This window comes from Candidatus Methylomirabilis limnetica, from assembly GCF_003044035.1.
Lineage (GTDB): Bacteria > Methylomirabilota > Methylomirabilia > Methylomirabilales > Methylomirabilaceae > Methylomirabilis > Methylomirabilis limnetica.
Genome location: NZ_NVQC01000022.1, coordinates 113000 through 167911, shown reverse-complemented (window position 1 = coordinate 167911; position 54912 = coordinate 113000). Strand labels below are relative to the sequence as shown.

General features: G+C 57.5%; 67 protein-coding genes and 4 tRNA genes (2 of these 71 only partly in view). 63 read left to right on the top strand and 8 right to left on the bottom strand.

From position 1 onward, the window contains the following. The 61 genes from rpoC to CLG94_RS07850 all read left to right on the top strand — a co-directional run. Positions 1-780: the 3' end of a DNA-directed RNA polymerase subunit beta' gene (rpoC, locus tag CLG94_RS08150; protein ID WP_107562474.1), read on the top strand. 3318 nt of this gene lie to the left of the window's left edge; only the last 780 of its 4098 coding nucleotides appear in the window; the start codon falls outside the window, past its left edge; the stop codon is at positions 778-780. A 76-nt stretch (positions 781-856) separates the two neighbouring features. Next, positions 857-1234: a 30S ribosomal protein S12 gene (rpsL, locus tag CLG94_RS08145; RefSeq protein WP_107562472.1), complete on the top strand. Its 378-nt coding sequence runs from the start codon at positions 857-859 to the stop codon at positions 1232-1234. A gap of 105 nt (positions 1235-1339) precedes the next feature. Further along, positions 1340-1810, top strand: coding sequence for a 30S ribosomal protein S7 (gene rpsG / locus CLG94_RS08140; RefSeq protein WP_107562470.1), 471 nt, complete (start codon positions 1340-1342; stop codon positions 1808-1810). Positions 1811-1914: 104 nt separating this feature from the next. Then, positions 1915-4008: an elongation factor G gene (fusA, locus tag CLG94_RS08135; RefSeq protein WP_107562468.1), complete on the top strand. Its 2094-nt coding sequence runs from the start codon at positions 1915-1917 to the stop codon at positions 4006-4008. A gap of 33 nt (positions 4009-4041) precedes the next feature. Continuing rightward, complete coding sequence (tuf, locus tag CLG94_RS08130) at positions 4042-5244, top strand: elongation factor Tu (RefSeq protein WP_107562466.1); 1203 nt, start codon at positions 4042-4044, stop codon at positions 5242-5244. 18 nt (positions 5245-5262) lie between these two features. After that, positions 5263-5571, top strand: a complete 309-nt coding sequence (gene rpsJ, locus CLG94_RS08125; protein WP_018129900.1) for a 30S ribosomal protein S10 — start codon at positions 5263-5265, stop codon at positions 5569-5571. A 68-nt stretch (positions 5572-5639) separates the two neighbouring features. Further along, a complete protein-coding gene (gene rplC, locus CLG94_RS08120) occupies positions 5640-6272 on the top strand; it encodes a 50S ribosomal protein L3 (protein ID WP_107562464.1) in 633 nt (210 codons plus the stop codon). Positions 6273-6276: 4 nt separating this feature from the next. Further along, on the top strand, positions 6277-6912 hold the full coding sequence (gene rplD, locus CLG94_RS08115) for a 50S ribosomal protein L4 (RefSeq protein ID WP_107562463.1): 636 nt from the start codon (positions 6277-6279) through the stop codon (positions 6910-6912). Continuing rightward, a complete protein-coding gene (locus CLG94_RS08110) occupies positions 6909-7199 on the top strand; it encodes a 50S ribosomal protein L23 (protein WP_107562461.1) in 291 nt (96 codons plus the stop codon). The genes rplD and CLG94_RS08110 overlap by 4 nt, the downstream gene beginning before the upstream one ends. Continuing rightward, a complete protein-coding gene (rplB, locus tag CLG94_RS08105; RefSeq protein WP_107562459.1) occupies positions 7200-8024 on the top strand; it encodes a 50S ribosomal protein L2 in 825 nt (274 codons plus the stop codon). Between the two features lie 85 nt (positions 8025-8109). Beyond that, positions 8110-8394 carry a 30S ribosomal protein S19 gene (gene rpsS / locus CLG94_RS08100; protein WP_107562457.1) on the top strand — a complete coding sequence of 95 codons (285 nt, stop codon included), beginning with the start codon at positions 8110-8112 and terminating at the stop codon, positions 8392-8394. Positions 8395-8410: 16 nt separating this feature from the next. Continuing rightward, positions 8411-8758 carry a 50S ribosomal protein L22 gene (rplV, locus tag CLG94_RS08095; protein ID WP_107562455.1) on the top strand — a complete coding sequence of 116 codons (348 nt, stop codon included), beginning with the start codon at positions 8411-8413 and terminating at the stop codon, positions 8756-8758. A gap of 73 nt (positions 8759-8831) precedes the next feature. After that, positions 8832-9539: a 30S ribosomal protein S3 gene (gene rpsC, locus CLG94_RS08090; protein WP_107562454.1), complete on the top strand. Its 708-nt coding sequence runs from the start codon at positions 8832-8834 to the stop codon at positions 9537-9539. Between the two features lie 6 nt (positions 9540-9545). After that, the gene (rplP, locus tag CLG94_RS08085) at positions 9546-9965 is read left to right on the top strand and encodes a 50S ribosomal protein L16 (protein ID WP_107562452.1); all 420 of its coding nucleotides are present in this window, start codon (positions 9546-9548) and stop codon (positions 9963-9965) included. An 8-nt stretch (positions 9966-9973) separates the two neighbouring features. After that, positions 9974-10204, top strand: a complete 231-nt coding sequence (gene rpmC, locus CLG94_RS08080) for a 50S ribosomal protein L29 (RefSeq protein ID WP_107562449.1) — start codon at positions 9974-9976, stop codon at positions 10202-10204. Then, on the top strand, positions 10201-10470 hold the full coding sequence (rpsQ, locus tag CLG94_RS08075; RefSeq protein ID WP_107562448.1) for a 30S ribosomal protein S17: 270 nt from the start codon (positions 10201-10203) through the stop codon (positions 10468-10470). Before rpmC ends, rpsQ begins: the two co-directional genes overlap by 4 nt. Positions 10471-10539: 69 nt before the next feature. Next, positions 10540-10908 carry a 50S ribosomal protein L14 gene (gene rplN / locus CLG94_RS08070; protein WP_018129907.1) on the top strand — a complete coding sequence of 123 codons (369 nt, stop codon included), beginning with the start codon at positions 10540-10542 and terminating at the stop codon, positions 10906-10908. 27 nt (positions 10909-10935) lie between these two features. Continuing rightward, positions 10936-11268, top strand: a complete 333-nt coding sequence (gene rplX, locus CLG94_RS08065; RefSeq protein ID WP_107562446.1) for a 50S ribosomal protein L24 — start codon at positions 10936-10938, stop codon at positions 11266-11268. An 82-nt stretch (positions 11269-11350) separates the two neighbouring features. After that, a complete protein-coding gene (gene rplE / locus CLG94_RS08060) occupies positions 11351-11893 on the top strand; it encodes a 50S ribosomal protein L5 (protein WP_107562832.1) in 543 nt (180 codons plus the stop codon). A gap of 94 nt (positions 11894-11987) precedes the next feature. Continuing rightward, entirely contained in the window at positions 11988-12173 is a 186-nt protein-coding gene (locus tag CLG94_RS08055) for a type Z 30S ribosomal protein S14 (RefSeq protein WP_018129948.1), read from the top strand. 86 nt (positions 12174-12259) lie between these two features. After that, positions 12260-12655: a 30S ribosomal protein S8 gene (gene rpsH / locus CLG94_RS08050; RefSeq protein ID WP_107562444.1), complete on the top strand. Its 396-nt coding sequence runs from the start codon at positions 12260-12262 to the stop codon at positions 12653-12655. 109 nt (positions 12656-12764) lie between these two features. Next, a complete protein-coding gene (rplF, locus tag CLG94_RS08045) occupies positions 12765-13301 on the top strand; it encodes a 50S ribosomal protein L6 (protein ID WP_107562442.1) in 537 nt (178 codons plus the stop codon). A 32-nt stretch (positions 13302-13333) separates the two neighbouring features. Beyond that, on the top strand, positions 13334-13702 hold the full coding sequence (rplR, locus tag CLG94_RS08040) for a 50S ribosomal protein L18 (protein ID WP_107562440.1): 369 nt from the start codon (positions 13334-13336) through the stop codon (positions 13700-13702). Positions 13703-13820: 118 nt separating this feature from the next. Beyond that, positions 13821-14330: a 30S ribosomal protein S5 gene (gene rpsE / locus CLG94_RS08035; RefSeq protein WP_107562438.1), complete on the top strand. Its 510-nt coding sequence runs from the start codon at positions 13821-13823 to the stop codon at positions 14328-14330. 1 nt (position 14331) lies between these two features. Continuing rightward, positions 14332-14532: a 50S ribosomal protein L30 gene (gene rpmD / locus CLG94_RS08030; RefSeq protein ID WP_107562436.1), complete on the top strand. Its 201-nt coding sequence runs from the start codon at positions 14332-14334 to the stop codon at positions 14530-14532. Next, a complete protein-coding gene (gene rplO, locus CLG94_RS08025) occupies positions 14529-14975 on the top strand; it encodes a 50S ribosomal protein L15 (RefSeq protein WP_107562434.1) in 447 nt (148 codons plus the stop codon). The genes rpmD and rplO overlap by 4 nt, the downstream gene beginning before the upstream one ends. After that, positions 14972-16282 (top strand): preprotein translocase subunit SecY, encoded by a 1311-nt coding sequence (secY, locus tag CLG94_RS08020; RefSeq protein ID WP_107562432.1) that lies wholly within the window; start codon positions 14972-14974, stop codon positions 16280-16282. The genes rplO and secY overlap by 4 nt, the downstream gene beginning before the upstream one ends. Before the next feature lie 7 nt (positions 16283-16289). Continuing rightward, complete coding sequence (locus CLG94_RS08015; RefSeq protein ID WP_107562430.1) at positions 16290-16937, top strand: adenylate kinase; 648 nt, start codon at positions 16290-16292, stop codon at positions 16935-16937. An 8-nt stretch (positions 16938-16945) separates the two neighbouring features. Further along, entirely contained in the window at positions 16946-17725 is a 780-nt protein-coding gene (gene map, locus CLG94_RS08010) for a type I methionyl aminopeptidase (RefSeq protein WP_107562428.1), read from the top strand. Then, positions 17725-17943, top strand: a complete 219-nt coding sequence (gene infA / locus CLG94_RS08005) for a translation initiation factor IF-1 (protein ID WP_107562426.1) — start codon at positions 17725-17727, stop codon at positions 17941-17943. Before map ends, infA begins: the two co-directional genes overlap by 1 nt. 53 nt (positions 17944-17996) lie before the next feature. After that, positions 17997-18110, top strand: coding sequence for a 50S ribosomal protein L36 (rpmJ, locus tag CLG94_RS08000; protein WP_107562425.1), 114 nt, complete (start codon positions 17997-17999; stop codon positions 18108-18110). 115 nt (positions 18111-18225) lie between these two features. After that, entirely contained in the window at positions 18226-18600 is a 375-nt protein-coding gene (gene rpsM, locus CLG94_RS07995) for a 30S ribosomal protein S13 (protein ID WP_107562423.1), read from the top strand. Between the two features lie 112 nt (positions 18601-18712). Further along, positions 18713-19123 (top strand): 30S ribosomal protein S11, encoded by a 411-nt coding sequence (rpsK, locus tag CLG94_RS07990; protein ID WP_107562421.1) that lies wholly within the window; start codon positions 18713-18715, stop codon positions 19121-19123. Between the two features lie 117 nt (positions 19124-19240). Next, positions 19241-19867: a 30S ribosomal protein S4 gene (rpsD, locus tag CLG94_RS07985; protein WP_107562420.1), complete on the top strand. Its 627-nt coding sequence runs from the start codon at positions 19241-19243 to the stop codon at positions 19865-19867. Positions 19868-19891: 24 nt separating this feature from the next. Then, a complete protein-coding gene (locus CLG94_RS07980) occupies positions 19892-20920 on the top strand; it encodes a DNA-directed RNA polymerase subunit alpha (protein WP_107562418.1) in 1029 nt (342 codons plus the stop codon). A 40-nt stretch (positions 20921-20960) separates the two neighbouring features. Continuing rightward, the gene (rplQ, locus tag CLG94_RS07975) at positions 20961-21452 is read left to right on the top strand and encodes a 50S ribosomal protein L17 (protein WP_107562416.1); all 492 of its coding nucleotides are present in this window, start codon (positions 20961-20963) and stop codon (positions 21450-21452) included. 167 nt (positions 21453-21619) lie between these two features. Beyond that, on the top strand, positions 21620-23704 hold the full coding sequence (gene fusA, locus CLG94_RS07970) for an elongation factor G (RefSeq protein ID WP_107562414.1): 2085 nt from the start codon (positions 21620-21622) through the stop codon (positions 23702-23704). A 115-nt stretch (positions 23705-23819) separates the two neighbouring features. After that, on the top strand, positions 23820-24281 hold the full coding sequence (rimP, locus tag CLG94_RS07965) for a ribosome maturation factor RimP (RefSeq protein ID WP_107562412.1): 462 nt from the start codon (positions 23820-23822) through the stop codon (positions 24279-24281). An 82-nt stretch (positions 24282-24363) separates the two neighbouring features. Then, entirely contained in the window at positions 24364-25665 is a 1302-nt protein-coding gene (gene nusA / locus CLG94_RS07960; RefSeq protein ID WP_107562410.1) for a transcription termination factor NusA, read from the top strand. Continuing rightward, the gene (locus CLG94_RS07955) at positions 25666-26286 is read left to right on the top strand and encodes a DUF448 domain-containing protein (protein WP_107562408.1); all 621 of its coding nucleotides are present in this window, start codon (positions 25666-25668) and stop codon (positions 26284-26286) included. A gap of 37 nt (positions 26287-26323) precedes the next feature. Then, entirely contained in the window at positions 26324-28726 is a 2403-nt protein-coding gene (gene infB, locus CLG94_RS07950; protein WP_107562406.1) for a translation initiation factor IF-2, read from the top strand. 147 nt (positions 28727-28873) lie between these two features. Next, on the top strand, positions 28874-29161 hold the full coding sequence (locus CLG94_RS07945; protein WP_107562404.1) for a DUF503 domain-containing protein: 288 nt from the start codon (positions 28874-28876) through the stop codon (positions 29159-29161). A gap of 34 nt (positions 29162-29195) precedes the next feature. Then, complete coding sequence (rbfA, locus tag CLG94_RS07940) at positions 29196-29558, top strand: 30S ribosome-binding factor RbfA (protein ID WP_193450643.1); 363 nt, start codon at positions 29196-29198, stop codon at positions 29556-29558. 2 nt (positions 29559-29560) lie between these two features. Next, complete coding sequence (locus CLG94_RS07935) at positions 29561-30433, top strand: PHP domain-containing protein (protein WP_161954088.1); 873 nt, start codon at positions 29561-29563, stop codon at positions 30431-30433. Positions 30434-30448: 15 nt separating this feature from the next. Continuing rightward, complete coding sequence (truB, locus tag CLG94_RS07930; RefSeq protein WP_107562399.1) at positions 30449-31387, top strand: tRNA pseudouridine(55) synthase TruB; 939 nt, start codon at positions 30449-30451, stop codon at positions 31385-31387. After that, a complete protein-coding gene (locus tag CLG94_RS07925) occupies positions 31387-32349 on the top strand; it encodes a bifunctional riboflavin kinase/FAD synthetase (RefSeq protein ID WP_107562397.1) in 963 nt (320 codons plus the stop codon). The genes truB and CLG94_RS07925 overlap by 1 nt, the downstream gene beginning before the upstream one ends. Positions 32350-32413: 64 nt before the next feature. Further along, positions 32414-32683 carry a 30S ribosomal protein S15 gene (rpsO, locus tag CLG94_RS07920; protein WP_107562830.1) on the top strand — a complete coding sequence of 90 codons (270 nt, stop codon included), beginning with the start codon at positions 32414-32416 and terminating at the stop codon, positions 32681-32683. Continuing rightward, positions 32680-34791, top strand: coding sequence for a polyribonucleotide nucleotidyltransferase (pnp, locus tag CLG94_RS07915; RefSeq protein ID WP_107562395.1), 2112 nt, complete (start codon positions 32680-32682; stop codon positions 34789-34791). The genes rpsO and pnp overlap by 4 nt, the downstream gene beginning before the upstream one ends. A 3-nt stretch (positions 34792-34794) precedes the next feature. Beyond that, positions 34795-36048: a M16 family metallopeptidase gene (locus CLG94_RS07910; RefSeq protein WP_107562393.1), complete on the top strand. Its 1254-nt coding sequence runs from the start codon at positions 34795-34797 to the stop codon at positions 36046-36048. A 157-nt stretch (positions 36049-36205) separates the two neighbouring features. Continuing rightward, positions 36206-37498 (top strand): adenylosuccinate lyase, encoded by a 1293-nt coding sequence (purB, locus tag CLG94_RS07905; RefSeq protein WP_107562391.1) that lies wholly within the window; start codon positions 36206-36208, stop codon positions 37496-37498. Between the two features lies 1 nt (position 37499). Next, complete coding sequence (gene purS / locus CLG94_RS07900) at positions 37500-37754, top strand: phosphoribosylformylglycinamidine synthase subunit PurS (RefSeq protein ID WP_107562389.1); 255 nt, start codon at positions 37500-37502, stop codon at positions 37752-37754. Beyond that, complete coding sequence (purQ, locus tag CLG94_RS07895; RefSeq protein WP_107562387.1) at positions 37751-38446, top strand: phosphoribosylformylglycinamidine synthase subunit PurQ; 696 nt, start codon at positions 37751-37753, stop codon at positions 38444-38446. Before purS ends, purQ begins: the two co-directional genes overlap by 4 nt. A 10-nt stretch (positions 38447-38456) precedes the next feature. Then, positions 38457-40679, top strand: a complete 2223-nt coding sequence (gene purL / locus CLG94_RS07890) for a phosphoribosylformylglycinamidine synthase subunit PurL (RefSeq protein ID WP_107562385.1) — start codon at positions 38457-38459, stop codon at positions 40677-40679. 15 nt (positions 40680-40694) lie between these two features. Further along, on the top strand, positions 40695-41999 hold the full coding sequence (locus CLG94_RS07885; protein ID WP_107562383.1) for a homoserine dehydrogenase: 1305 nt from the start codon (positions 40695-40697) through the stop codon (positions 41997-41999). 7 nt (positions 42000-42006) lie between these two features. Beyond that, positions 42007-43071, top strand: a complete 1065-nt coding sequence (thrC, locus tag CLG94_RS07880) for a threonine synthase (protein WP_107562382.1) — start codon at positions 42007-42009, stop codon at positions 43069-43071. A gap of 59 nt (positions 43072-43130) precedes the next feature. Further along, positions 43131-43205: transfer RNA gene (locus CLG94_RS07875), tRNA-Gly, on the top strand. A gap of 128 nt (positions 43206-43333) precedes the next feature. Further along, positions 43334-43409, top strand: a tRNA-Cys gene (locus CLG94_RS07870). A gap of 110 nt (positions 43410-43519) precedes the next feature. Further along, positions 43520-43606, top strand: a tRNA-Leu gene (locus CLG94_RS07865). 159 nt (positions 43607-43765) lie between these two features. Further along, positions 43766-44110, top strand: coding sequence for a hypothetical protein (locus CLG94_RS07860; protein ID WP_107562380.1), 345 nt, complete (start codon positions 43766-43768; stop codon positions 44108-44110). 395 nt (positions 44111-44505) lie between these two features. After that, a complete protein-coding gene (locus CLG94_RS07855; protein WP_239993191.1) occupies positions 44506-44925 on the top strand; it encodes an Xre family toxin-antitoxin system antitoxin in 420 nt (139 codons plus the stop codon). After that, positions 44925-45428, top strand: coding sequence for an RES family NAD+ phosphorylase (locus CLG94_RS07850; protein ID WP_161954086.1), 504 nt, complete (start codon positions 44925-44927; stop codon positions 45426-45428). The genes CLG94_RS07855 and CLG94_RS07850 overlap by 1 nt, the downstream gene beginning before the upstream one ends. A 91-nt stretch (positions 45429-45519) precedes the next feature. Here the strand turns inward: CLG94_RS07850 and CLG94_RS13020 are convergent, their stop codons facing one another. Then, entirely contained in the window at positions 45520-45822 is a 303-nt protein-coding gene (locus CLG94_RS13020; RefSeq protein ID WP_133174670.1) for a hypothetical protein, read from the bottom strand. 672 nt (positions 45823-46494) lie between these two features. On the opposite strand from CLG94_RS13020, the gene CLG94_RS07845 reads away from it, so the two are divergent. Continuing rightward, complete coding sequence (locus CLG94_RS07845) at positions 46495-48156, top strand: hypothetical protein (protein ID WP_107562374.1); 1662 nt, start codon at positions 46495-46497, stop codon at positions 48154-48156. Positions 48157-48419: 263 nt separating this feature from the next. On the opposite strand, the gene CLG94_RS07840 is transcribed toward CLG94_RS07845, so the two are convergent. After that, positions 48420-48635 (bottom strand): helix-turn-helix domain-containing protein, encoded by a 216-nt coding sequence (locus CLG94_RS07840; protein ID WP_107562372.1) that lies wholly within the window; start codon positions 48633-48635, stop codon positions 48420-48422. A gap of 990 nt (positions 48636-49625) precedes the next feature. On the opposite strand from CLG94_RS07840, the gene CLG94_RS07835 reads away from it, so the two are divergent. Continuing rightward, positions 49626-52052 carry a TOTE conflict system archaeo-eukaryotic primase domain-containing protein gene (locus CLG94_RS07835; RefSeq protein ID WP_107562370.1) on the top strand — a complete coding sequence of 809 codons (2427 nt, stop codon included), beginning with the start codon at positions 49626-49628 and terminating at the stop codon, positions 52050-52052. A 39-nt stretch (positions 52053-52091) separates the two neighbouring features. On the opposite strand, the gene CLG94_RS14000 is transcribed toward CLG94_RS07835, so the two are convergent. The 6 genes from CLG94_RS14000 to CLG94_RS07805 all read right to left on the bottom strand — a co-directional run. Then, entirely contained in the window at positions 52092-52292 is a 201-nt protein-coding gene (locus tag CLG94_RS14000) for a PIN domain-containing protein (RefSeq protein WP_107562368.1), read from the bottom strand. Continuing rightward, positions 52289-52525, bottom strand: a complete 237-nt coding sequence (locus CLG94_RS07825; RefSeq protein ID WP_107562366.1) for a putative toxin-antitoxin system toxin component, PIN family — start codon at positions 52523-52525, stop codon at positions 52289-52291. The genes CLG94_RS14000 and CLG94_RS07825 overlap by 4 nt, the downstream gene beginning before the upstream one ends. Further along, positions 52522-52809, bottom strand: a complete 288-nt coding sequence (locus CLG94_RS07820; protein WP_161954085.1) for a type II toxin-antitoxin system prevent-host-death family antitoxin — start codon at positions 52807-52809, stop codon at positions 52522-52524. The genes CLG94_RS07825 and CLG94_RS07820 overlap by 4 nt, the downstream gene beginning before the upstream one ends. Before the next feature lie 390 nt (positions 52810-53199). Next, positions 53200-53276: transfer RNA gene (locus CLG94_RS07815), tRNA-Met, on the bottom strand. An 8-nt stretch (positions 53277-53284) separates the two neighbouring features. After that, positions 53285-54352 carry a dual-specificity RNA methyltransferase RlmN gene (gene rlmN / locus CLG94_RS07810; RefSeq protein WP_107562362.1) on the bottom strand — a complete coding sequence of 356 codons (1068 nt, stop codon included), beginning with the start codon at positions 54350-54352 and terminating at the stop codon, positions 53285-53287. A 37-nt stretch (positions 54353-54389) separates the two neighbouring features. Next, on the bottom strand, positions 54390-54912 hold the 3' portion of the coding sequence (locus CLG94_RS07805; RefSeq protein WP_107562360.1) for a tetratricopeptide repeat protein. Its footprint extends 230 nt past the window's final position; 523 of the gene's 753 nt are visible here — the last part of the coding sequence; its start codon lies beyond the right edge, outside the window; the stop codon is at positions 54390-54392.

Genomic DNA, 54912 nt, shown 5'->3' with positions numbered 1-54912 from the left:
CTATTCGAGGCACGCAGGCCAAAGGATGCTGCTGTCATCTCCGAGATCAACGGTCATGTAGAATTGGGTGGCATCGCCAAGGGCATGCGTAAGCTTTCCGTCAGGGACGAGCACGGCGTGCCCAGAGAATACTTGATTCCGCGACGTCGGCATATCAATGTGCTGGAGGGGGATGAAGTCAAGGCTGGCGAGCCCTTTATGGACGGCCCCATAAACCCGCACGATATCCTGGACGTGTTGGGCGAACAGGAACTGCAGAAGTATCTGGTAAATGAAATCCAGGAAGTCTACCGGCTCCAGGGGGTACAGATCAACGACAAGCATATTGAGGTAATCGTCAGGCAGATGCTCAAGCGGGTGCTGGTCGAGGCGTCTGGAGATACTCACTTCTTGATCGGCGAGCATGTTGATAAGGCTACTTTCCTAGAGGAGAACCATCGCGCAATGGCCTCAGGCGGGGCCGCTGCCACCGCTAAGCCTCTTCTCTTAGGCATTACGAAGGCGTCACTCTCCACTGACAGTTTCATCTCTGCCGCCTCGTTTCAGGAAACCACTAAGGTCTTGACAGAGGCAGCCATCAATGGGGCGAGGGATGAATTGCGTGGCCTGAAAGAGAACGTCATCATGGGGCGACTGATTCCGGCTGGCACAGGGATGAGGTGGTACAGAGACACGACGATTTCCACACCTGAGGTGGCGTTGTCGAAGGCGGCCTTAACGGGGGCGATTGTGGCAGTTGACCGGGGACCGGACGAGCTGGATGCGTCGCTTGATAATTAAAATAAGTAATGAAAGGGCTTGACAATAGACAGCGAGTCTGTATAATAACGAGATTGCCATAGAGAGGGAGGAATCGGTGCCCACCATTCACCAGTTAGTTCGTAAGGGTCGAGCCGCAGCCGTCAAGAAGGCCAAGACGCCGGCGTTACAGGGATGTCCCCAGCGACGCGGGGTATGCATTCGTGTCTATACGACCACCCCAAAGAAACCGAATTCGGCCCTTCGAAAGGTGACCAGGGTTCGCCTCAGTAATGGAATTGAGGTGACAACGTATATTCCGGGAGTCGGGCACAATCTGCAGGAGCACTCCATTATTCTGATCAGGGGAGGTCGTGTCAAGGATCTGCCGGGCGTCCGCTATCACGTGATTCGTGGTGCTCTTGATACGGCGGGAGTCCAGGATCGCAAACAGGGCCGATCACTTTACGGCGCCAAGAGACCAAAGATCAGTTAACGACCTTCGGTATTGAAGAGAGATCGGCTCTTCACGCACCTTGCCTGAAGCGCCGATTTTGATTTTCCGGTTACGTGGACGACCAACTATTTCGGAGAGCGCGCAATGCCCAGACGAAAAGTAATTGAGAAACGAGAGACCCTCGCTGATCCTGTTTATAGTAACCGAATGGTTACGAAGTTTATCAATAGCATGATGGTTCAAGGCAAGAAAAGCGTTGCCGAGTCGATTGTCTACGGGTCAATGAAGATCATTGAGGATCGGGCTAAAACCGACCCGTTGCGAATGTTCAAGCAGGCCGTTGACAACGTCAAACCAGTACTTGAAGTTAAGTCGCGTCGGGTAGGGGGTGCGACCTATCAGGTACCGGTGGAGGTCCGAGCGGAGCGACGGAACTCCCTGGCGTTTCGTTGGATCATTGGCTTCTCCAGAAAGCGCACAGAGAAGACGATGGCAGAGCGGCTCGCTGCCGAGTTGATTGAAGCTGCGGCTAACCGGGGAAGCTCGGTGAAGAAGAAGGAAGATACGCACAAGATGGCGGAAGCGAATAAGGCGTTTGCCCATTATCGCTGGTAATCACCAGTTTCGAGTTTCACGTTTAGAGTTTCGGGTCGGCATGCGCCGCTCGGAACCCGACACCCGAAACTCGGGACTCAAAACCCGAAAGTCGGAACATCAAGATGCCTGATATATATCCAATAGATACGGTCAGAAACATCGGAATTATGGCGCACATTGACGCCGGGAAGACTACTACCACCGAGCGGATCCTGTACTATACCGGCAGGACGTATAAGATCGGAGAGGTGCACGAGGGGTCCACCGAGATGGACTGGATGGAGCAGGAGCGTGAGCGTGGAATAACGATCACCTCAGCCACCACCACCTGCTTCTGGCGGGACCATCGCATCAATATCATCGACACGCCCGGACACGTCGATTTTACGGTTGAGGTTGAGCGATCGCTTCGAGTGCTGGATGGGGCGGTGGCCCTCTTCGACGCGGTGGCCGGCGTGGAGCCCCAGTCTGAGACGGTGTGGCATCAAGCAGACAAGTACGGTGTTCCCCGGATCGCCTTCATCAATAAGATGGATCGGATGGGGGCTAATTTTGATATGTGCGTTCGAATGATCGCTGAGCGTCTGGGGGCTGTTCCATTGGTTGTGCAGCTTCCCATTGGTAGTGAGGATCATTTCGAGGGTGTCGTAGACCTGATCCGGATGAAGGCGGTGATCTGGGACGATGAGGCTCTAGGGGCGAACTACAGGGAGGATGAAATCTCTGAGGAGATGCGCTCACTGGCTCATGCTGCTCGCGAGCGGATGCTGGAGACCATCGCTGAAGTGGACGATAGCTTCCTCGTCCGCTATGTGGATGGTCTCGCGGTTGGACCGGAGGAGATCAAAACCGCGATTCGTGGCGCGGCGCTCAAGCTCCTGCTGGTCCCGGTTCTTGCTGGCGCCTCGTTCAAGAACAAGGGTGTCCAGCTATTACTCGATGCCGTGGTAGACTATCTCCCGTCCCCGATCGACCTACCGCCCATCGAAGGTCTTGATTCGACGCGCACAAAGTCTGTGGTCCGGGTCCCGAAGATAAGTGACCCCTTCTCAGCCTTAGTGTTTAAGATCATGACGGATCCCTATGTGGGACAACTGGCCTTCTTCAGGGTCTACTCAGGCACCCTCACGTCAGGGAGCCACGTGTATAACTCTACGCGAGGCACACGGGAGCGTATTGGACGGCTGCTGCAAATGCATGCCAACAAGCGCGAGGAGATCAAAGAGGTCTTTGCCGGTGACATTGCGGCTGCCGTAGGGCTCAAGGGTGCCAAAACGGGCGACACCCTGTGCGATGAGGGCAACCAGATTATTCTGGAATCGATCGTTTTTCCTGAGCCGGTGATCTCTGTGGCCATTGAGCCGAAAACGAAAGAAGGGCAAGATAGGCTCGCGACGGGACTTCAAGCTTTGGCTAATGAGGATCCGACATTTCGCGCCAGCACGGACGAAGAGACTGGCCAGACGATCATCTCCGGAATGGGAGAGCTGCATCTCGAGATTATCGTCGACAGGCTCCAACGGGAGTTTCGAGTTGAGGCCAATGTCGGCAAGCCAGAGGTTGCCTATCGTGAAACCGTGACGACCACTGCCGAGGCTGAGGGTAAGTATGTGCGGCAAACCGGTGGGCGTGGACAGTACGGACACGTCTGGCTCAAAGTGGAACCCTCCACCGCTCAATCGGGATTTGAATTTGTCAATAAGATTGTTGGTGGCGTCGTGCCCAAAGAGTATATCTCCGCGGTGGAGAAGGGTGTTAAGGAGGCATTGCATACCGGGGTGGTGGCCGGCTACCCCGTCATTGATTTGAAGGTTACCCTCTTTGACGGATCGTATCACGAGGTCGACTCCTCGGAGATGTCGTTTAAGATCGCAGGCTCAATGGCTTTCAAAGAGGGGACCAGGCGCGCGAAGCCGGTTCTGCTGGAACCGATTATGCGAGTCGATGTCTCTACGCCGGAGGCCTTCCTGGGTGAGGTTATCGGTAATCTGAACTCGCGTCGTGGTCGGGTGATTGGGATTGAGGCTAGATCTGTCGCCCAGGTGATTCAAGCGGACGTACCGCTCTCCGAGATGTTTGGGTACGCCACTGACCTCCGTTCAGCGACCCAGGGTCGGGCCGCCCACTCGATGCAGTTTTCACGCTACGAACCGGTCCCCGCCAGTATTGCTGGGGAGATTGTGGCCCGTATGGGTGGACGACACGGCGGACGGTAATCGGATTCGGTTTCGCATCTAAAGGAGTTGACTATGGGCAAGGCTAAGTTTGAGCGGACGAAAGAGCACATGAACATCGGGACCATCGGGCACATCGACCACGGGAAGACCACCCTGACCGCGGCGATCACGAAGGTCCTGCACGCGGCGAACGCGAAGGTCGCCTTCGTCCCCTTCGACCAGATCGACAAGGCACCGGAGGAGAAGGAGCGGGGGATCACCATCAACATCGCCCACGTCGAGTACGAGACGGCCAAGCGTCACTACGCCCATGTCGACTGCCCCGGCCACGCCGACTACATCAAGAACATGATCACCGGCGCCGCCCAGATGGATGGCGCGATCCTGGTCGTCGCCGCCTCCGAGGGGCCCATGCCCCAGACGCGTGAGCACATCCTCCTCGCTCGTCAGGTCAACGTTCCGAACCTCGTCGTCTTCCTGAATAAGGTCGACCTGGTCGATGACCCCGAACTGATCGAGCTCGTCGAGCTGGAGGTCCGTGAGCTGCTGACGCTCTACAACTTCCCCGGGGACGAGACCCCAATCATCCGCGGCAGCGCACTAAAAGCGCTGGAGACCGGCAGCGGGCTGCGGACCGACCCCGACGCCGCACCCATCTTCGAGCTCATGGACGCCGTGGACAGCTTCTTCCCCATGCCCGTCCGGGTCCTTGACAAGCCGTTCCTGATGCCTATCGAGGACGTCTTCTCGATCTCCGGGCGCGGGACCGTTGTCACCGGCCGTATTGAGCGCGGCATCATCAAGGTATCAGACGAGGTCGAGCTCGTCGGCATCCGGGACACCCAGCGGACCGTGGTGACCGGCGTCGAGATGTTCCGCAAGCTCCTCGACCAGGGCCAGGCGGGGGACAACGTCGGGCTCCTGCTGCGGGGGACCAAGCGCGAGGAAGTCGAGCGTGGCCAAGTGGTGGCGAAGCCTGGCTCCATCCCGCCCCACTTGCGCTTTAAGGCCGAGGCGTACATCCTCACCAAGGAAGAAGGTGGCCGTCACACCCCCTTCTTCAACGGCTATCGGCCCCAGTTCTACTTTCGAACGACAGACGTGACCGGCGTCTGCACGCTCCCAGCAGGAACCGAGATGGTCATGCCGGGGGATAACGTGAGCCTCACGGTCGAATTGATCCAGCCGATCGCCATGGAGAAGGAGCTGCGTTTCGCAATCCGCGAGGGGGGCCGCACTGTTGGGGCCGGCGTGGTGAGCGAGGTCGTGGAGTAGGGGGTAGAATTGGTAAAGATGGAAAATCAGCGAATACGAATTAGGCTGAAGGCCTATGATCATCGAATCCTTGACCAGTCGGCCAGGGAGATTGTCAGTACGGCGCAACGAACGGGTGCAAGGGTGTCTGGGCCCATTCCGCTACCGACAAAAATTAGTCGGTTTACGGTCTTACGCTCACCTCACATCGATAAGAAATCTCGCGAACAGTTCGAGATTCGGACGCATATTCGCCTGATGGATATCCTGGATGCGCAGCCCCAGACTGTAGACGCCCTCATGCGACTCGATCTGCCTGCCGGCGTCGATGTCGAGATTAAGCTCTAACAGCTATCAGCTATCAGCACTCAGCTTCTAGCTGAAAGCTGACGGCTGAATGCTAAAGGCTATTTGATATGAGCATAGGATTGCTTGGCAAAAAGGTCGGAATGACGCAACTATTCGACGAAAGTGGTGTTGCCGTCTCGGTTACTATCATCGAGGTGGGTCCGTGTCCAGTGGTGCAGCGAAGGACCATCAGCACCAACGGCTATGAGGCGGTTCAGATCGGCTATCAGGCGGAACGCAAGGCCCAGAACGTCACTAAGCCTCTCAAGGGCTACTTCGACAAGGCCAAAGTCGCTCCGCAGAAGTATCTGAGGGAGTTTAGACTGGAGCCCACGGAGGATTCGAATTATTCTATTGGCCAGATATTGACCGTGGGCCTCTTCGAGCAGGGAGAGAAAGTCCGAGTTACTGGTATCACAAAGGGCAAAGGGTTTCAGGGCGGGGTCAAGCGGTGGGGGTATCGAGGCGGTCCTGCGACCCATGGCTCTATGTTCCATCGAGCACCAGGCTCAATCGGCGCATCGTCCTTTCCGTCGCGCGTCTTCAGGGGACACCATATGCCAGGACGGATGGGTACCGATACGATGACCGTCAAAGGGCTCAAGGTGGTGAAGGTTATTCCAGAGCAGAACCTGTTGTTGGTTCGCGGTGCAGTACCTGGGCCGGCAGGTGGCCTGGTCACGATCAGCAAGCGAGGCTAAGGCGATGGCAGTCATGGTCCAGGCTTTAGATACGAATGGTCTGAAAATGGCGGATTTCGCCCTTGATGAGGCGATTTTCGATGCTGCTGCGGTGCCGCAGCTCCTGCACGACGTCGTCAAGATGCAACTCGCGAATCGGCGTCAGGGGACCGCTTCAACCCGCACGCGGTCTGATGTTCGCGGGGGCGGGAAAAAACCTTGGAAGCAAAAGGGGACAGGGCGGGCTCGGGCTGGATCGAGTCGATCACCCTTGTGGCGCGGCGGAGGGACCGTGTTCGGTCCCAAGCCTCGGAGCTATAGCTACGCAGTGCCGCGACAGGTGCGGGCTGCCGCGCTTCGTGCTGCCCTTTCTGATAAGGTCCGGGCCGGGCAGTTTATGGTGTTGGAGAGTCTCTCGCTGGAGGAGCCAAGCACCAAGGCATTCAAGACGCTGCTGGAGAAGTTGGGTGTTGCTGGGCGAGCCCTGATCATCACAGAACGAGTTCAGCGAGATGATGCGACATCCATGTCGTGCCGCAATCTGCCCTATCTCACGCTTTTACCGACCCAGGGGCTGAACGTGTATGATATCCTGAGGCATGATGTCCTTATCATGACCAAGAATGCGGTGAGCGTGGTAGAAGAGGCGTGGAAGCCATGAAAGAGCCATACCAGATTATCCGTCGTCCTCTTATCACTGAGAAGGGGACAGATTTGAAGGAGCACAGCAACCAGTACCTCTTCGAGGTAGCCCGAGGTGCGAATAAAATCGAAATCAAGCGTGCGGTCGAATCGCTGTTTCGGGTAAAGGTACTGTCTGTGCGGACGCTCAACGTCAACGGCAAAAAGAAGCGGGTAGGCCGCTTTGTCGGTCAGACACCAAGTTGGAAGAAGGCGGTGGCAACCCTGAAAGTCGGGGAAAGCATCGAGTTCTTCGAGGGAGTATAGATGCCGATCAGAGCATACAAGCCGACATCCGCAGGCAGGCGCTTCCAGACGGTTCTGACGTACGACGATGTGACTAAAGCTACCCCGGAGAAGGCGCTTCTCCGTCCGCTCGTCAAGGGCGGGGGACGAAACAGTGCTGGTAGGATCACTGTTCGGCATCGTGGGGGTGGACACAAACGTCAGTATCGCCTCATCGATTTCAAGCGTGACAAAACCGGGGTCCCCGCAAAGGTGGCGTCGATTGAGTACGATCCGAACCGTTCTGCGCGAATAGCTCTCCTGCACTACGCGGATGGGGAGAAGCGGTACATCGTTGGGCCGCTTGGCCTTCAGGTCGGTGAGCAGGTGATGTCCGGTCGCGATGCTGATGTCAAGATCGGCAACGCCCTCCCATTACGCAAGATTCCAGTCGGCATGACGCTTCATAACCTTGAGTTGAAGCCCGGCAAGGGAGCTCAACTGGCTAGAAGCGCTGGATCCGGCGTGCAATTTTTAGCTAAAGAGGGTAACTACGGCTTGGTGAAACTTCCCTCTGGGGAGGTACGTCGGATCAGTCTTGATTGTATGGCGGTTATTGGTCAGGTAGGGAACCTGGACTACGAGAAAGTCTCGTTAGGGAAGGCTGGTCGGTCCCGATGGCTTGGGGTCAGGCCGTCAGTTCGTGGAGTGGCCATGAACCCTCATGACCACCCGATGGGCGGTGGCGAAGGGAAATCCTCCGGTGGTCGCCATCCCTGTAGTCCATGGGGGAAGCTAGAGCGAAAAACCAGGAAGAAGAGAAAAGCATCGGATCGCTTTATCTTGAAGCGCAGAAAAAAAGATTAGCATTGCACGTTTCGAGCTCCTAGTTAGGCGTGCAAGGCTGCTCGATCTAGAAACCTGAAGTTCGAAACTATTCACGGAGGTTAGCGTGGCACGGTCACTAAAAAAGGGTCCGTACGTGGATCCTAAGCTACTTAAAAAGATCGAGGCGATGAACGACGGTAGGGAGAAGAAGATCGTCAAGTCCTGGTCGAGGCGGTCTGTCATCCTTCCTGAGTTCGTTGGCCACACGCTGGCGATTCATAACGGCAAGAAATTTATCCCGATCTACATTAGCGAGAACATGGTTGGGCACAAGCTTGGGGAGTTTTCTCCAACTAGAACCTTCCGTGGGCACGGGTCGCATACGGCGCGTTCTTCTGCGCTAAAATAAGGGGGTAGTATCGATCATGGAATGTCGCGCAGTTGGCCGATTCATCGGGATCCCGGCACGTAAGGCGAGGCTGGTCGTTGACCTAGTTCGCGGGTGCGGCATTAATCAGGCCCTCAACACCATGAAGTTTACGAAAAAGTATGCCGCCAAGGTTGTGGAGAAGATTCTCAAGTCGGCGCTGGCGAATGCGCAGCATAACCATGGAGCGAAGAACGTTGATCGATTGTTTGTGAAGGAGGCCTTTGTGAATCAGGGTCCGACCACGAAGCGGATGCGGCCTCGCGCCATGGGACGGGCAAATACCATAAGGAAGCGAAGTAGCCACATCACTATCGTCCTCACGGAGAAGGAATCTGCCCGATGACTCCATCCTTACGAAAGGATAGGATCTACCATACTCCAGTGAGGCTTAGTTTGAGCAGGATGGCGGAGGCGTAATGGGACAGAAGGTACACCCTATAGGATTTCGGCTGGGCTTCATCAAGCCATGGCGGTCCAGGTGGTTTGCCACGAAGGGGTATGCAGATGCTTTGCATGAAGACCTCAAATTCCGGAGCTTCATCAAGGAGCGCGTCTATCACGCTGGCGTGTCCGGGATCGATATCGAGCGGAAGGCTGATCAGATTCGCATTATAATACATACCGCGAGGCCCGGTATTATTATCGGCAAGAAGGGTTCTGAGGTCGACAAGCTGAAAGTGGCCCTCTCCGGTATGTCTAAAAAGCCGATTCAGTTGGATATCGTCGAAGTTCGAAGGGCGGAGTTGGACGCCCAGCTGATCGCCGAGCAGGTCGCTTCTCAATTGTTGCGCCGGGTAGCCTACAGGCGAGCCATGAAAAAGACGGTGCAATCCTCAATGCGGCTAGGCGCTCAGGGGGTGCAGATTGTATGCGCCGGGCGGTTGGCTGGAGCAGAGATTGCCCGCAAAGAGCGATATCGCGAGGGTCGGATGCCATTGAGTACCATGCGAGCCGACATCGACTTCGGGTTCACTCAGGCTAAGACTACGTATGGGCTGATCGGGGTCAAGTGTTGGGTGTATCATGGGGAAGCAACTCCTGAGACTGTGGCGGCCCAACCGGAACGCGAGGCACCTCAAGACCGCCAGCGGCGGCCGAAGGGGCTTACCCCGGTGCAGAGCTAGAACGCGATGCTGATACCTAAGCGAGTTAAATTCAGGAAACAACACCGTGGTCGGCGATCCGGACTCGCCATCCGGGGATCGACGTTAGCGTTTGGCGCGTTTGGTCTGAAGGCTCTGGAAGCTGCCTGGATTACCAACCGCCAGATCGAGGCCGCCCGGCGAGCGATCACCCATCATGTCAAGCGGGGAGGCAAGGTGTGGATCCGAATCTTCCCGGATAAACCCATTACGAAAAAGCCGGCGGAGACCCGGATGGGTAAGGGAAAGGGTGCGCCGGAAGGATGGGTGGCGGTCGTCAAGCCTGGCCGTATCCTGTGTGAGATGGAAGGGGTGACTGAGGCAACGGCTAAAGAGGCAATGCGGCTTGCTGCGCATAAGCTCCCCATAGCCACACGGTTTGTGTCTCTTACGATGCTGGCGAGCTGAGGGTGACGATGAGTGTCATGGATGCGAAGGAGTTTCGTGAATTGAGCGCGGCAGAGCTAAAACAGAAGCTCCGCGATGTAAGAGATGAACTCTTCAAGTTGAAGTTGAGGGCGTCATCGTCGCCACTTGAGAACCCTGCGCGTATCCGGCGACTTCGCCGGGAGGTCGCCATCGGAGAGACGGTGCGGACAGAGTTCTTGCGTAAACAGGCATCATCAGGGGTGGAGCGGACGCCATGACCGAGCAGGTAAAGAGAAGTCGTCGGAAGATTTTGGTGGGGGTCGTGGTGAGCGACAAGATGCAAAAGACTGTCGTTGTGATGGTTGAGCGGCTTGTTCGGCACGACGCCTATAGTAAAATGGTCCGCCGCCGGACAAAGGTGAAGGCCCACGACGAAGAGGGTCGTTGCGGCATGGGGGACAAGGTGGCCATTGAAGAGGCTCGCCCCCTGAGCAAAGAGAAGCATTGGCGGGTGACAGAAATCCTGGAGAAGGCGGTTGTGTAGGGGTAGGCGCCTCACCGTTAGCCCTCGCCTCAATCATTGCCTGGATGGACACGAGGAAGGTAGACGATCATGATCGGCTTACGAACAATCATGGAAGTGGCCGACAATTCCGGCGCCAAGCGAATCTCCCTGATCAAGGTTCTGGGAGGATCGGGGAAGCGGTATGCCCGCTTGGGCGACGTCATCGTCGCGAACGTCAAAGAGGCGGTCCCGGAGGGTTCGGTGAAGAAGGGCGAGGTGGTAAAAGCAGTGGTGGTCAGGACGGCGAAGGAGATGCGGCGTAAGGATGGCTCTTACATCAAGTTCGATCGAAACGCCGCCGTACTCTTGAACGAGCAGAATAACCCGATCGGCACCAGAATCTTTGGTCCGGTGGCCCGAGAGCTGCGTGAAGCTCGGTTTATGAAAATTATCTCCCTGGCGCCAGAGGTTGTGTAAGATGGCGTTGGCTGAATCTGTGAGGGCATGATGGCGGTGGGACAGGGGCTTCATGTCAGGAAGAATGATCTGGTTGCCGTTATCGCTGGGAAGGATAAGGGGAAGCGTGGTAAGGTTCTGAAGGTGATCCCTAAGACCCAGCGAGCAGTGGTGGAAAAGGTCAACCTCATCAAGAGGCATACGAAGCCTGGGGGGGCTTCAAAGCAGGGGGGGATCCTTGAACGTGAGAACCCTATGCACGCGTCGAATCTGATGTTGGTATGCAATAAATGTGACCGCCCTGTCCGTGTCGGCGTTAGTCGCCTCGCTGACGGAAAAAAGGTGCGGGTGTGCAAAAAGTGTGGCGAGATAGTTGGTTAGGGGAATATTGATGGCAGACGAGACCAAAACCAAAAAGAAAGAGAAGTCAGCCGCGAAAGAGTCGCGTGTGGAGTCTCGCACGCTGCCACGACTTCGCGAGCGCTTTCGTGATGTGATCGCTCCTGCCCTTATGAAGCAGTTCAGGTATAAGAATGTCTGGCAGGTCCCACGCCCCTCTAAGGTCGTCATCAATATGGGACTGGGGGAGGCTGTAGCGAATGTGAAGGTGATCGACGCTGCGGTCGAGGAGCTGACGGTCGTAACGGGACAGAAGCCGATCGTAACGCGCGCCAGGAAGTCTGAAGCAGGATTCAAGCTTAGGGAGGGGATACCCATCGGTTGCAAGGTCACCCTGCGTGGGGATCGGATGTATGAGTTCCTCGATCGATTCGTGAGTGTTGCGCTACCACGAATTCGGGACTTCAGAGGCGTGCCGGCGAAGTCGTTCGATGGCCGTGGTAATTACAATCTGGGTGTGAAGGAACAACTTATCTTCCCGGAGATCAAATACGATAAGGTGGAAGCGGTTCGGGGTATGGATATCGCTATTGCGACTTCAGCTAAAACGGATGAGGAGGCGCGTGCGCTCCTTGAGCATTTCGGTTTCCCCTTTCAGAAGAGCTAGCGGCACAAAGAGCGGTCAGTTATCAGCAAAGAGGTGACGCGCGTTCGTTTTATTGAAAGCTGACCGCTGATCACTGAAAGCCGGGGAGTAATGTATGGCAAAGCTTTCGTTAATTCTTAAGAGCCAACGGCAGCCGAAGTTTCAGGTACGCGGCTATCACCGCTGTCGCGCCTGTGGGCGACCGCGGGGCTACATCAGGAAGTTCGAGATGTGTCGGATCTGCTTTCGGGATCTGGCTCTTCGTGGCGAGATCCCAGGCGTCATCAAGGCGAGTTGGTAGGATATTATGACCCTCAGGCTCGAAGCCTTGAGCTCTCTTGGCGCTGAACCTCGAACACTAAACGTAGAACTTGGAGTGATCCGACCATGATGACCGATCCCATAGCGGACATGCTGACCAGGATCAGGAACGCGAACCTGGTTGTTCACGACAAAGTCCATATCCCCGCCTCCAAGATGAAGGTTGAGATCGCTAAGGTCCTGCGGGAGGAGGGCTATATCAGGAACTTCAAACTTCTTGACGTCGACAACAGACGGGTGCTACGAATCTACCTGAAATACGGTCCTGGAGACCAGCGGATTATTACCGGCCTTCGCCGGGTAAGCAGGCCAGGGCTTCGGGTGTATTCAACGTCACGACGGCTCCCTCGGGTCATGAACGGTCTTGGCATCGCGATTCTTTCGACATCGCATGGGATCATGGCAGAGCGTTCGGCCAGAGACCGCGGCGCAGGTGGTGAGGTGCTGTGCTACGTTTGGTAAAGGCAGGGCGAAGCATATATTGAGTCTATTGCGTTAATCGCGATGACGCAACAGACGCCCTAGACGCGATGACGCTATGAACGCTAATGACGCATGAAAGAGGTAGGGTATGTCGCGAATCGGAAGAAAGTTAATCCCTCTCTCAGACCAGGTGACAGTAGAGATTTCTCGGGGCAGTATCTTTGTCGAGGGGCCAAAGGGCAAGCTATCGCTTCGCCTCCATCCCTCGATGGCGGTGAAGCTAGAGGATCGCGAGCTCCATTGTGTGCGGCCCTCTGACAATAAACTCCATCGTTCGCTTCACGGGCTCACCCGTACGCTGATTGCTAATATGGTCGAGGGGGTTACTAAAGGATTTGAGAAGAAGCTAGAGATGATTGGGGTCGGCTATCGTGGCTCGGTGCAAGGGAGAAATCTTGTACTGATGTTAGGCTATTCGCATCCTCTCGTTCTTCCGCTGCCTGACGGGATTAATGTTATAGTGGAGAGTCAGAATCTTGTGACGATCTCCGGGGCAGATAAACAGCAGGTCGGAGAGGTGGCCGCCAAGATCAGGAGTCTCAGACCGCCTGAGCCATATAAGGGCAAGGGAGTCAAGTACACGGGTGAGCGTATTCGCCGTAAGGCCGGGAAGACTGGGGCGTAGAGCGGATTGCGTGTCTCCGGGGGGGATGTGAGTTGACTGGCTACGGAGGAAAACAGGAGCGTCGAATTCGACGCCATCGCCGGATCAGAAAGCGCATTGTCGGCAGTGCAGTTTGCCCGCGGCTGTGCGTATTTAGGAGCGCCCGCCATATTTACGCTCAAATTATTGACGATGAGCAGGGAAAGACGCTCGCTGCCGCTTCTACCCTTTCGATAGAGATTAGGGAAAAAGGGCAGACTGGGAACAAGACTGCTGCCGCTCGGTTAGTCGGTGAGTTATTGGCGAGCAAGGCCTTGGCAGCGCATATTTCTCGAGTGGTCTTTGACCGGGGTGGCTTCAAATTCCACGGACGCGTCAAGGCATTGGCCGCTGGCCTTGGGGAAAAAGGAGTGAGGATCTAGTTCGTCGGAGCGCATGCCTGACCGTATAGTTCTATCGCACGCTACTTAGTCACCGCGATAATGTTATCAGTTATTCCTCTCGACGAGTTGCCGGTATAGTGGAAGAGAAGGAGAAGATTTGAAGCAGATCAAAGCTGACGCTCTTAACCTGGCCGAGCGTATCGTCCATATCAACCGGGTCGCCAAGGTGGTTAAGGGTGGGCGGCGATTTCACTTCAGTGCCCTTGTCGTGGTAGGCGATCAAAACGGACACGTCGGAATAGGATTGGGCAAAGCACACGAGGTGCCGGAGGCGATTCGCAAAGGTATCGAGGCTGCCAAGAAGGAATTGATTGGCATAACGCTGCTGCGGACGAGTATTCCTCATGAGGTTGTCGGAAGGTATGGCGCAGCCAAGGTGATCCTGAGGCCGGCCTCACAGGGAACTGGAGTCGTGGCGGGAAAGGCGGCCCGCGCTGTGCTAGAGGCGGCTGGTGTTCGGGATGTGCTGTCTAAATCGCTGGGATCAGACAATCCTCACAATGTCGTGAAAGCAACATTGAAGGGTTTACAGTTGCTTCGGTCGCCTGAGGAAGTCGCACGCTCCAGGGGGGTGCGTCAGGAAGGACTGGTCGCGCAAGGGGCATAAGATGGACAAAAGTCTACGTATCATTCTCCGAAAGAGTAAGATCGGGCACCCGGCGCATCAGACTAGAGTCCTCGCTGGGCTAGGGTTGCGCAGGATCAATAGCTTTGTGGTTCGCGCCGACACCCCGACAATTAGAGGGATGATCAGGAAGGTGGTCCACTTGGTCGATGTGCAGCAAGTTGACAGCGAGGAGAAGGGATGAAACTGCACGAGCTAAAGCCTCCAGTTGGCGCCACTCAACGCAGAAAACGCGTTGGACGTGGTACCGGATCGGGGCACGGAAAGACATCCGGTAGAGGAGAAAAAGGCCAGAAGGCTCGTTCTGGTGCCCATATCCATCCCTGGTTCGAGGGCGGCCAGCTTCCGTTACATCGCCGTGTGCCAAAGCGGGGATTTACCAACAGATTTAGAAAAGTCTACGCCACCGTGAATCTTAGAGACCTGGAGCGATTCGAGTCAGGCACCAAAGTGACCCCAGGACTGCTTCAGGAGAGGCGGATTGTCAAGGACCTCAAGGCGGGGCTGAAGGTACTTGCTGAAGGGGTGCTAAGCAAGCCTCTGAGCGTGGCTGCGCATAAGTTCTCCAAGCAGGCGATTGAGAAGATTCTCGCCTCTGGTGGGATGATCGAGGTTATTAGTGTATGACTGATTGGGCTGGTAACATCTTCAGAGTGCCCGAGCTCAAGAAGCGGATTATCTTTACCGCTCTTGCGCTGATCGCCTACCGGCTAGGGTCCCACATCCCGACACCCGGCATAGATGCCCATGCTCTTTTATCGTTTTTTCAGCAGGCTGGTGGGACGCTACTTGGCTTCTTTGATCTCTTTTCCGGTGGCGCGCTACGGCGTCTCAGTATTCTCGCGCTCGGCATCATGCCGTACATTAGCGCGTCGATCATCCTTCAGCTCCTTGCTGTCGTCTTTCCCCCCTTGGAGAAGCTGAGTAAAGAGGGGGAGGCCGGGCGTAAGAAGATCTCTCAATACACGCGGTACGGCACCGTCCTGCTAGCGGCCATCCAGGCCATGGGAATTGCCATCGGCCTTGAGAACATGCGGAGCCCGACTGGTGAGCAGATTGTAATTGATCCGGGAATGGGCTTTCGCATGATGACCACGATTACGCTTACGACAGGTTCGATCATTCTCATGTGGCTTGGCGAGCAGATTACGGAGCGAGGAATCGGGAACGGGATCTCTCTTCTGATCTTTGCCGGCATCATTGTCCGGGTGCCCGAGGCAATCGTGAATACTTGGCGGCTTCTGACCACGGGAGAACTGCAGGTTCTAGTGCTGCTGATCGTTCTGGTTATGATGGTGTTGGTTGTAGCCGGGGTCATCGTCATGACGCTTGGTCAAAGACCGATAGTCGTACAGTATGCTAAAAGAATCGTAGGGCGGCGAGTGTACGGAGGCCAGAGTACGCATATTCCGTTGCGGATCAACACGGCCGGTGTCATTCCGGTAATCTTTGCTTCCTCGATCATTGTGTTTCCCGCTACCATCGCACAATTTATTAATCACCCCTGGATGCAGGGTGTGGCCGGGGCGCTTTCCCCGGGTACTGTAACGTATACGGTTCTGTATGCGGTAGCGATCATTTTCTTTACTTACTTTTATACGGCCATTGTCTTCAACCCGACTGACGTTGCTGACAACATGAGAAAGCACGGGGGCTTCATCCCGGGCATTCGACCGGGAACGAAGACGGCGGAATTTATCGAGAAGGTGTTGGATCGGATTACACTTGTTGGGGCGATCTACCTTACGCTGATCTCAATTCTTCCGGAATTATTGATCAGCTCAATGAACGTTCCGTTCTTTTTTGGGGGAACATCTCTTTTGATTGTGGTTGGCGTGGCCCTGGATACCGTGCAGCAAGTGGAGTCTCACTTGCTCATGCGTAACTATGAGGGATTCCTAAAGAAGGGTCAAGTTAAAGGCAGGCTAGGGTAGTCAGGCAATGCGGCTTGTCTTGCTGGGACCGCCTGGCGCTGGCAAGGGGACGCAGGCCAGGCTACTGATGGCTAAGTCTGACGTTGTACACGTTTCTGCTGGCGATCTGCTGCGACAAGCGGTGGCTGATGGTTCTGAGATGGGACAGACCGCCAAGGCGATTATGGCGCAAGGGTCCCTTGTTCCGGATGAAGTGGTCATTGGGATTATCGAAGAGCGGTTGCGCAGGCCTGATTGTACCAGCGGATACATCCTTGATGGGTTTCCAAGGACGCTTCGCCAGGCAGAGGCACTCTCGGGAGTTCTGAGGCTTTTGCAAGCCCCGTTAGATTGGGTTATCAGCGTAGAGGTGTCTGAGGACGATCTGGTCAGGCGGCTCGCTGGTAGACGGATTTGTCGAGCCTGTGGGGCTATGTTTCACGTTGACACGAAGCCGCCACTGCAGATTGGGATATGCGATAGCTGTGGGGACCACCTCTTCCAGAGGGACGACGATAAGGAGGACACGAGCCGCCATCGCCTTCGGGTCTACCGGGAGCAAACAGAGCCTCTGATCGCATATTACAATACGATGGGGCTACTTAGGCGGATCGACGGTCGGGGGACGATCGAGGAAATTGCTCAACGGGTGCAGCAGGCCTTAGGGGACGGATAGGAATAGTTATGATGGTCTTAAAGTCCCCATGGGAGATTGATCTGATGCGAAAGAGCAGCCGAATCGTGGCGGAAACCCTCGATAGGCTGACGAGACTTATAGAGCCGGGGCTGACTACGTTGGAGTTGGATCGCGCTGCAGAGGCTTATATCTTAAGACGAGGGGGTAAGCCAGCGTTCAAGGGCTACCGGGGCTATCCTTATACGCTCTGCGCTTCTGTGAACGAGCAGGTAGTCCACGCGTTCCCATCGGCGAGGATTCTCGATGAGGGTGACATCGTAAGTCTGGATCTCGGAGTTATTGTCGATGGCTACTACGGGGATGCTGCGATTACGGTTCCGGTGGGGAAGGTGTCGGAGGGTGCCAGGCGCTTGATTGTTGCGACTCGAGATGCCCTTACGCGCGCTATCATGGCTGCGCGTCCCGGGAATCATCTCTCCGACATCTCTCATGCTGTCCAGTCCGTCGTTGAGGGTAGAGGATTTTCAGTTGTGCGCCTGTTTGTTGGTCACGGGATTGGGCGGGCCCTTCATGAGGAACCGCAGATTCCGAACTTTGGACCACCAGCTCAAGGCCCTATGCTCAAACCTGGGTTAGTCCTGGCCATTGAGCCGATGGCCAATGCCGGAGGCCCAGACGTCATGGTCCTCGATGATCACTGGACAGCGGTGACATGCGATAGTTCCCTTTCCGCTCATTTTGAGCACACGGTCGCGCTCACCGAGGATGGGGCAGAGGTGCTGAGCAGCCTAACCGAGGACGAAGCACCTCAGGGAGCGGATCGCTAATGCCGAAGGAAGAGGCGGTTGAAGTTGAGGGGACGGTGGTTGAGCCTTTACCTAATGCTATGTTTCGTGTAGAACTGGAAACCGGGCACAAGGTCCTTGCGCACATCTCCGGAAAGATGCGCATGCATTTCATTCGGATTCTTCCCGGAGATAAGGTGATAGTGGAGCTGTCTCCATACGACTTGACGCGAGGGCGAATTACTTACCGATATAAATAGGATCACGATTGAAGGTCAAGGGCGATCAGTGATTCTGTGATGCGGGGGCTATTATGAAGGTGCGGGCGTCAGTTAAGCCGATGTGTGAGAAGTGCAAGGTCGTTAGACGTAAAAGAGTGCTGCGGGTAGTGTGCGAAAATCCTCGGCACAAACAACGACAAGGGTAGATGGTTCACAGTTCACAGTTCAGAGTTTAGAGTTCATGTAAGAGATGGTGTCGCGTGTTTGAGCGCCGTTCTATGAACTATGAACCATGCACTCTGAACTAAGAGAAGGAGCTGTATGGCACGCATCGCCGGGGTAGATCTTCCGAGGGAAAAACGTCTTGAGATTGCGCTAACGTATATTTACGGCGTCGGTCGCTCTGCTTCGCATAAAATCTTACGGGACTCCGGAGTCACTCCGGATGTCCGCGTCAAGAACCTCACTGAAGAGGAGATCGCGAAGCTGCGGCGGACCATTGAAGGGAACTACAGGGTAGAAGGCGACCTCAGGCGTGAGATCTCTATGAACATCAAGCGGCTCATGGACATTGGCGCCTACCGTGGTCTCAGGCATCGCCGGGGTCTTCCTGTTCGTGGCCAGCGAACCAGCACCAATGCCAGGACGCGTAAGGGGCCTCGCCGGACGGTAGGTATGAAAAGCAAGAAAGTATAACCGGACAGATCGCGCTGAGGGCGCCGGATTGTCCCGCTTGGTACAGGTGAGAACCAGCGTCTATGCGCGATGATGCAGTTGCTCAATGGCCTGTTGACCTGATGGAGGAAGAATGGCTGAGGAGGTAAAACCGAGACGTCCGGCGGGACGTACGGGAGGTAAAAAAGAGACCAAGAACATCGCTCACGGAATCGCCTGCGTCCAGGCGACATTCAACAATACTATTGTCACCATCACAGATATGACAGGCAATGTTGTTGCATGGGCTAGTGCGGGGTCTGTGGGGTTCAAGGGTTCCCGGAAGAGTACCCCATTTGCTGCGCAGAGGGCTGCGGATAGTGCTGCGCAGAGGGCGATGAGCCAGGGCATGAAAGAAGTGAAGGTGTATATCAAGGGGCCAGGCGCCGGTCGGGAATCCGCCATTCGGGCCCTACAGGCGGCAGGTATGGAGGTCTCGACGATTAAGGACGTGACGCCGATTCCCCATAACGGCTGTCGCGCGTCCAAGCGGAGACGAGTATGAGACGGTTGTTCTGGCCGATATATCGTCCAATGACCCTCGGAAGGGAGGCCAGGATCGTAATCCGCGGAAGTGTCAGTGAGACGGGGGGTGACACTACCCTCTGGGGAGGAGGGGCTCGTGGCTAGGTATCTGGATTCTGCGTGCAAGCTTTGCAGGCGGGAAGGGCTGAAGCTGTTCCTGAAAGGGGATCGTTGCCTCTCTACCAAATGTGCCATTGAGAAGCGGAATTTCATTCCAGGCATGCATGGCCAACGACGAACAAAGGTTTCGGATTACTGCAGGCAGCTTCGCGAGAAGCAGAAGATGCGCCGAATCTACGGTGTCCTGGAAACACAGTTCCGAAAATACTATCGTATGGCCGAGCGACAGACAGGGATTACGGGCGAAAACCTTGTCAAGATTCTGGAGCAACGGCTGGACAGCGTTGTCCATCGCCTCGGATTTGCCGCATCCCGCGCACAGGCGAGAATATTGATTACCCACGGGCACATCCTCGTCAATGGGCGAAAGACCGATATTGCTTCCTATCTGGTTCGTCCAGGCGAGACCATCGAGGTGCGGCCAAAGAGTCGCGAAATAATGGCAATTAAGACGGCCTTCGAAGTGGCAAAGCGGCGAACGTTGCCGAGTTGGCTAGAGCTTGATCCGACCAACATGAAGGGGGTTGTCCGATCGATCCCATCCCGAGAGGAGATCGCTATCCCCGTGGAGGAGCAGTTGATCGTTGCGCTGTACTCCAAATAATGGTGGGCGTGGGAGGGTGTTTTAATGATTCAGAAGATTAAGGGCCTCCAGAAGCCAAAGCGGCTGGAGTGCGAACTGGAATCTCTGACCAGCACATACGGTAAGTTTGTCACAGAGCCTTTCGAACGCGGATTCGGATTGACCATCGGTAATGCGCTTCGGCGCATCCTCCTCTCCGCGATTGAGGGGGCCGCGGTAACATCGATTCGAATCACCGGGGCGCTGCATGAATTCACAAGCATCCCTGGAGTAAAAGAAGATGTGAGCGATATCATCCTCAACCTCAAGGGGCTGCGGATCAAGTTGCACGTAGATCACCCCAAGACCCTGCACCTCAAGGCGTTTTCAGAGGGGGAGGTTCGAGCAGCACATATCACTCCCGATCCTGATGTCGAGATCTTAAACCCTGACCTACATATTGCGACCCTGGCGTTGGATGGCAATCTCGATCTGGAGTTGGAGGTGTGTCATGGGCGAGGGTATGTCCCTGCAGAGCGAAACAAGCGAGAGGGGCAACCCGTTGATGTTATCGCCATAGATTCTATGTTCTCCCCGATTCGGAAGGTTACTTTCCTGGTTGAAGACACCCGTGTCGGCCAGATCACCGACTACAATAAGCTGACCATGGAGGTATGGACTGACGGCAGCATCCTGCCTCGGGACGCCATTGCGTATGCGGCAAAGACCCTCAAGGATCACGTGAGCATATTTACCAACTTTGAGGAAGAGCCAGAGAGGGAGGGGGTAGTCGTCGACGAGGCAAAGAAACAGCTAGTGGACAACTTGAATCGAAGTGTCGACGAGCTGGAGCTTTCGGTACGGTCGGCTAATTGCTTGAAGCACTCTGACATTCACCATATCTACGAGTTGGTAGTCAAGAGTGAGCCCGAGATGCTGAAGACAAAGAATTTCGGTCGGAAGTCTCTGAATGAGATCAAGGAGATCCTTGTCGGTATGGGGTTGACCTTAGGAATGAAACTGGAAGGTCTCCCTGTTGGCGAACCCTTCGGGAAACGAGGCGATAAGACCTCGAAGGTCTTAACGGGGGCCTAAGCCTGGCAGGATTTTAGTCAGTCAGGCGGGAGTATCTGCTATGCGGCACAGAATCGCTGGGAGGAAGCTCGGCCGAACAACGGCTCATCGAGAGATGCTCCTCCGTAATCTGGTAACATCGCTCTTCCAGTACGAGAAGATTGTCACAACTGAGGCGAAGGCCAAGGAGCTGCGCAAACTGGCAGACAAGATTATTACGCTGGCCAAGCGTGGGGATTTGCATGCGCGCCGACAGGCAGCCGAGGTTGTCATGGACGAGACCGTCTTAAAAAAGCTGTTTGATGCAATCGGGACCCGCTATAAGGATCGAAACGGTGGCTATACGAGGATGACGAAGCTGGAGTATAGAATGGGGGACGGTGCCCCGCTCGCAGCTATCGAGCTGGCAGGGGTCGGCGTAGACGCCGCGCCTGCCGCAAAGCCGGCCAGCCGCCGTGGTCGGCGTGAGGACAAAGGAAAAGTGCCGAAAACAAGGCAAGCCAAACCCTTGACGGCTTCTCCGCCCGCCGCCGAAAGTGCGATAGGTCCTTGAGGACAATGATTTGACTTAAGTACAGGATGCCCTTCCCGACTCGTTCGGGAAGGGCATCGTTGCTTTCACGAGGAGATGATTTTCTCTTAACAACCTGGCGGCCGCTGTAGTCCGAAAAGAACCTCGGGGCTTTTGAGCGGCTTGCGCGATATATGGGGTAAATGGCAATGAGCGGGGTTGGGATTGCCAGGATCCGCAACGTAGCGATCGTAGCCCACGGAGGCGCAGGTAAGACGACGCTGACTGAGGCGATGCTTTTCGACGCCGGTGCCATTTCTCGACTTGGAAAGGTCGAAGATGGGACGACCGTCACTGACTTCGACGAAGACGAGATCAAGAGAAAGATGAGCGTCAGCTCAGCCTTCGCCTTCTGTGAGTGGAAAGGGTGCAAGCTTAACCTGATTGATACTCCTGGAGCGTCCATCTTCCTGACTGATACCCGAAACTGCATGAGGGTCGTTGACGGCGCGGTTGTGGTGGTGAGTAGCGTATCCGGCGTGAAGGTGCAGACGGAGAAGGTTTGGGAGTACGCTGAAACAGAAGGCCTTGCGAGGGCGATTATTGTCAATAAGATGGATCGGGAGCAGGCCGACTTTTTCCGAACCTTGGAAGATATTCGTAAGAACCTCTGCCCGGTGGCCACACCCATCCAGCTCCCAATAGGAACGCAAGCCTCCTTCATGGGTGTGGTCGATCTACTGCGAATGAAAGCCAGGATCTACCAGGGCGAGATGGCGGGGAAGTTCTCCGAAGGGGAGATTCCACCGGATCTGAGACCGAAGGCAGAGGAGCTACAATCGGCGCTGATGGAGGTGATCGCGGACAGTGACGACAGACTGCTGGAGAAGTATCTGGAATCCGGGACGCTTTCGTACGATGAGCTGAAGACCGGGCTGCAGCGGGCGGTTATCATGGGAAAGCTTGTTCCGGTTCTCTGCAGTTCGGCTCTTAAGAACATCGGCGTACAGCTTTTGCTGGATCTCCTGACAGAGGTCTTTCCATCCCCGATAGATCGTGAAGCCAGCATGGGAATCGATCCGAGGAACGGGGAGCCGCTTGTCCGAGAAAGCAGAGAGGATGCCCCATTGTCTGCTCTAGTGTGTAAAACACTCGTCGATCCCTACGCCGGCAAGATGACACTTTTCCGGGTGTACTCCGGTACGCTCTCTTCAGATTCCATCGTCTACAATAGCACCAAAGGGTGTAAGGAAAGGATTGGCCAGGCGGTGCTGCTCCTGGGTAAACATCAGATTCCGGTTTCGGCAATCGGGGCGGGAGATCTTGGGGCTGTGGTGAAGCTGAAGGAGACAGGCACAGGTGATACCCTCTGCGATGAGCGAAGTCCAATCCGCCTGGAACCGGCGAGGATCCCAAGCCCCATCATCGAGTATGCCATCGCGCCTAAGACAAGAGGGGATGATGAAAAAATGAGCTTGGGGCTCCATCGACTTCAGGAAGAGGATCCCTCTCTTCAGGTTCGACGCGATCCGCAGACCAAGGAGATCATCCTGGCCGGGATGGGTAAGGCCCACTTGGAGATGGCGGTCGAGCGCCTCAAGCGGAAGTTCGGACTCGAGGTCCAGATGCATACGCTACGCGTACCGTACAAGGAGACAATTCACGGGCGAACGGAGGTTCAGGGAAGGCATAAGAAGCAGACCGGTGGCCATGGACAGTACGGTGATTGTTGGATCAGGCTTGAGTCGCTCCCTCGAGGCGAGGGGTACGAATTCGTGAACCAAGTTGTGGGGGGAGTTATTCCCAAGCAGTACATCCCAGCGGTGGAGAGAGGGATCATGGAGGCGATGGAAGAAGGGAGCCTGGTCGGGTATCCTGTCGTGGATGTGAAGGTCACTCTCTACGATGGCTCGTACCATGCCGTTGATTCCTCGGAAATGGCTTTCAGGGTTGCTGGTTCATTGGCGTTTAAAAAGGGCGTACTGCAGGCACACCCAACTCTTCTGGAGCCGATCATGACGGTTGAGGTGATGGTCCCCGACGAGTGTATGGGGGATGTGATCGGCGACCTGAACAGCAGACGGGGACACGTGATGGGCGTGGAGGCTAAGGGGAAGGGGCAGACTATCAAGGCCCATGTTCCTATGGCTGAAGTGTTGGAGTATGCCACACAGCTCAAGGCCATCACCGGCGACCGAGGTGACTATACTGTAGAGTTCTCTCACTACGACGAGGTTCCCCAGCATCTAATGGAGCGAGTGGTCGCAGAATTGAAAAAGGCGAAAGGAGAATAGACCTCTCCTCACCTACTTCCCTTTGATTTCCCTTGTACGGTTCAAGAGAAATGTGCTATTTTGACATGAGTGGGCCAGCGATGCCCGCTCTTTGTTTTATAAGGGGTGTTGTTATATGACTGGGGAGGTCGTAGAGCGGGTTAGAACGATCGCCATTCCGCTCTTCATGGAGTTGGGGCTGGAGCTTGTAGACGTTGAGTTCCGTCGAGAAGCAAACGGATGGATCCTCCGCCTCTACATCGACAAGCCTGGTGGGGTGGTCTTGGGGGATTGCCAACGAGTGAGCGAAGAGCTGAGCGACCTTCTCGACATAGAGGATCTTATCGGTCATCCCTACTCACTCGAAGTCTCCTCTCCTGGTTTGTACCGGCCACTCCGCTTAGAGTCGGATTTTCTTCGCTTCGTGGGCCAACGGGCGAGGATAAGTACCTCATCGGCCGTTGCCGGTCAACGACGGTTTCTTGGCATCCTGAGGGGGTACGAGGAGGAACGGATATTGCTGGAACGGGAGGATGGTACGATTGCCCTTATCCCTTATGCGCTGATTGTGAAGTCCCGACTGGACCCGATCCTGTAAAGAGCAGGGTATAGGGTTCAGGGTATAGGGTATAGAAAATAGGAAGGCATTTAGCTCTTCCCTAAACCCTGGTGTGAGACTAATGGGCATCGATTTACTGCAGGTTATAGAACAAGTCGGACGCGAGAAAGAGATAGATTCGGCAGTTCTGATTGAGGCTGTCAGCGCGGCGATCCTCTCCGCGTCCCGCAAGACCCTTGGAGCCGCCCTTGATCTACGCGTGGAGTTTGATCAACGGGCTCGTTGCTTTACGCTGTACGCAGTGCGAAAGGTTGCCGAGGAGGTTCTGAATCCCCATGTCGAGATCTCCATCGATGAGGCCCAATTGATAAGCCCTGGGGCCCAACTTGGCGATGAGATCAAGACTGAGATGAAGGCAAAAGAGTTCGGACGGATTGCTGCCCAAACAGCGAAACAGGTCATCATCCAGCGGGTCAGAGAGGCCGAACGGGAGAGTGTGTTTCAGGCTTTTAAGGCCAGAGTGGGTGAAATGGTGGGTGGCGTCGTACAGCGAGTTGTAAAGGGCAACGTCATAGTCAATCTCGGGAAGGCTGAGGCAATTATTCCCCCCAGAGAGCAGCTTCCCCGCGAAGATCACAGGACTGGCGATCGCGTTCGGGCGTATGTTCTGGATGTGAAGAAATTACCAAGGGGATCCCAGATTGTCCTTTCACGAACGCATCCCGGTCTCTTGGCCAAGCTGCTCGAGATCGAGGTTCCCGAGATCTACGAGGGGATCGTTGAAATCAAGGCGGTGGCCCGCGATGCGGGCGAACGAGCCAAGGTGGCTGTGGCCTCACGGGACAGCAATGTGGATCCGGTGGGGGCCTGCGTTGGATATCGTGGCAGTCGAGTTCAGGCTATCGTCAGAGAGCTGATGGGTGAAAAGATCGACGTGATCGCCTGGAAGGACGACCCGGCTTCCTTCGTCCGGAGTGCGCTTGCCCCAGCCGAGGTTGAGAGCGTCGAAGTTGCTCATGAGACGCACACCCTCAAGGTGCTCGTAGCTGACGGTCAGCTCTCTCTGGCTATTGGGAAACGGGGACAGAACGCTCGTCTGGCGGCGAAGCTGGTAGGATGGAAAGTGGATGTCAAGGGCCGGGGCGAGATTCAGAAACAGTTGGCAGAGCAGATCATGCCAGAGCTCGAGGCCGCAGTGTCGGTGGCGGAGAGTCCTCCTCCTGTTCCTATGCGACTAGCGGATTTGCCTGGCGTAGGGGAAAAATTAGCTGATCGCCTGATCGAGGCTGGCCTGGACAGTTACCAGAAGTTGGCTCATGCATCGGAAGAAGTCCTGGTCCAGGTAGAGGGGGTTGGCCCGAAGACAGCCCGGAAATTGATCGAGGTTGCGAAAGCCGCCCTCGCTTCGAGGGATGCAGGATAGGTGGTCTCTCAGCTCCTGCGCTCTTGCGTAGCCTGCCGTACGAGCCGGCCGAAGAGGGATCTTGTTCGCGTACATCTTGTGCCAGGCGGGAGGCTGGGCGTGGATCTGGGCGGGGGAGCTGGACGCGGGGTGTATGTCTGCCCGCTCCACATATGCCTGGAGCAGGCGGTAAAAAGAGATGAGTTTGCGCGCTGTCTGAAGGTGACGCTCGAACCGATGACAGTGCAGGCCCTTGAGGGGCTGATCCGAGAACGTGTCTTGCGCAAGGTGGCTGCTCTTCTTGGGCTTGCGCGCCGAGCCCGCAAGGTCGCCTCAGGCACAGAGGCGGTGGAATCGGCCGTGAAGCGCCATACAGCCCGGTTGATCCTGAGTGCGGTAGACGCATCGGCGAACTCGGTTTCGAAGTTGCGGACCATGGCCGCAGAGGTTGGCATCGCATGGAGGCAGGCCATGGGTAAGGAGGAGTTAGGGGCCGCTCTCGGAGGGGCCCCTCGAGCGTGCGTCGCTGTGACGGATCCGTGCTTTGCAGGGGCGGTGATGTCAGTTCTGGAAAAGATACCGGTGGAGATGGAAACGAGAGAGGCCGCATGGTCAGGCCGCCGATTTGGGGGGCAGGGCTGAGCCTCGGAAGGTCTGGGGGGGGTGATCCGGAGTGGGAATGATGAGGGTTTACGATCTAGCGAAAGTCCTCGGCATGTCAAGCAAAGAGCTCATTGACCGGCTTGAGGGGTCTGGCTTGCAACTCAAGAGCCATAGCAGCAACGTGGATGAGGACCATGTGAGGTCGCTCCTGACAGCCGCACCGGCTCAGAAGAAAAGTCGTCCTAAGCCCAAACCGCTGGAGACGTCTCCTTCAGATCAGGCGGTTCACGCCAAGCCCGTGGAAAGCCAACGTCCCGCGGCAGGAAAGGCTGACGTGCCGACAACAACGACCAAGATCTCAGCTGACAAGCCCGCTCGATCCGGGCTTGTCGAGACAAAGGCACCGGCCAAGGCCAAGCCAATAATCGAAGAGGTAGGGCCAGTTTTAAAATCGAGCTCGCTTGAGCAAAAGGAACCCCAGAAGCCCAAGGTTGTCTCTGCCCTACAGCCCTCTAAGGGAACAGCAGTTCTCGAACAGCCGCCCTCTGTACCGTTAGAGCCTCTTCGCGAAAGCCCGGTAGCGACAGCCGGCTTGAAAAGGGAGCCATCCCAGACTCCAACGCCACCTCCGCCTACCTCCGCTCCAGGGCAGAGGGTGACCGTGATCCCACCAGCGCTGAAACCTCAGGTCCAGGTAGCGCAGTCCGAGCGCGAGCCCATTCCTCCGCTACGCCCGATAGTCAAGATTGCGGAGACGATCACCGTGAAGGAGCTAGCGGAGACGATCGCGATGAGCCCTAGCGAGCTCATCAAGCAGTTGATTAAGATGGGGATCATTGCCACTATTAACCAGCCGCTCGATGTGGATGTGGTCAAGGGCGCGGCCGATAAGCTAGGATTCTTAGTGGAAGTGACGCCCCTGGAAGAGACTGCGGCCGGGGCGAGGGAGCTTGAGGACCTTTCGTTGCTCCTACCCAGGCCTGCGGTGGTTACGATCATGGGTCATGTCGATCACGGCAAAACCTCCCTGCTGGATGCGATCCGGCAGACCAATGTCATGGCCTCGGAGGCAGGTGGGATTACCCAACACATCGGCGCCTATCAAGTCGATCTGCCGGGTGGCAAGATCACGTTCCTGGACACGCCGGGCCACGAGGCGTTTACCGCCATGCGGGCGCGTGGGGCGCAGGCGACCGATATCGTGGTCCTGGTAGTGGCGGCCGATGACGGGGTGATGCCCCAGACCGTGGAGGCGATTAACCACGCCAAGGATGCAGGCGTTCCGATCCTGGTCGCGATTAACAAGATCGATAAGCCCGGCGCCGATTCGAACCGTGCCAGGCAACAGATGGCGGATTACGGTCTGGTCCCGGAAGATTGGGGAGGGCAGACGGTCTATGTGGAGGTCTCGGCCAAAAAGAAGGAGGGTATAGACCACCTTCTCGAGATGCTGCTTCTGCTGGCCGAGGTTCAGGAGCTGAGAGCGAACCCGCACAGGGCAGCGAAGGGTGTCATCATTGAGGCCGAACTGGATCGTAGTCGGGGACCAGTCGCGACAGTGTTGGTGCAGAATGGGACCCTGAATGTGGGGGACGTGATCGTCGCCGGATTGCATTCGGGTCGGGTGCGGGCTATGAACAATGAGACGAGAAAAAAGGTTCAGATGGCCGGGCCCGCGACCCCGGTGGAGGTACTGGGTCTTTCGGGCATCCCCATGGCCGGAGATACGTTTGTTGTGGTGTCCGACGAGCGGAAGGGACGACTGATCGCCATCAGCCGACAGCAGAAACATCGCGAGGAGAGGATCGGTTCGAAGCACCGCATGACCCTGGAGGATTTGCACCGTCGCATCCGGGAGGGTGAAGTCAAAGAACTTCGGATGATTATCAAGGGGGACGTCCAGGGCTCCGTTGGGCCGCTTCGCGAATCGCTGGAGCGGATTAGCACCGAGGCGGTCAGGTTGAAGGTGATCCACGCGTCGGTGGGCGCCATCAACGAAACTGACGTGATGCTGGCGTCAGCCTCCAACGCTGTCATTGTAGGATTCAACGTGCGTCCTGAGTCAAAGACCCAGAAGCTGGCTGAGCTGGAAGGCGTCGAGATTCGGCTCTACACCGTAATCTACAATGCCATCAACGAGATCCGGCAGGCGATGGAGGGGCTACTGGATCCCAAATATATCGAGCGATCGATTGGTCGCGTAGAGGTTCGCCAGGTCTTTACTGTGCCTAAAATTGGAGCCATAGCCGGCGCATACGTTGTGGAGGGTAAGGTCTGTAGAGATAGTCAGGTCCGCCTTATTCGGGATGGCAAGGTAGTCCACAAGGGGCGAGTTGGGTCACTTCGCCGCTTCAAGGAGGATGCCCGAGAGGTGCAGAGCGGGTTTGAGTGCGGCGTCGGCCTGATGAACTTCAATGACGTCAAACTTGGCGATATCCTGGAAGTGTTCGACCTTGAATCGGTAGCCCAGAAACTTTAAAAGATGTTGAAAAGTTCAACGTTCAAAGTTCAAAGTTCAACGTGCAAAGTTTAAGAGTGGTAAGAATCTGAAACCTTGAACATCGAACATCGAACCTTGAACATCGAACGTTGAACTTTGCACGTTGAACCTTGAACCTTTTTGCCCATGACCGTTGGAACGTGCCGCGTTGAGCTGCGTCTGGCTGGAAACAGCTCCCTCAAGGGTAAGCGGCGGGTTGTCAAGAGTCTCAAGGATCGTATTCGAGGCCGCTTCAATGTCTCCGTTGCCGAGGTAGATCGTCTTGATGAATGGCAACGCGCCACGCTTGGGATCGTCTGCGTCAGTAATAATTCTCGATTGGTAGATGAGACCCTGGCCAAAGTGGTGAACCTCATTGAGACTGACGCCGACGCCCTGATTCTCGATTACGAAATCGATCTGATGGCCTATTGATGCTCCCGACCTCTTGGTTGTTGAGGGGATGATAATGCAAGGCAGGCGTGCCGACCGCGTGAGTACCCTGATACAGGAAGAGATCAGTCGTCTGATCCTGCAGTCAGTGAAGGATCCGAGGATTGGTTTTGTAGCGGTTACCCGTGTCAGTGTGACCGATGACTTACGACAAGCGGTGGTCTATATCGCTTCGATCAAAGGCGAGGAGAAGCAGCGCCAGGAGTCGCTGATCGGCCTAAAGCGTGCGGCTGGTTTTCTCCGTGGAGAGCTAGGGCGGAGGCTTACACTTCGCTATGTCCCGGAAATTCTCTTCTCGCTTGATGATTCGCTGGAGCAGGAGCTGCACTTGGATAAGCTGTTCCGGCAGATCGAGGCTACCGGAACTAAGGAGCAATGACGATGGCGAGTCGTGTCGATCTGCACCTTCACACGAAGGCCTCCGACGGTGCGCTTCGGCCGGAAGAGCTGGTGAAGGCCGCCGACCTGATTGGGATCCGCATCATGGCCGTAACCGACCACGATAGCGTAGATGGGATCGCCGAGGCGCAAGCGGCCGCATCAGGTCTGGCAATCGAGGTGATTCCGGGGATCGAGATCAGCACAAGCCTGGACGGCGACGAGCTCCATATCCTGGGTTACTTGCTCGACGCGGACGACCCGTTCCTGCAAAAGGCCCTCCGTCGATTGCAGGAGGATAGACTCGCTCAGGCCAAAGCCATGGTCGAGCGGTTAGGCGCACTCAGGTGTCCGCTAGAGTGGGACCGTGTAATGGCCATCGCGGATGGGGGATCGGTTGGACGGCCACATATTGCGATGGCCCTTTTAGAGCGTGGCTACGTTGCGTCGGTGAATGAGGCGTTCTCGCGTTTTCTGAAACGAGGGGGTCCTGGCTATGTTGAGGGTCCGAAGCTCCCTCCACAGGAGGCGGTTAGCCTGATCAGGGAGGCTCACGGTGTATCTTCGCTGGCGCACCCGATCATCGTGGGGGCAAGCGATTACCATCTGGATCTATCGCGACTGCTGCCGATGATGATGGAGGCGGGCTTGGAGGGGATCGAGGTCTACTACAAGGGGTATACCTCGGAAATCACAGCGTCCCTGCTCGCCGTCGCCGGGCAGCATCGGCTCGTGCCCACCGGGGGAAGCGATTTTCACGGAGGTGGGGTTGTTGCGGATGCCGAGCTGGGAGGGGTCGAGGTGCCATGGGAGACCGTCGAACATCTGAGGGCTAGAAAACGAGAGTCAGGCCGTGAACCGATCATCTCCAAGTAGTTTCTGGTACATGTGATGGAACTCAGCGGGGTTCTTAACATCAATAAGCCTGGGGGGATGACCTCCCATGATGTGGTGGACGTGGCGCGGCGTCTTCTGAAGATGCGTCGCATTGGCCATACCGGCACGCTCGACCCGAGGGCTACCGGCGTTCTGCCGCTCTGCGTTGGGCGCGCGACCCGAATTGCGCAATTTCTTACCCAGGCCGATAAGGAGTACCTGATTACGATGCGGCTGGGGATCACCACCGACACCTTGGATGCTGATGGGAAGGTGCTGTCTGAGACGGACAATATCAGCGTAGATCCTGCTGATTTGCCGGACGTCCTGAATCGATTTGTTGGCGAGATCCAGCAGGTGCCGCCACTCTTCTCCGCGAAGAAGCATCACGGGGAGCGCCTATATCGCCTGGCTCGGCGTGGCGAAACAGTCGAACGGCAGCCGATCACGGTGCGGATCCACGAGCTCAAGCTCCTGGAGATTGACCTGCCCTTCGTCCGATTCCAGGTCAGTTGTTCTAAGGGAACGTATGCCCGCAGCCTGTGCGATGATATTGGTCAAGTCCTCGGGTGCGGCGCACACCTGTATGCGTTGACTCGCGTCCGGTCGGGTCGCTTCCTGGTTGAGGACGCACTGACGCTACAGCAGTTCGAGCAGATCGTTGTGGAGGGTCGCATCCTGGAAGTACTGCTCCCCATCGGGGAGGCGCTGGGGCATCTCCCCGCTGTCCGTGTTCATCCAGAATCCTCTCGATGGGTCGTCCAGGGAAGCGGAATGGCGGCTGGCGCGCTGCTCAGTTTCCCCATGGAGGTAGAGAAGGGCGATCTCGTCCGAGTCTTGGGGTATCGTCGCCAGCTCCTTTCGCTCGCTGAGGTGACGGTTGCCGGCCGGGAGTTCGCCACAATCGACCCGCGCCGGATTGTCCTGAAGCCGGTACGGGTCCTTGCCGGGTAATGATTGTTATTGAGCAGATCGAAGAGCTGGGGGACGACTATCCCTCTCCTGCGGTGGCGGTCGGGACGTTCGACGGGGTCCATCGCGGGCATCGTGAGATCCTTAAGCGTGTGGTACAGCGGGCTCGCCAGGAAGAGGGAACAGCGGTTGTCTTCACCTTCGCGCGGCATCCGTTAGAGGTGGTGGATCCTTCAAAGGCCCCGCCCCTCATCACCCCGCTCTCAATCAAGCGGGACATCATTGCCGCTCTTGGCGTCGATCTGATGATCGCAGCTACCTTTACCCCGGGCCTTGCTGCTACCTCGCCGCGCGATTTCGTAAAGACCTACCTGGTTGATCGGCTGCGGGCACGGTTTGTCTGTGTCGGGTACGATTTTGCCTTCGGTAATGCCAGAGCCGGCTCTCCAGAGGTGCTCAGGAAGCTTGGAGAAGAGCATCAGTTCGGGCTCGATGTAGTGTCTGCGATGGCAGTAGACGGCCAGGTCGTCAGCTCCACGCTCATCCGCGCCTTACTGGCGGCGGGGGATTTGCGGCAGGCTGCGCGCTATTTAGGGCGGCCCTACGCGATCCGCGGACACGTCGAGCATGGCGCCGAACGGGGAAAAGGGCTGGGGTATCCGACAGCGAACTTACCCGCTACGGCTGATCTGCTCATTCCGGATGGCGTATACGGTGGCCAGGCGTGGTTGAAGCAGGGATTACATAAGGCGCTTGTCAATGTCGGGAGTGCTCCGACCTTTGGTGGTGAGGCGCGTCGAGTGGAGGTCCACCTGCTTGAGGTAGAGGAGGAGTTGTACGGGGAGACACTCACGCTCTTCTTTCTCGAACGCCTACGTGACGAGCGACGCTTTGAGAGCCCGTCACTACTCCGGCAACAGATCGACAGCGACAAGCGGCAGGCGGATGCGGTGTTTGCTGCCTTCCCGCGGTTTTCTCCGGAAGATTGGACTTTACTACCCTAAAGGCGTATGATACCGTCCGTGCGAATGTTGGTATCTACTCAAGAAGAAAGGAGGACATAGCTTGGTGGTCAAGGCATCCGTAAATAAGCAAGAGGTCATTGGGCAGTATCGGCTTCATGATAGCGACTCCGGCTCTCCGGATGTGCAGATCGCGCTCCTTACCGGACGAATAGGGTATTTGACCGACCATCTGAATGGCCACAAGAAGGACCATCACTCTCGGCGAGGGCTGCTCCGCCTCGTTGCCCGGCGCAGGAAGCTCTTGGATTACCTCAGGAGCAAAGATGCGAGCCGGTACAAACAGATCATCGAAAGGTTGGGAATTCGTAAATGAGTTGTCGTGTCGAGCAAATCATCGAAGGGAAATCGTTGAGTATCGAGGCCGGGCGCGTGGCCAGGCAGGCCGATGGCGCAGTGTTGGTCCGGTACGGCGACACGGTCGTTCTTGTCACAGCGGTGGCGTCGAAGCAGATGCGGCAGGGGATCGATTTCTTTCCGCTTACTGTCGATTACCAGGAACGGGCGTATGCGGCAGGTAAAATCCCTGGCGGCTTCTTTAAGCGAGAGGGCCGTCCCCATGAGAAGGAGACGCTGACCTCGCGCCTCATCGATCGCCCACTCCGTCCGCTCTTCCCGGATGGCTATCGACACGATGTCCAGATTATCGCCACGGTTCTCTCGGCTGACCAGGACAACGACCCTGACGTCCTGGCGGTGTTGGGCGCCTCTGCCGCTCTCACCATATCGCCTATTCCGTTCCTCGGGCCGGTCGGTGCAGTCCGGGTAGGCCGGGTGGGTGGCAAGCTGGTTCTCAATCCAACGTACATCCAGATGGAAGAATCTGACATCGATGTGGTGGTAGCGGGGACCAGAAGCGCGATAGTGATGCTTGAGGCTGGAGCTACTGAGGTCACTGAAGAGGTGATGGTCGAGGTGATCGAATTTGGCCATAAGGGGATCCAGTCCATGATCGACATGACGCTGGAGCTGGCGAAAGAGCTTCGGGTTGAAAAGGCGCCCTTCAGGGTTCCTCCCGTAGATCCTGAGCTGGGTGAGCGCGTGAATCACCTGGCTCGCCAAGGGCTTCGGACCCTGACCGGGATCGCCGAGAAGGAGGAGCAGCGCAGCCGTCGGCAGGCGCTCCTTGACGAGGTTATGGGCCAGTTTAGCGCTGATCCGGATGATCGGAAGGTCGCCGTCAAGAGGCTGTTCGAGCAGATCGAGCACGAGGAGTTGCGCCGAATGATCCTGGAAGATGGGAAGCGATCGGACGGAAGGTCGCTTGAGGACGTCCGGCCGATCACCACCGAGGTCGGAGTCCTGCCAAGGACTCACGGATCGGCCCTCTTCACCAGGGGTCAGACGCAAGCCCTCGTGACCACCACGCTCGGCACCTCGCAAGATGAACAGCGCATGGATACTCTCGAAGGAGAGGGTAAGAAACGGTTTATGCTCCATTACAATTTTCCACCCTTCAGCGTCGGCGAGGTCAAGTTTATGCGCGGACCTGGTCGGCGAGAGATCGGGCACGGGGCCCTTGCCGAGCGGGCTCTTCTCTCGGTGCTGCCGACGAAGGAGGAGTTTGCGTATACGCTTCGGATTGTCTCAGATATCCTCGAGTCGAATGGGTCGTCTTCCATGGCTACGGTCTGCGGTGCGAGCCTCAGCTTAATGGATGCCGGGGTTCCGATCCGGTCAGCGGTGGCTGGGGTCGCAATGGGGCTCGTCATGGAAAATGAGCAGACGGCTATTCTCACCGATATCATCGGGCTTGAGGATCACCTTGGCGATATGGACTTTAAGGTGGCCGGTACCCGGCAAGGGATCACCGCGCTGCAATTGGATATCAAGACCCAAGGCATCAGCCCTAGCCTCATGCCGAAGGCTCTGGGTCAGGCCAAGCGCGCCCGACTCCACATCCTGGATCAGATGGACCGCGCCCTTGCAGAGCCAAGGGTGAATATGTCAGCGTATGCCCCGCGCATCCTCACGATTATGATTCCGGTAGACAAGATCCGTGATGTCATTGGTCCTGGTGGCAAGGTGATCCGCGGGATTGTGGCAGAATCCGGGGCGAAGATCGATGTCTCGGACGATGGGCGGATCGAGATCGCCTCTGTTGACGAACAGGCAGCGCAGAAGGCGTTGGCGATCATCAGCAGGATTGTCGAGGTTCCTGAGGTTGGCAGGGTCTATCGAGGGAAGGTAGTCAAGATCATGGACTTTGGTGCCTTCGTCCAGATTCTTCCTGGTACCGATGGTCTTCTGCATATCTCTCAAATCTCCGCTGAACGGGTGATGAAGGTCGAAGACGTCTTGTCGAATGGGGAAGAGGTCATGGTAAAAGTTATCGACATCGACAAGAGCGGCAAGATCCGGTTGAGTCGGAAAGAGGCGATGGAATCGGGGGGGCAACTCAAGGCTGAGCAGAGGTCCTCCTGACCGATGGCCCGTTTCTCCTACAACCGCCAGGTGTTGCCAAGCGGGATGGTCGTCCTCAGCGAGCAGATGCCTGCTGTCAAGTCGGTCTCGATCGGCGTGTGGGTGAAGGTTGGATCTCGGGATGAGGCTTCCGATGTAGCCGGCATCTCCCACTTCATCGAGCATATGCTCTTCAAGGGGACGGAGCGGCGTAGCGCGCAGGAGATCGCCAGGGCGATTGACGCCATTGGTGGTACGCACGACGCCTCCACGAGTCGCGAGGGTACCTGTTTCTTTGCCAAGGTCCTAGGTGAGCACCTGCCCCTGGGTATCGATATTCTGGCCGACACCTTCCTCCATTCTCGCCTCGATCCCAAAGATATTGAGCGGGAACAGCAGGTCGTTCTTCAGGAGATCAAGATGGTGGAGGACACTCCTGACGACTTGGTTCACGACCTCTTTGCCGAAGCGATCTGGGGTGATCACCCGGTAGCCAGACCGATCCTGGGGCGGAAGGAGACGGTCTGTCTCATCACGCAAGACGATATCCGCCGCCACATGGGTCGCTTCTACCGTCCCGATCGAACCGTGATAGCTGCAGCCGGTGATCTGGATCACGAGCAGTTGGTGGATCTGGTGGCGCGGGCATTCGACGGTTTTGAAGGCCGAACCGTTCACGCCGATCCTCCACCACCGTCTTCCAGCGCGGCGGTCAGGGTGGAGGAGCGCGATACGGCCCAGCTCCACCTGTGTCTCGGCATGGATGCCTTACCGTATGCCCACCATGATCGCTATGCCCTCTACCTGTTGAACGCCATGCTGGGTGGCAGCATGAGTTCTCGGCTCTTCCAGGAGATTCGCGAAAAACGAGGTTTGGCGTATTCGATTTACTCTTACCAGGCCGCCTATCGCGATTGCGGTCTGCTGGTCATTTATGCCGGGACCAGTCCGGAGTCCTCAGGCCAGGTCGTCGACCTGATCCGGGCGGAATGCGCCCGCATGCGGAATCAGCCGGTCGATCCCAGTGGTCTCCAACAGGCGAAGGATCAGCTCAAGGGCAATCTGCTCCTCGGTCTCGAGGGGACGAGTAGCCGAATGACTCGTCTTGCCAAGTCCGAGATCTATTTCGATCGCACCTATGACCTGGATGAGATCATCGCGGGGATCGATGCGGTGTCCACCGATCAGTTCGAGTCGCTGACGAGACGGCTGTTGCGCGACGAGTCGTTTGCCATCACCTCTATCGGCCCTGTTCCCCAAGCGGCCCTACTCTCCTGACAGTCGATCTAGCCAACCATTCTCTGTAGCGTCTATCGCGTCCATAGCGTGCGGCGTCGATAGCGTCTATCGCATCCATAGCGTAATACGCAACGGACGCAATGACGCAACATACGCAATAGACGCTATGAACGCAACAGACGCGAGAGGACAACTGATGATTCCTCGCTATGCGCTCCCCCGAATGACCTCCGTGTGGGAACCACAGAACCGGTACGCCACCTGGCTGCGAGTCGAGCTGTTAGCCAGCGAGGCCTGGGCCGAGCTGGGCGTAGTTCCGCGCGAGGCGTTGGCCGTGATCCAGGAGCGGGCCAGCTTCGACCTTAACCGTATCCAAGAGATCGAACGGGAGGTTCGCCACGATGTCATCGCCTTTGTCTCGGCGGTGGCGGAGCGGGTCGGCCCGGAGGCACGCTATCTCCATTTCGGGCTGACGTCCTATGATGTGGTTGACACGGCCCTGGCGTTACAGCTTCAGCAGGCTGCCGACATTTTGCTGGAAGACCTGGAGGCGCTCCGCCTGGTGATCGCTGACCTCGCCCAACGCCACAAGCGAACGATCATGGTTGGACGGACGCATGGAATCCATGCCGAGCCAGTGACCTTTGGTTTGAAGCTCCTGCTCTGGTATAGCGAAGTGGAGCGCAATCTCGATCGCCTCCGCCGGGCCAAGGAGACCGTGGCCTATGGCAAGCTCTCTGGCGCCGTTGGGACCTTCGCCCATCTTCCACTATCTGTGGAAGCGTATGTCTGTACTCGGTTGGGGCTAAAGCCAGCACCTATTTCCAGCCAGATTCTATCCAGGGATCGACACGCCGAATTTATGCTTACGCTTGCCCTGATCGGGACCTCCCTGGATAAGTTCGCCACCGAGATCCGCCACCTGCAGCGAACCGAGGTACGTGAGGTCGAGGAGCCGTTTGTCGAAGGACAGAAGGGATCATCGGCCATGCCTCACAAGCGCAACCCGGTCGTCTGTGAACAGGTATCCGGGTTGGCCAGGCTGCTCCGAAGTTACGCCCAGGCGAGTCTGGAGAACGTGCCGTTATGGCACGAGCGCGACATCAGCCACTCATCCGTGGAACGGGTGGTGCTCCCCGATGCGACGATCTTGCTTGATTACCTGTTGGTCCGCTTTCGGGAGGTCATGGAGGGTCTTCGGGTCTATCCGGATCAAATGCGGTATAACCTGGAGCTGACAGGGGGTCTGGTGTTCTCGGAGGCGGTGTTACTGGCACTGATAGGCAAGGGGCTAAGCCGGGAAGAAGCCTACCGGATGGTACAGCGACATGCCATGAAGGCGTGGGAGTCGCATGAACCGTTCAAGCCGCTCCTGCTAGCCGATCCGGAGATTTGCCGGCACCTTTCGCCTGTCGAGGTTGAAAACTGCTTTGACCTGGACTATCATCTACGGCATCTGGATGACATCTTTGCTCGTGTGGGGCTATGATATGCTGATCGCTAAGATCTACGTTACCTTGAAGCCGGACGTCCTCGACGCTCCTGGGACTACGGTAAAGTCGGCTCTTGAGACGCTGGGATTTGAGGGGCTGGCGGACGTACGAATCGGAAAGTTCATCGTGCTGACGCTGAATAGCCTTACGAAGGAGGAGGCGGCTGCACGGGTTGAGGAGATGTGCAGGCGGCTGCTTGCGAACCCGGTCATTGAAGACTACCGCGTCGAGGTGGAAGGGGCTGCGGGATGAAGTTTGGCATTGTAGTCTTCCCTGGTTCTTGGAGCCAGCAGGACTTCTACCATGTCATCGTGAACGTCCTGAAGGAGCAGGCCTGCTACCTGTGGCATAAAGAGGCTGACCTCAAAGACGTGGATTGCGTGATCCTCCCCGGAGGATTCGCCCATGGTGACTATCTGCGGGCCGGCGCTATCGCGCGACTGTCCCCCGTCATGCGAGCGGTGACGGCCTTTGCGGAAGCCGGCGGCTTTGTTCTGGGAAGCTGCAACGGATTTCAGGTCCTAACTGAGGCAGGGCTGCTCCCTGGCGCACTGCTACCTAACGACTGCTTGCACTACCGGTGCAGATGGGTCCACCTGAGGGTGGAGAGCCGGCAGACTCCCTTTACGGCTACCATACCACTCGGGCAGGTGATGCGGATGCCGATCTCTCATGGCGATGGGCGGTACTTTATCGACCAGGCGGGCTGGAGAAGGCTGGTGGATGGCGACCAGATCATCTTTCGCTATTGTGATGCGAATGGAGCGCTCGCGAAGGACGCAAACCCGAACGGGTCGCTTGACCAGATTGCCGGCGTTTGCAACGAGCGTCGCAATGTCCTTGGCTTAATGCCTCATCCGGAACGAGCCGCCGAGCCGATCCTGGGTTCTGAGGATGGTTGCCTGATGTTTGCGTCGATCCTTGATACCTTTACCCGCATCTGAGGCTTCCGCTATGACCGTGTCTGTCATTTCCCCGGATCTTGTAGAGTCGCACGGCCTGACGGTCGAGGAGTACGACAGAATTCTGGCGATTCTCGGTCGTGAACCGAACCTGGTTGAGCTGGGGATGTTCGGCGCGATGTGGTCGGAACACTGCAGCTATAAAAGTTCGCGAGTCTATCTGGCTACGCTTCCAACGGAGGGTCCACGCGTCCTCCAGGGGCCAGGGGAGAACGCGGGTATCCTTGATATCGGGGATGGCCTTGCCCTTGTCTTCAAGATGGAAAGTCATAACCACCCGTCTTTCATCGAACCGTATCAGGGGGCTGCTACGGGTGTGGGGGGGATCATCCGAGATATCTTCACTATGGGCGCGAGACCGATCGCGCTGTGTGATTCGCTCCGCTTTGGTCCGCTGACCGACCCAAAGAACCGCCACCTGTTCTGCAGCGTGGTCGCTGGAATCGCAGGATATGGGAATGCGGTAGGCGTGCCGACTGTAGGCGGAGAGGCCTACTTCGCCGAGCCGTATAGCAGCAACCCGCTGGTGAATGTCATGTGCGTGGGGATTGCCAAAAAGGATCGGCTCTTTTTTGCCGGGGCTGGCGGGATCGGCAATCCGATTATCTATGTCGGCGCCAAGACCGGACGCGACGGCATCCATGGCGCGACGATGGCCTCTGACGTCTTCGACGAGGGGGCTGAAGCGCGGCGGCCGACCGTCCAGGTTGGTGACCCGTTTCGTGAAAAGCTGCTGATTGAGGCCTGTCTTGAGCTGATGGAGGGCGATGATCTAGTCGCGGTTCAGGATATGGGGGCTGCGGGATTGACCTGTGCGACAGCCGAAATGGCCAGCCGCGGCGGTACCGGGATCGAGATGGACCTCGCCAGTGTCCCCAGGCGAGAGCTGGAGATGACCCCGTATGAGCTGATGCTTTCAGAGTCGCAGGAGCGGATGCTCGTTGTAGCGAAAAAAGGAAGCGAGGATCGGGTCAGAGGGGTATTCGAAAAATGGGACCTCGACGCGGCGGTGATCGGGCAGGTTACCGAAGGGGGGCTCTTGCGGGTCCTGGATCATGGAAGGCTGGTTGCAGAGATCCCGGCTAGTGCCCTAGCATCTGAGGCACCCGTCTATCACCGGCCGATAGCTCGCCCCGAGGATGCCGATGAGCGGCGACGCCTCGACCTCCAGACCATTCCATTGCCTGACGACTATGCTGCAGCACTGTTAGAACTGTTGCAGTCGCCCAACCTCTGTTGCAAGGAACGGATCTGGGAGCGATATGACCACATGCTGTTCCTGGGCACGATCGTCGGGCCCGGGTCGGATGCCGTGGTCCTGCGGCTACCTGGCGGCAAACGTGCCATTGCGCTCTCTACCGACGGCAATAGCCGCTACTGCGCCCTCGATCCGTATCGGGGGGCGATGATCGCCGTGGCTGAGGCGGCCAGAAACGTCGTCTGCGCCGGCGGAGAGCCGCTCGCCATCACCAACTGCCTGAACTTCGGCAGCCCGGAGCGCGCTGAGATCATGTGGCAGTTCGTCGAGGCGGTCAAGGGGATTGGCGAAGCCTGCCGGGCTCTACAGACCCCAGTCACCGGTGGCAACGTAAGCCTCTATAATGAGACATCGGGAAACGCGATATTCCCTACGCCCATAATAGGGGTGGTCGGTCTCCTGGATGATGTTGCCTATGCCACAGGCCAGTGGTTCAAGAGCGAAGGGGATCTGGTGGCGCTCTTGGGGGAGACGCGTGAAGAACTGGGAGCAAGCGAATATCTCGCGACCCGGTTCGGCCTCGTACAGGGTGAGCCGCCGTCACTTGACCTGGCCAGGGAGCGAAACGTTCAACGTGTCTGCCTCGAGGGAATTCGTAGTGGGATGATTCGCTCGGCGCACGACTGCTCGGACGGGGGCCTAGCCGTCGCGCTGGCAGAGGCGTGCCTGGGCGGCCAGGGGACGCCGATTGGTGTCGATGTGATACTCAGCGAAACGATTCGCCCCGATGCCTTGCTCTTCGGGGAATCGCAATCCCGGATCGTCGTATCTCTGAAGGAGTCCGACTGGCCCAGGCTGGAGAAGATGGCTGAGGCGCACCAGGTTCCTGTGCAGCGTCTTGGAACCGTCGGGGGGACAAGGTTTAGGCTTAGTGGCCCAACGTGTGGGCTTGACCTTTCCATTGAAGAGGTCGAGAGGGCCTGGAAAAGCGGACTAGCGTCGTCCATGGGTGCGTGAGGCGGGAGGCGTGCGATGAAATCTATCCAGATCGGGATCTTGGGGTGTGGGACGGTGGGATCCGGGGTCGTGAAGCTGATTCAGGAAAACGGGGATCTCCTGCAGCAGCGGCTCGGCGGAAGGGTTGTGATCCGCCGGATCGCCGACGTCGATATCCATCGAAGGCGAAACGTAGAGGTGGACCCTACGCTACTGACTACGGATGCGACGGCTGTGCTGGAGGATCCCGAGATCGACATCATCGTCGAACTGATTGGGGGCTGTGATGTCGCGCTCAGGTTTTGCCGGGAGGCGCTCAACCGGAAGAAGCATCTGGTGACAGCCAACAAGGCGCTCCTGGCCACTCACGGGCTTGAACTCTATCGGACCGCTGCGGCACAACGAGTATCGATCGGGTTTGAGGCCAGCGTCTGCGGTGGTATTCCTCTGATCCGGGCGATGAAAGATGGGTTAGTGGCCGATCGGGTCCGCTCGATCATCGGAATTGTGAACGGTACCTGTAATTACATCCTCACAACGATGACGGAAAGTAAGCGGCCCTTCGCCGAGGTGCTGGCCGAGGCTCAAGCCCATGGCTATGCCGAGGCCAATCCCTCCTTTGATGTGGACGGGATCGACTCCGCCCACAAGCTCCAGATCCTGGCGACACTGGCGTTCGGAGCCTATGTCCCCTTCGATCGGATTCATGTCGAGGGGATCAGACAGATCGATGCCTCCGACATCGAATACGCCCGCGAGCTGGGATATCGGATTAAGCTCCTGGCGATTGCCAAGCAGCGTAATGGCGAGCTGGAGGCAAGAGTGCATCCGGCACTCATTCCAGAAGATAACCTGCTGGCCGCAGTCGGCGGTGTCCACAACGCTGTCTACGTTGTCGGCGACGCGGTGGGTTCCCTGATGTTCTACGGGAGAGGAGCGGGCCAGATGCCAACCGCCTCAGCGGTCGTCAGCGACATTGCGGAGATCGCCAGGGGCCTGCTGCACGATCCAACCGCAAGGGGCGTTCCGCCTCCACCGATCTCCGATGCAGAGGCCAAGATCAAGGACATGGCGTCCGTCCGCTCCTGCTACTACCTCAGGATCATGGCGATCGACAAGCCAGGGGTACTCTCAAGGGTCACCGGGATCCTGGGCAGCAACAACATCAGCCTCGTATCCGTCATCCAAAAGGGACGTGAGGAGCAGAGCGCCGTGCCGATCGTCATGATGACCCATGAGGCGGTAGAGGGCGATATGCAACGGTCGCTTCTGGCCATCGATCAACTCGATGTGGTGGATCGGCCAACCATGTGCCTCAGGGTCGAGGGAGTCACCGATTGAGCCTGTCATGCGGACAATGAGCTGGAAAGGGATCATTGATCGGTACAGGGCATTTCTGCCCGTCACCGATCGGACGCCGATCGTCACCCTGAATGAGGGGAATACGCCGCTCGTGCGCGCCGAACGGCTCCAATCCGCACTTGGGGTTGAGGCGGAGGTGTATTTGAAGTATGAGGGGCTCAACCCAACGGGCTCCTTCAAGGACAGGGGGATGACCCTCGCCATCAGTAAGGCGGTGGAGGAAGGGGCGAGGGCCGTCATCTGCGCCTCGACTGGGAATACCTCGGCCTCTGCCTCGGCATATGCGGCTCGGGCAGGACTGCGTGCCTATGTGCTGATCCCAGAGGGGAAGATCGCGCTGGGCAAGCTTGCTCAGGCGATGATCCATGGCGCGCAGGTGCTACAGATCGAGGGCAACTTTGACCTAGCCCTGCAGATCGTGAGGCAGGTTGCTGCGGATCAGCCCATCGTGCTGGTCAACTCGGTCAACCCGTACCGGATCGAGGGTCAGAAGAGTGGCGCCTTTGAGATCTGCGACTGGCTCGGCCGAAGCCCGGACTACCATTTTATTCCGGTCGGCAATGCGGGCAATATTACTGCGTACTGGAAGGGGTACCAGGAATATTACAAGGCCGGACAGATCAACGCGCTGCCGAAGATGATGGGATGGCAGGCCGAAGGCGCGGCGCCTATCGTCCTGGGAAAGGTGGTCGAGCAGCCCGAGACCGTTGCGACGGCCATCCGGATCGGTAATCCCGCGAGCCGGCATGGGGCGATGGCTGCTGCTGCCGAGTCCGGAGGGCGGATTGATATGGTTTCTGATAGCGAGATTATCGACGCCTATCGCCTTCTGGCCCGGACCGAAGGGGTCTTCTGTGAGTTGGCATCGGCCGCCTCGGTGGCCGGGCTCATCAAATTTTGCCGATCGAACCGCCTCCAGAAGGATGCGGTAGTGGTATGCGTACTCACCGGGCACGGCCTGAAAGAACCCGATGCCGCCATCCGCCTTTCACAGCAGCCCGTCACGGTGAAGGCCGATCCCGAGGCTGTCCTGAAGCTCCTGTCGCTCTAGTTGGTTTGGCGGTTTTCGTTTGACAGTCTGGACCGCCGACGCTATAGTCTCTTGCTAGCGCGGGAATAGCTCAGTGGTAGAGCATCGCCTTGCCAAGGCGAGGGTCGCGGGTTCGAATCCCGTTTCCCGCTCCAATATTGCGACAGACGAAACCGTTATCGAGTAGATGCATGATGTAATCACGCATATTGTCCAAGATCGTACCCACCCATTATTTCTTACCGACCCAATTACTGAATCACGTCATCATTGCTTATCTCATGGCGGCGTAGCCAAGTGGCTAAGGCAGAGGTCTGCAAAACCTTTATTCGGCGGTTCGAGTCCGCCCGCCGCCTCCACCCAATTCGAATCAGAACCATCGAGAAGGGGAAGGCGTTAAACACACCAGAGCAATGGTGGAAGGTTCAACCACTGCTTCGAAGCGGGCCATAGTACACGAAAGGATGCTGCCGGGGTGGCGGAACTGGCAGACGCACGGGACTTAAAATCCTGCGGGCTTCGGCCTATGCGGGTTCAATTCCCGCCCCCGGCACCACTACTTCTAGTAAGTTACACGCCTCTGCTTCTTCTCCTTTCGTACGATCCTTCCCATATTGTGAAAGTTCTGTGAAGCTTCTCGAGTGTGAACGGGGAATGCGGAACTGAATTCCGCGCTCCGGGGAACACGTGTATCGGCCTGCCGATGAGCAGGCGGATGTGCAAAGAAAACCTCGGGTTTCTACCAGGCCATGAGAATCCCGATGCTATTGAAAATGCTTATCAAGAATGGAAGGCTTGGATTGAGCAGGGCCAGAGAAATAATGAAGGTCTCCTGATTTTTGTGCTTGAATCGCCACAGCGGCAAATCATCGAAACGATTCGAGCCCTCAATCAGCGAAAAAGCAGCTTATGCCACAAACCACGATTTGGCTGCGTCGATGTCCGGAGCGGCACGTTCTATGGCCCGCCACGTGGCTGGTTAGATGAGTATCTCCTGGACTTTGGAGTCGATACATTCTGGAATGAGATCATGAAAAGTGTAGGCTCCATCATTACCTAAACATCTTTACAGTGATCATGGTGATCAGGAATAGCTTGCGGTGTTTTGTTGTACGGAGTCTGATCACATATATCGGTTGACCGGTCTGTTGCTTATGGAGGTAGGTCAACTATCGCCCGGTAGAACCAGGTGGCATGCAAGCCGGTTCGCAAGCCACGAGTTGACTAACACCTCGATTGAAACGTCTATCCCGCCATGCGTAGCCCCGCCACTCCCGTACTATCTTTTTGGAGTTGACAATCTCTCCATAGGGAGCTACCCTACAAGGCAGGAGGGAGCACACCATGTCCAGACTGCCCCGCAGGGCACCACAGATATCGCAACACTCAGGGACGATCGGCCCAGCCGTAGCGGACCGACCGGGTTCTTCGACGCGTAGCAGACGACGTGTGCCAATGAAGAAGGGCGTCATGGCGTTCAAGACGTTTGTGTCTCACGAGACACCCCTCGCAGAGAAGATTGACCTCATTCGAGGCGGAGTCGCCGCTCGTGTCGTCGATGACATGGTCGAGTACCTCGGCGTGTCAAAGCACGTCATCTTTCAGGTCCTCCACACGCCCGATAGCACCGCCCATAAACTGATCAAGGACAAACGACGACTCAATGCCGCAGCCTCCGAACGCGTGGTACGGGTTGCTGACATCATGCGGATGGCGCAAGAGACCTTTGGCGGACAGGAACCGGCAGCTCAGTGGCTCACGAGGTCGAACCTGGCATTGGGCGGTATCACGCCATTATCTATGTTGGATACCGAACCAGGCGCCGACGAGGTTCGTAGGATCCTGTCGTCGATCAATTATGGTGGAACATTCTAGTGGCGCGCGCCGCCGTCTGGCGGATCGCGCGGCGTCCGTACGCGCTCGACAGGCTTGGGGTTGGCGCACGCGAAGACGGCGGGCGCTGGAACTACCCCGGAACCGCCGTCATTTACGCTGGCCGCACCATCGCCATTGCGGCATTGGAGAGATTTGTGCACGTTGCCGGCATCGTGCCACGGGACCTTGTCCTTGTTCGAGTGGTGTTGCCTGACGACCATTCGGCAGAACAACCAGCGCTGACCAACCTTCCCGAAGGCTGGGATCTCGTACCAGCGGGACCGGCAAGCATGGCATTCGGGATGAAATGGGCCAGGGAAAGCCGCTCGCTGGTCCTCTACCTCCCCTCAGCACTCGTCAGGGAAGAACAGATCGCGGTCCTGAATCCCAATCACGCGGAATTTGCTACGGTGACGATGCGTATCGAGCGAGATTTCCACTACGATCCGCGTATGTACCAGCCTCGAAGAGCCACAACGGCGACCAATCCCAGCGTAGAGTAACGTCCATACATGGCCCGAGACGCTCTCACGTTCCCACGCACATAGCAGGCTAATGTCCCAACACTATCATCATCTTCCGAGGCGCCAAGCCTCAGTGGCTGAGCGGGACAAGCAGGTGCGGTTCACGACGCTCTTGCACCACGTCTACAACGTCTAGCACCTGAAAGCGGCGTACGTCGCGCTGAAGCGAGACGCTGCCGCCGGGGTCGACGGCGAGACGTGGGGGCACTACGGGGTGCCCATGAACCGCCCGGCGTTGTTCACGTTCTGTTTCCAGGTTGGGCGACTCCGGTGTCGTACGCTGCGGCGGCGTAGCCAGACCGCTCGTATCGCCTGGGAGCGGATGCGGCGGCTCATTCGGCGCTGGCTGCCCCCCCCTCCACGCATTTGCCATCCCTATCCCCTGAGGCGACTTGGCGTTGTCACCTGAGGCAAGAGCCCAGTGCGGTAATCCCGTTCGCTGGGATCTGTGGAGGGGGTTGTAATTAATCATCAATTCCTACTCCGACTCCCTCCATCGCATCCCTCCTGGTTTCGTGTGAGGGATCGATGGTACGGCTTTTTTACGAGAAATGCCCCCTAAAGGTGGTACACTTTTCATGACCATTCCTGGTACAGTTTCTCATGACCGGTGACAACAATTGGGCCTACTGGCCATAATGCACACAATAAAATAGTGACAGACACTATTATCGTAACAATTCGTGGTGTTCGCGGTCATGATCGTGCATGCCACGGATTACTCGAATCGTTGCATTCGGTCACCCGTATCATGTAAGGCACCGAAGGAATGATCACCTGGCGATCGTTCGGCACGACCGCGATTCGAAGGCACACGATGACATAGCGGCCGCTGCGGAAGAGACGGGTTCATCTGGGAGGTGCGCAGGAAACTAGACGAGTAATACGCATGTTGCAGAGGGGAAGACCAAGAAAGGATTTCAAGGGAGAGTGACTGTCCATATATCACTGAAAGTGAAGCGCTCAGGGGGAGATGAGTGATGGGAAGATAGGTCGCAGGGGGTGATTCTTGGTGCGTTGGCAGGGGCATCTCAGGAGGAAAGCTATGAAGGAGCCATGGCGATTGTGGGTACATGCGCTGCGCTGGGCCATTGTGTGCGGGCTCATGACGGGCGCGGTTGGCTGGACGGTGGAGGCGGACGCGCTATCTGGACGGGCAACCGTGAAGCGTGACGGGGTGCCCCTCTATGCCCAGATGGCCACCACGAGCAAGGTGCTGAGTGCTCTCGCGCGAGACGCGATCGTGCAGGTCGATTTTGCCCTCCTCAATGCCCAGGGACACTGGTGCCGAGTCACGGAGGTGGCCTCGCCGCGAAGGGCCGGCTACGTGCGCTGCGACGACCTCGAGCCCGAGCCGCCAGACCGTGGCCAGCCGAATGTCGTTCGGCAGGAAAAACAGCAAGGTGTTCCTGGGCCAGCAGTGGAGACGGTGGCCAGGGAGGCGCGGCGGCACTTGTCCAGGGAAGACGCCCAACAGTTGGAGGACGGGCTGAAGCGTAATCCGGAGGATCTGGATGCCCGGGCACGCCTGCTCGATTATTATTTTGCGCGGTCACTCCGTTTGTCCGGGGCGGCCGTGACGCTGGAGGCACGCCGGCGGCACATCCTCTGGCTCATCCAAAACCGCCCAGAGGCCGAATTGGCTGGCACGCCGGCGGCAACGATCGACCCAGCAGGGCACTCATTAGCGGACCCGGAGGGCTATCGGCAGGCAAAGGCGCTGTGGCTTAAGCAGGTCGAGGGGTACAAGACGAGCACAAAAGTGATGAGGAGCGCCGCGAAGTTTTTTCAACTTCCGGACAAAGAACTGGCGGAGAGCGCATTGAAGCGGGCGCAGGTGCTTGAGCCGAAGAACCCTGAATGGTCCGCCAGCCTGGGCTATCTCTACGCGCTGGGAATTATGGGCGTGAATGGCCTGAATCAAAACGGACTTCCAACATCTGTGGATCCAGCTGAAACGACCGGAGCGTTTGCGAAAAAAGCCAGGGAAGAGCTGCGGAGATCATCAGACGCCGCGCTTATTTTAGCGGCCGGGAGTACTCTTTCTCAATATGGGTCCATGATTTACGGGACGGGGCTGAGCAAGCAGGATTACCGTGGTCTCGCGGAGGAACTCCTCAAACGGTCTGGAGGATCTGGGTCGAACGCCATGAGCTTAGGGCGGCACTACAAGCTTGAGCGGCTGCGCGCTCAGTCAACTGAAGCAAAAACCGAATTTGCCAAGAAAGAACTGGCACAGTGGGAACAAGCGATACCAGGCGCGCCTGATGAGGGGTGGAGGTCCATGATACTGGGTGACGCTGCGAAAGCCGCAGTTGAAGCTGGGGAGCTGAAGAAAGCTGAGAATTTTGCGACTGAGTTGCTTGAAATCGCATCTCGGCACACGGGTGAGGAGGAGTACGGACCAGCAGTGCATGACGGCAACATGATCCTGGGGCAGCTTGCGTTAAGACAGGGCAACATACAGGAGGCGAAGGCGTATTTAATAAAGGCGGGGCACACACTCGGTGGGGGCACGCTGACCTCTTTTGGCCCCAGCATGAGCCTTGCGAAGGAACTGTTGGAACGGGGCGAAAGGGAAAGCGTCATCGAGTATCTGGAGCTTTGCAAGAAGTTCTGGGGCTACGAGAAGGACCTCTTGGAGCGCTGGATACAGACGATTAAGTCGGGAGGGACCCCCCAATTCGGGGGGAATCTCATCTACTGACTCGATCAAGATTGGAGGAGTGGCAGGGAGAAGGGATCGAGTGACCCCTTGTCCCAAGATAGACCCCAACCTTCCAGTTTATGGCTGCCCTTTCGTCACGTACTTCGCGTATATCCACGGGCTTTGGTGAACGCGGGTTACATCATTGGGCGAGGCTGCGTGATAAATCCGGCGTCTGCGCATCGTAAAATAGTAAAATAGGGACAGACACTATTATCGTGATAATTCATGGTGTTAGCTGTCATGATCGTGCATGCCACAGATTACTCGAATCGTTGCATCCGGCCACCCGTATCATGCGAGGCCTCGGGCTGTTCTCGTGCCACCACCAAGGCATCCACCGCGCCAGGCCGAATCCGTAGCTTTCTCCCAAAGCGGCTTGCTGACAGGTCGCCCCTCGCCACCAAGTCATACACCGTGCAGACCTTCAGGTTGAGCAGGGCCGCCACCTCTTGCGCGCTTAAGAGCCGGTCATCCATGCGTGACGCTCCTTTTTCATGGTCCAACTCACGAAAACCAAAGCACCCACGCTCCGCCTACGGTCTCCCACCTGATGCGGGGTGTCGTCAACTCCCATTCGGTGACAGTGAGTTGTCTGGCTCCCCTCCGCCCGTCGCCTGTGTCCAAACTCTGTCCAGACACGGTCCAACGGCGGTCTATTTGGGGGCACACTCTTTTGTATGAGATGCGTAAGAAAAGGGCACTCTAACGTGGTTGAGTCTGGCCCCTGGCCCCCCGGTCGGGGCCTCCGTCTCGTCTTGGCTGAAGGGTGTATGGCACCTCCTCGACTTAGGAGCCATGCGGGTATAGGGTTTCGGCGTTGGTGCTAGTAGCGGTGCTAGTAGGTGGTCGGAAACTATCGCATTGTGTCATACTCCATCGGTATGATAGACGATCGCTAACTCCGCGTTAATCCTGATAAAGTGGCTCTGGGCGCGGATTTGCTGGGTCCTCGCTGGGCGGTCTTAAAATCCTGCGGGCTTCGGCCTATGCGGGTTCAATTCCCGCCTCCGGCACCAACGTATCTAAGCAGTTAGCTACCCCCACCCGCAACAGCCTCACCGGCTCCAAATTCCTCGGGAGATTCGTCAGTATCTCCCGGACGCGTGAGTGTCAGATCGGGTATCATACCCATCTCCTGGTCATTGGATTCTCATCAAGCGCTATGATAGGATGTCGCACAACGGAGTCAGAGACGCATCGTGGTGATCCCTGACCGCGGCTCACAGGTCATCGTCCGGCCTCTTCTACGAAAGGTCCTGCGAGACCTAGAGCTGAGCGTCGAAGAGTACACCCGCTTTCGGATGAGCAATAGAGGCGAGCCCCAAGGCGTGTGACCTGCCAGGAAGACACGGCCCCTTTGAACAGACGGAGGCGGCGATTGAGGAGGTACTGCCTGCGCCTACGTATGGCTTATAGTAGGTAGGGGTATAGACTGCGGCCAGTTTCGATAATCGTACGAGGTCTAGATGGCAGAGCAAGAGGCTGACCAAGACGTCGCGCGGATACAGGGTCGACTTGCCGATCTTGAGGCGGAGCGGGTTTCGCTGGAAAGACGGCTAGCGGACCTGCTGAGCCGGCCCCCGCTGGCAGCTCCGATGTCCACCGTCGATGCCGGTCAGGCGACAAGCACTGCTGGAGCAACGGATAAGGTCACCCTGTTCCGCCGTCTGTTCGCGGGTCGCCAGGACGTGTACCCACTGCGCTGGGAGAATGCCAAGACAGGGCGATCAGGGTACGCGCCGGCATGCGCCAACGAATGGGTGAAGGGCGTCTGTGGCAAGCCGCAGGTGAAGTGCGGAGAATGCCCGAACCAAGCATTCATCCCCGTGTCCGACGAGGTGATCGAGAGCCACCTTCGCGGGAAGGACCGGATGCGACCGCGGGCCGCCGACTTTGTTGCCGGCGTGTATCCGCTTCTCGCCGACGAGACCTGCTGGTTCCTGGCGGCCGACTTTGACGGCGAGGGCTGGGCCGCCGACGCGCTCGCCTACATGGGCACCTGCCGTGCCAGGGACGTGCCGGCGGCTCTTGAACGGTCCCGCTCAGGCGAAGGAGGCCATGTCTGGATCTTCTTCTCCGAGCCGGTGCCGGCGCGTGACGCCCGGCAGCTTGGTGCCCTTCTCCTGACTGAGACGATGGAGCGTCGGCCGGAGATCGGCTTTGCCTCCTATGATCGGTTCTTTCCGAGCCAAGACACCATGCCGACCGGCGGCTTCGGCAACCTCATCGCATTGCCGCTTCAGCGGCGCGTCCGAGAACGCGGCAACAGCGTCTTCGTAGACAACGATCTTCGGCCATACGAAGACCAGTGGACCTTTCTCTCGTCAGTTTCCCGGATGAAAGCCGACGCCGTCTTCGAGCGGGTCGCAGAGGCAGAAGCCTGTGGCAGTGTGCTCGGCGTCAGGATGCCGGTCGAGGATGAGGGCGCAGATCAGCCATGGCGGATGTCGCCATCGCGGCGGCGCGAGCCGGCGGCGGTCACCGGTCCGCTGCCGAGCCACGTGAGCGTGGTGCTTGCGGACGAGCTCTACATCGACCGTTCCAGCCTGCCACCCTCGATGGTGGTGCGGCTCGTCCGACTCGCTGCGTTTCAGAACCCCGAGTTTTACCGTGCTCAGGCCATGCGGCTCTCGACCTTCGGCAAGCCGCGCATCGTGTCCTGTGCCGTGCTGCATCCGCGCCATGTTGCTTTGCCCCGCGGGTGTCTCGACGAGACCAGAGAACTGCTGCGGTCACATGGGATTAAAGCCGAGGTCGAAGACCGCCGGGAGTCCGGCACACCTCTTCCCGTCCGCTTCCTCGGCACGCTGCGCGAGGAGCAGGCTGCGGCTTTCCACGCAATGGCTCGCTATGATTTCGGGGTGTTGGCTGCGACGACCGCCTTCGGTAAGACGGTGGTCGCAGCCGCGCTGATCGCCCAAAGGGGGTGCAGTACGCTCGTCCTGGTGCATCGACGCGAGCTTCTCACCCAGTGGGTCGAGCGCCTGAAGACGTTCCTCTCGGTAGAGGCCTGCGACATCGGAGTCATTGGCGGCGGTCGCCGCAAGCCGACGGGTCGTCTCGACGTGGCGCTCATACAGAGCCTGGTGCGCAAGGGCGAAGTGTCGGACCTGATCGCGGGCTATGGGCAGCTCATCGTGGATGAGTGTCATCACCTGTCCGCCGTGAGCTTCGAATTGGTGGCCCGACGGTCAAAGGCCCGGTACGTCCTTGGGCTGTCCGCGACGGTCGCCCGGAAAGATGGACACCACCCGATCATCTTCATGCAGTGTGGTCCGGTGCGGCACCGGGTCGATCCCAAGTCCCAGGCCGCACAGCGGGGTTTCAAACATCGCGTGTGCCTACGCGAGACGAGCTTCCGCTTACCGCCGGGAATGGAAGGGGATCGCCTCTCGATTTCGGCACTCTACGCCGCCCTGGCGCAAGACGAGGCGCGCAACGCGCTCATCTCCGACGACGTGCTGACGGCGTTGACGGCAGGCCGGTGTCCCCTTGTCCTGACCGAGCGGCGCGACCATCTCGAGACGCTCCAGGCCCGCTTCAAGGGCTTCACCCGAAATCTGGTGGTGCTGCGAGGCGGCATGGCAACCGCCGAACGCCGCTCCGCCGAAATCGTCCTACGCTCTTCGATCGGCCAGGAGCGCCTTATCCTGGCGACCGGCCGCTATCTCGGCGAGGGCTACGACGATCCTCGTCTTGACACCCTGTTTCTGGCCATGCCCATCTCCTGGAAGGGCACGCTCGCGCAATACGTCGGCCGCCTGCACCGCGGTCACGAGGGCAAGAGCGAGGTGATCGTCTATGACTATGCCGATATGGCTGTTCCGGTGCTGGCGCGGATGGCGGCGAGGCGGCAGGCCGGGTACCGAGCGCTGGGCTACGTCCTGCGGTAACCCACCGACGAACTTCACTCAGCGAAAATCGCCCTTCTTCTATGGCCTCGGTTGTCTTCTCAGAATATTCAGGAATGCTCGCGGCGTGAGGATTCTGATCCCCTGGTATTCCCCCAGCTCGAGGAGATGCTGATCACCACTCACGATATAGTCGGCATCCCCTTCAATCGCACATTCTAGGTAGTGGTCATCCGGTGGATCTTCTGAGATCACAGTGAGGCAGACCACACCTGGCGTCATAATCGCGAGATGGGCGAGATCCTCGATAAAGCCTGAAGCCGCTCTTCGGACCAGCCGTGGCGCCTAGCGATCCTTGGGTAGCGCAAGACGCGGTCGATCTCGTCGAGGACCGCCTCGGAGAGGACCAGATGAAACTGCTCGGCCTGCCAGGCAGTGAGGACCTTCGCGGGGGTGCCCTTTGGGCTGAGGATGGCACCCACCAACACATTGGCATCAAGCACCGCCCGAGTCATGCCTTCCGGCGCCCGGCCCTCTCCCGAACGGCCTTGATAGCCTGCTTCACCTCTCGCTCGACGATCCCTGGTTTTAGATGCTTCGTCTGCTGCCACACCTTTTCGACCGTCCCGAGGAGGCGCTCCTTACGCGTCGCTCGCTCTTCCAGTTGCCAGACCGGCACCACGGCCGCCATGGGGCGACCCGCGCGCTCGATGACGAACTGGTCACCCTTGTAGTACACTTCCTCGAGGAGCTGGCCGAGCTTCTTTCGCGCATTCAGCGCGTTTACCTTTTTAACCATGTCCATACGCTCCTATCATGGTTGATATAACTAGATCAATCATATCAGGAGGCGAGAATCTGTCAAGAACGGTCTCACCAAAGCGAGACTTCCATGGGCTGTTCTCCCCACGACTTCACAAGGCAGGAAAACTGATAACGATGGCAAGGGTAGGCATCGGAAAGGCGGCTAGGCTGTCTTGTCTGCGGTCAGCCCTGAGCGCATCTCATATGATCCCTTTACGAGCTACATCGTATAGGGGATTCGATCACTCGACTTCGCGAATGTGAAGGGCCAACCTTGAAGGGCTTCCAAGTGAGGCGGACTTAATAAGCTGGGCCTACTATGGGCCTACTGGACATGGTGCATAAAAAAAGGGCTAGGCGAGAACGCCTAACCCATCGATTATATTGGTTGCGGGGGCAGGATTTGAACCTGCGACCTTTGGGTTATGAGCCCAACGAGCTACCAGACTGCTCCACCCCGCGAAGACATCTTAGGCAAGATGCCCGGCAGTGTCAAGTTTTTTCTGGTTGGTCTCGGTGACCAACATGCCACAGGCGGCCGAGATGTCCATGCCGCGACTCTCGCGGATGGTGGTCAGGAGGCCGGCTGCCTTCAGGATACGTTGGAAGGTCTCGACGCGCTCCCGTGAAGGTCGGCGAAATGGGATGGCAGGGGCCTCATTTAAGGCCAGGAGGTTGATCTTGCACCGAAGGCCACGCAGCAGCTTTACCAGCTCACGGGCATCCTCCGGTCGGTCGTTCACCTCATTGATGAGCACATACTCAAAGGTGAGACGGCGGCGCGACGGAATCGGATACGCCCTGAGTGCCGCCATCAATGCCTTAAGCGGGTAGCGGCGATTGACCGGAACCAGACGGTCGCGAAGCTCATCAGTGGCCGCATGGAGCGACACGGCCAAGTTCACCAGAAGTCCACTTTGGCCGAGCCGCACGATCTCTGGGACCAGGCCGACGGTGGAGATGGCGATCCGACGCGGAGGGTACGCAAGGCCCAGGGGGTGAGTCAGGATCGTGAGCGCCTTCACAGTGGCGTCGTAGTTATGGAGTGGTTCCCCCATCCCCATCAACACCAGATTGCCGATTCGTTCTCCTGGCAGAAGATCCCGCTGGAGCGCGAGCGTCTGATCGACGATCTCAGCCGCCTGCAAGTGCCGGACGAACCCCATTGTTCCAGTCAGGCAAAAGGCGCAGGCCAGAGCACAACCTACTTGGGTGGAAAGACAAGCGGTCAGCCGCCCCTCATCGGGGATCAGCACCGCCTCAATAGCTCGCCCATCCGCGCAGCCAAACAGGTATTTCCGCGTGCCGTCCCGGGAGACCTCTCTGCCGAGAGAAGCGAGGGTGCCAATGCGCGCCCGCTCGGCCAGCCTCTCGCGTAACGCGATCGGCAGATCGGTCATCTCCGCGAACGTACGTGCGCCGCGCCCGTAGATCCAGTGGAAGAGCTGGTGGCCACGGTAGACCGGCTCGCCGTGGTCGGAAACAAAACGCTCCATCTCCTCAAGGCTCAGCCCTTTGAGGTCAATTATATTGGACATTTTCTCACTCAATGGATAGGAAGGAGATGTGCCGCAGCTATTGGCTAAGTAGTTTGAGCTGACGCATCGCCTCGGCTGCCATCTCGCTTGTGGGGCTCAGTTCCACGACCTTCTGAAATGCCTGTTTGGCCCGGTCTTTCTCACCAGCCGACAGATGGGCAAAGCCCAAGCTCTGGTATGCAGTGGCGAGATCAGGGTCCTGTTTTACGGCCAGTGTCAGCTCGGCTATCGCCAGTTCCAACCGTCCTTGCACCAGGTAGACGTGCCCCAGCCGATTATGGGCCTCGGTGAAATCGGGAGCGATATCCAGCGCACGCTTAAACTCCACAACCGCATCGGCAGCCCGACCCTGGACGACGTAGACATTCCCCAGGTTCAGGCGCGCCTGCTCGGGTGTCAGGTAGGCAGGGTTTGAAAGGGCCTGCCTGAAGGCCTTGATGGCCTGATCGTACTCCGCTCGCTGGACATAAGCCGAACCGAGATTATTGTAGGCATCGGAGAATTTCGAATCGAGCTCGACAGCCCGTTGCAAGGAGGCAATGGCCAGATCGGGCCGACGA

Excerpts from the sequence above, each read along its gene's own strand:
- rplF (WP_107562442.1), top strand. The coding sequence starts at position 12,765 with ATGTCGCGAATCGGAAGAAAGTTAATCCCTCTCTCAGACCAGGTGACA.
- rimP (WP_107562412.1), top strand. The coding sequence starts at position 23,820 with ATGACTGGGGAGGTCGTAGAGCGGGTTAGAACGATCGCCATTCCGCTC.
- rplP (WP_107562452.1), top strand. The coding sequence starts at position 9,546 with ATGCTGATACCTAAGCGAGTTAAATTCAGGAAACAACACCGTGGTCGG.
- CLG94_RS14000 (WP_107562368.1), bottom strand. The coding sequence starts at position 52,292 with ATGACGCCAGGTGTGGTCTGCCTCACTGTGATCTCAGAAGATCCACCG.
- truB (WP_107562399.1), top strand. The coding sequence starts at position 30,449 with ATGGAACTCAGCGGGGTTCTTAACATCAATAAGCCTGGGGGGATGACC.
- infA (WP_107562426.1), top strand. The coding sequence starts at position 17,725 with ATGCCGAAGGAAGAGGCGGTTGAAGTTGAGGGGACGGTGGTTGAGCCT.
- rpmC (WP_107562449.1), top strand. The coding sequence starts at position 9,974 with ATGAGTGTCATGGATGCGAAGGAGTTTCGTGAATTGAGCGCGGCAGAG.
- rpsQ (WP_107562448.1), top strand. The coding sequence starts at position 10,201 with ATGACCGAGCAGGTAAAGAGAAGTCGTCGGAAGATTTTGGTGGGGGTC.
- rpsM (WP_107562423.1), top strand. The coding sequence starts at position 18,226 with ATGGCACGCATCGCCGGGGTAGATCTTCCGAGGGAAAAACGTCTTGAG.
- CLG94_RS07910 (WP_107562393.1), top strand. The coding sequence starts at position 34,795 with ATGGCCCGTTTCTCCTACAACCGCCAGGTGTTGCCAAGCGGGATGGTC.
- purQ (WP_107562387.1), top strand. The coding sequence starts at position 37,751 with ATGAAGTTTGGCATTGTAGTCTTCCCTGGTTCTTGGAGCCAGCAGGAC.
- rpmJ (WP_107562425.1), top strand. The coding sequence starts at position 17,997 with ATGAAGGTGCGGGCGTCAGTTAAGCCGATGTGTGAGAAGTGCAAGGTC.
- fusA (WP_107562414.1), top strand. The coding sequence starts at position 21,620 with ATGAGCGGGGTTGGGATTGCCAGGATCCGCAACGTAGCGATCGTAGCC.
- nusA (WP_107562410.1), top strand. The coding sequence starts at position 24,364 with ATGGGCATCGATTTACTGCAGGTTATAGAACAAGTCGGACGCGAGAAA.
- purS (WP_107562389.1), top strand. The coding sequence starts at position 37,500 with ATGCTGATCGCTAAGATCTACGTTACCTTGAAGCCGGACGTCCTCGAC.
- CLG94_RS13020 (WP_133174670.1), bottom strand. The coding sequence starts at position 45,822 with ATGGCAAATGCGTGGAGGGGGGGGCAGCCAGCGCCGAATGAGCCGCCG.
- rlmN (WP_107562362.1), bottom strand. The coding sequence starts at position 54,352 with ATGTCCAATATAATTGACCTCAAAGGGCTGAGCCTTGAGGAGATGGAG.
- rpsJ (WP_018129900.1), top strand. The coding sequence starts at position 5,263 with ATGGAAAATCAGCGAATACGAATTAGGCTGAAGGCCTATGATCATCGA.
- CLG94_RS08015 (WP_107562430.1), top strand. The coding sequence starts at position 16,290 with ATGCGGCTTGTCTTGCTGGGACCGCCTGGCGCTGGCAAGGGGACGCAG.
- purB (WP_107562391.1), top strand. The coding sequence starts at position 36,206 with ATGATTCCTCGCTATGCGCTCCCCCGAATGACCTCCGTGTGGGAACCA.
- rplV (WP_107562455.1), top strand. The coding sequence starts at position 8,411 with ATGGAATGTCGCGCAGTTGGCCGATTCATCGGGATCCCGGCACGTAAG.
- CLG94_RS07855 (WP_239993191.1), top strand. The coding sequence starts at position 44,506 with ATGAAGAAGGGCGTCATGGCGTTCAAGACGTTTGTGTCTCACGAGACA.
- CLG94_RS07885 (WP_107562383.1), top strand. The coding sequence starts at position 40,695 with ATGAAATCTATCCAGATCGGGATCTTGGGGTGTGGGACGGTGGGATCC.
- purL (WP_107562385.1), top strand. The coding sequence starts at position 38,457 with ATGACCGTGTCTGTCATTTCCCCGGATCTTGTAGAGTCGCACGGCCTG.
- rplN (WP_018129907.1), top strand. The coding sequence starts at position 10,540 with ATGATCGGCTTACGAACAATCATGGAAGTGGCCGACAATTCCGGCGCC.
- rpsG (WP_107562470.1), top strand. The coding sequence starts at position 1,340 with ATGCCCAGACGAAAAGTAATTGAGAAACGAGAGACCCTCGCTGATCCT.
- thrC (WP_107562382.1), top strand. The coding sequence starts at position 42,007 with ATGCGGACAATGAGCTGGAAAGGGATCATTGATCGGTACAGGGCATTT.
- rplO (WP_107562434.1), top strand. The coding sequence starts at position 14,529 with ATGAAACTGCACGAGCTAAAGCCTCCAGTTGGCGCCACTCAACGCAGA.
- rplX (WP_107562446.1), top strand. The coding sequence starts at position 10,936 with ATGATGGCGGTGGGACAGGGGCTTCATGTCAGGAAGAATGATCTGGTT.
- map (WP_107562428.1), top strand. The coding sequence starts at position 16,946 with ATGATGGTCTTAAAGTCCCCATGGGAGATTGATCTGATGCGAAAGAGC.
- fusA (WP_107562468.1), top strand. The coding sequence starts at position 1,915 with ATGCCTGATATATATCCAATAGATACGGTCAGAAACATCGGAATTATG.
- CLG94_RS08110 (WP_107562461.1), top strand. The coding sequence starts at position 6,909 with ATGAAAGAGCCATACCAGATTATCCGTCGTCCTCTTATCACTGAGAAG.
- CLG94_RS07825 (WP_107562366.1), bottom strand. The coding sequence starts at position 52,525 with ATGACTCGGGCGGTGCTTGATGCCAATGTGTTGGTGGGTGCCATCCTC.
- CLG94_RS07845 (WP_107562374.1), top strand. The coding sequence starts at position 46,495 with ATGAAGGAGCCATGGCGATTGTGGGTACATGCGCTGCGCTGGGCCATT.
- CLG94_RS07925 (WP_107562397.1), top strand. The coding sequence starts at position 31,387 with ATGATTGTTATTGAGCAGATCGAAGAGCTGGGGGACGACTATCCCTCT.
- CLG94_RS07945 (WP_107562404.1), top strand. The coding sequence starts at position 28,874 with ATGACCGTTGGAACGTGCCGCGTTGAGCTGCGTCTGGCTGGAAACAGC.
- rplC (WP_107562464.1), top strand. The coding sequence starts at position 5,640 with ATGAGCATAGGATTGCTTGGCAAAAAGGTCGGAATGACGCAACTATTC.
- rpsK (WP_107562421.1), top strand. The coding sequence starts at position 18,713 with ATGGCTGAGGAGGTAAAACCGAGACGTCCGGCGGGACGTACGGGAGGT.
- rbfA (WP_193450643.1), top strand. The coding sequence starts at position 29,196 with ATGCAAGGCAGGCGTGCCGACCGCGTGAGTACCCTGATACAGGAAGAG.
- rplB (WP_107562459.1), top strand. The coding sequence starts at position 7,200 with ATGCCGATCAGAGCATACAAGCCGACATCCGCAGGCAGGCGCTTCCAG.
- rplD (WP_107562463.1), top strand. The coding sequence starts at position 6,277 with ATGGCAGTCATGGTCCAGGCTTTAGATACGAATGGTCTGAAAATGGCG.
- infB (WP_107562406.1), top strand. The coding sequence starts at position 26,324 with ATGATGAGGGTTTACGATCTAGCGAAAGTCCTCGGCATGTCAAGCAAA.
- rpmD (WP_107562436.1), top strand. The coding sequence starts at position 14,332 with ATGGACAAAAGTCTACGTATCATTCTCCGAAAGAGTAAGATCGGGCAC.
- rpsC (WP_107562454.1), top strand. The coding sequence starts at position 8,832 with ATGGGACAGAAGGTACACCCTATAGGATTTCGGCTGGGCTTCATCAAG.
- CLG94_RS07835 (WP_107562370.1), top strand. The coding sequence starts at position 49,626 with ATGGCAGAGCAAGAGGCTGACCAAGACGTCGCGCGGATACAGGGTCGA.
- tuf (WP_107562466.1), top strand. The coding sequence starts at position 4,042 with ATGGGCAAGGCTAAGTTTGAGCGGACGAAAGAGCACATGAACATCGGG.
- CLG94_RS07860 (WP_107562380.1), top strand. The coding sequence starts at position 43,766 with ATGTGCAAAGAAAACCTCGGGTTTCTACCAGGCCATGAGAATCCCGAT.
- rplQ (WP_107562416.1), top strand. The coding sequence starts at position 20,961 with ATGCGGCACAGAATCGCTGGGAGGAAGCTCGGCCGAACAACGGCTCAT.
- CLG94_RS07935 (WP_161954088.1), top strand. The coding sequence starts at position 29,561 with ATGGCGAGTCGTGTCGATCTGCACCTTCACACGAAGGCCTCCGACGGT.
- pnp (WP_107562395.1), top strand. The coding sequence starts at position 32,680 with ATGAGTTGTCGTGTCGAGCAAATCATCGAAGGGAAATCGTTGAGTATC.
- CLG94_RS07980 (WP_107562418.1), top strand. The coding sequence starts at position 19,892 with ATGATTCAGAAGATTAAGGGCCTCCAGAAGCCAAAGCGGCTGGAGTGC.
- CLG94_RS07840 (WP_107562372.1), bottom strand. The coding sequence starts at position 48,635 with ATGGATGACCGGCTCTTAAGCGCGCAAGAGGTGGCGGCCCTGCTCAAC.
- CLG94_RS07820 (WP_161954085.1), bottom strand. The coding sequence starts at position 52,809 with ATGGTTAAAAAGGTAAACGCGCTGAATGCGCGAAAGAAGCTCGGCCAG.
- rpsH (WP_107562444.1), top strand. The coding sequence starts at position 12,260 with ATGATGACCGATCCCATAGCGGACATGCTGACCAGGATCAGGAACGCG.
- secY (WP_107562432.1), top strand. The coding sequence starts at position 14,972 with ATGACTGATTGGGCTGGTAACATCTTCAGAGTGCCCGAGCTCAAGAAG.
- CLG94_RS08055 (WP_018129948.1), top strand. The coding sequence starts at position 11,988 with ATGGCAAAGCTTTCGTTAATTCTTAAGAGCCAACGGCAGCCGAAGTTT.